Below are 57,308 nucleotides of genomic sequence, written 5' to 3'. Positions count from 1 at the left end.
GGTGCAGGAATGCGCCACCAAGGCCGAGCGCTGGATCGAGATCCCGGCCGAAGGCCAGGACCCGGACTCGCTCGCCATGCCGGCCCCGGGCGTGAAGATCATCAAGGGGGGCAAGCCGGCTCACTGAGCCAGCCCCTGACGGATCGACCGGAGGCTCCCCGGAGAGACCGGGGAGCCTCAACCGATTTCCCTTCGCGCAATCCGGACCGTCCCATGCTTGCCCGCCTGCTCCTGCTTCTCGCTGTGGTCTTCATGCCAGCCGTGGCCCTGGCGCATGCGCAATTGCAGACAGCGAGCCCGCAGGAGGCGAGCATCGTCGCCGAGATGCCGGCCGAGCTGATGCTGGTGTTCAACGAGCCGGTGTCACCGCTGCGCCTTGTCTGGATCAGCCCGGACGGCAGGCAGACCGAGGTTGCCGCGCGGGCGCATGACAACCGCCTTGCCCTCGACGTGCCGCCCGCCATGCGGGACCAGGCCGGAACCCATCTGGTCAGCTGGCGCGTGGTGTCCTCCGACGGACACCCGGTGTCCGGCACCCTCAGTTTCTCTCTCGGCAGCCCGAGCGCGCCGCCGACGGCGGCCGCCCAGGCTGCTCCGGGCGGCTCGACCGCCGTGGTCTTGGCCCGCGCCGCGCTGACCCTGACGCTCGCCTTCGGGGTCGGCGTCCTTTTCGGCGCCGCGCTCTTCAGCCAGTCCCGCAGCCCCAGCGCCATGGTCGCCGCCTGGCTGACGTTTCCCGCCGGCCTCGGCCTCATTGCCGCCCATGGGCTCGACCTCACCGGCAGCCCGCTTGCCGCGCTCGCCGATCCGGCGCTGTGGCGGACTGCCCTGTCAACGCCGCTGGCGCTGACCGCCGGGCTGGCGATGGCCGCGGCGGCACTCGCCCTCGCATCCGGCCCCTCGCGTGCCGGAGCGACGCTGGCGCTTGCCCTGGCCGGCGGCAGCTTCGCCCTCTCCGGCCATGCCGCCGGCGCGGCTCCGGTCGCCCTGATGGCCCCCGCAATGGCCCTGCATGCCACCTGCGCCCTGTTCTGGGCCGGCACGCTGCCGGTCCTGTTCGTCCGCGACGGGGCAAGAACGCTGACAGCCGGGGAGCTCGCGCGCTATTCGCGCCTCGCGTTGCCGCTGGTGTCCGCACTTCTGGTCACCGGCCTGGTGCTGGCCGCCGTGCAGCTTGGCAGCCCGGAGCGGATCTTCGCCTCCGCCTATGGCGCGCTGCTGGGCATCAAGCTCATGCTGGTCAGCGGCCTCCTGGTCCTTGCCCTGTACAACCGCTTCCGGCTGACGCCGCGCCTGGCGGCGGCAACCACGCCGGACGCCGAGACAGGCGCAGGCCGTCTGGCCCGACGGACGATCGGCAGCGAGATCCTGATCATCGCCGTGATCCTCGTGCTGGTCGCCGGGTTCCGGCTGACGCCACCGCCGCGCGCGCTCGCGCCGACGACACCGGTCGAGGTAAGCCTGCACCTGCATGGCCAGGCCGCAATGGCCGACGTCCGGATCACGCGCCAGGACGACGGTCGGGTCGGCCTCTCGGTCGTGCTGATGGACGGCGACGGCGCGCCATTGGCCCCGAAGGACCTGACCGGTTCCCTGTCCAACCCGAGCGCCGGTCTTGCCGGCTTGCGGCTCGCGCTGACACGCCAGTCCGACGGGCTCTATGTGAGCGAACCGATGTCCCTGCCGCTGGCTGCCGGATGGGTGCTGCAGCTCGATGTCCTGATAACCGACTTTCAGCTGCAGAAACTGTCAGAACCGCTGCCCGCGCTGCCCTGACGTGCAGCCCCCAGCAGGCCCGGGCTGTCAGGTCGAGAGGGGGCCATCGGGCTCGGCCAGCGACTTCTTGCGCGCATTCCGGCCGATGGTATAGGACGCGGCGCCGAGCACGAGCACCGCACCGATGACCGTCGTCAGGCTCGGCACCTCGGCGTAGATCCACCAGCCGAGTCCCGCCATGATGATCAGCCGCAGGTAATGCAGCGGCGCGATGGCGGCCGTGTCGCCAAGCCGCAGCGCGGAGGTGAAGAGCCAGTTGCCGGCGGCAAAGATGAGCGCCATGCCGATGAGCAGCACCGCATCCTCCTGCGTCGGCGTGACCCAGACGAGTGACACCACCGGCCCCACCAGCGCGATCACGACCACCGCCTGCCAGAACAGCACCGTGGATGTCCGGTCATAGGCAGAGCCCAGCCGCACGGTGATCATCCCTGCCCCGCCAGCGGCCGCGCCGGCCAGCGCCACCAGAGCATAGGGGTCGAAGCCGCCGCCGAAGGGCCGCGTCATGATCAGCACCCCGACGAAGCCGATCGCGGTCGCGGTCCACCGGCGCCAGCCGACATGTTCCTTGAGCACCAGCGCTGCCAGCGCGGTTGCGATCAGCACCTCGCTCATCTGGATCGCTGTCGCATCGGCAAAGGAGATGTGCAGGATCGACGTGAGGCCGCAGGACATGGCCACGACGGCAAGGATGCCGCGCATCAGGTGCAGGCGAAAGCCGCGCGGCCGGCGGATGAAGGCCCGGTCCCGCCAGAACCACGGCGACATCAGCACCATCGCCACCACCTGCCGGACAAGGATAACCTGGACCACATGGATCGTGTCACCGACCTCCCGCATGAACACGGCCATCATCGAAAAGACGAGGAAGGACAGGACCATCAGCAGAGAGGCCACCAAATTGGGGCTCAGGCTGGCCAGCAGGCGGCGCTCGCCATCCTCTGACGGGTTCGGAACTACGGTCATTGCGGCGCCTCTCGAGGCTCGGGCGGGTGGGGGCGGCGCATCCGCGATGCTGTCACCGCTTCGTCATGGCACTGACGAGTCTCTGTCGCAGGACGGGGATATGAGTCGCGAACCAGAGACATCCGGATGAATATCATGCCCCTTGTGACATTTACCCTGACAGAGCCGACGGATTCCGCAAGCCATTTGCTGTTCGGGGTCCCCGTCGACACGCCGGAACAGACAGTCGAAGGCCTGAGTGTCACCCGAGGCACCTGTCGCGGGCTCCTGAAGGCCCGCAACAGCGGCCAGCAGGCGCTGCTGATCGAGCCGGAGCAAGGTCACGCGGAGGTCACCGTCTCGTTCTCGCCCGCGCCGTCGCGCTTCCCGCCCTGGCTGTTCGCCCCGACGGGCGGCGCCCACGAAACGCCCTCCGGGGACCTGTCGGCCCTCATGCTCGACGTCGTGGCGCAGGCCCCGACACCGGCGGCGCGGGTCGAGGCCGTCGTGCGCCACGTGGACGCCCGCTTTGAATACGGCGTGCGCGAGGTTGGTCTCGCCGACGACACGGCGGCGATGCCGGCTCTCGCCTGTGACACCCATCTGGGCACCTGCGTCGACACGCACAGTTACGCCGTGGCCGCGATGCGCGCGGCGGGCATCGACGCCGCCTACATCAGCGGCCTGTACTTTCCCGACGACACGGATGTGTCGCAGCCCGGCCACTGCTGGTTCGTGGTCGATGCTGCCGGGGCGCCGCACCATTGGGACATCTCGCATCACCTCAAGTATGGCCTCGGTCCGACGACGCCGGCCTACAACCCGAAGCCCGGCACCCGTTTCGCGCTGACGGCCGGCCGCGATCTGGTCTTTGCCGTCGCCGGCCGGCCTGTGTCCGTGAGCATCCTCAAGGGCTTCGTTGATGCAAGCGGCCCGGACGGCCATGCGTTGCCAACAGGTGCCCGGCTCAGTTGAGCGCGGCCGGGAGCCACAGGGCGACCTGCGGGAAGCTGATCACCAGGACAAGGGCGATGACCTGGAGCACCACGAAGGGGATGATGCCCCGGTAGATCATGCCGATGGTCACGCCCTTCGGCGCGATCCCGCGCAGGTAGAACAGCGCGTAGCCGAAGGGCGGCGTCAGGAACGAGGTCTGCAGGTTCACCGCCAGCGCGATTGCGAACCAGATCAGCGTCTGTTCCTTCGGCAGGCCGAAGTCGAGCCCGGCCACCACAGGCGCCACGATCGGCACCACGACCAGCGTGATTTCCACCCAGTCGAGGAAGAAGCCGAGCAGGAACACCAGCGCCATGATCACGAACAGCACCACATAGGGGCTGGTGCCGAGGCTGGAGAACATGTCCAGGATCAGCGTGTCTCCGCCGAGCTTGCGGAACACGACGCTGAACACCGTCGCGCCCATCATCACGAAGAGGATCATGGCCGTGGTCTTCGTCGTGTCGAGAAGCGCGGACCGCAGCACCGCGAGATTGAGCCCGCCCGAGGAGATCGCCAGGATCGTCGCACCAACCGCACCGATGGCCGCCGATTCCGTTGGCGTCGCGATGCCGGCCACGATGGTGCCCAGCACCGCCAGGATCAGCAGCGCCGGGGCAAGCAGATCCTTGGCCAGCGTCCCGAAGGCCCGCCAGAACGGTTGTGCCTCGCCGGTCTCGGCCGCCGGCATGCGGTGCGGCTGGAAGATCGCGACGCCCACGAGATAGAGAACATAGAGCAGGCCGAGCAGCAGGCCGGGACCGACCGCGCCCATGAAGAGTTCCCCCACCGACACGCGCAGCTGGTCACCCAGCACGATCAGCATAATGCTGGGCGGGATCAGGATGCCGAGCGTGCCGCTGGCCGCAATGAGGCCGCAGGAGATCTTCGGGTCGTAGCGGTTGGCCAGCATGGTCGGCAGCGCCATCATGCCCATCAGCACCACAGACGCCCCGATGATGCCGGTGGAAGCCGCCATGACGATGCCGATGATCGCCACGGCAAAGGCATAGCCGCCGGGAACACCCCGGAACACGCCGGCGAGCGATTTCAGCAACCGCTCGGCCACGCCGGAGCGCTCCAGCATCAGACCCATGAAGACGAAGAGCGGGATCGCGATCAGCAGCCAGTTGGTCAGGATGCCGGAGTAGATGCGCGAGACCGAGGTGGAGAGGAACAGCATCGGCACGCCGGCGGCAACCGCGAACAGGATGCCGATTCCGGCCAGCACGAAGGCGACCGGATAGCCGGCAAAGATACCGGCAACGAGCCCGGCCAGCATCAGCAGCGGCCAGATGATTTCGGCGATCATGCCCTGTCTCCCGTCTGGTCCGGCCGGCTGCGCAACGCGCCGAGGGTGGTGAGGATCCGCGCGACGCCGGCGAGCCCGAGCAGCAGGAACGACAGCGGAATGCAGGCCTTGACGATCCAGTAGTCGCGCAGGCCGCCATAGGTGGACGCCTCGCCCGAATTGTAGGAGGCGAGCGCGAACCGGCTGCCGTACCAGACCACGACGGCGCAGAACGGCAGCAGGAACAGGATGTCGCCTGCGAGGTCGATCAGCATCCGGGTGCGGGGCGAAAGGCGGTTGGAGAGAAAGTCGACGTTCACATGCGACCGGTCACGAAAGGCCAGAACGCCGCCGAACAGCGCGATCAGGGCAAAGGCGGACCATTGCAGGTCGAGGAGCGTGTTGGACGTGATGCCCGTGCCAAGCAGCGGGACCGATGTCTGCCAGTCAACCAGCCGGTTGAGACCGACCTGGGCAGCGACGACACCGAGGCAGACGAACAGGATGAGCGGCAGCATCAGCCAGCCGATGACACGACCCGGCCAGCAGGCAAGATCGGTCACGGCCTGGAGAAGGCGAGACATGGCTATGGTCCCCTGAAACGAGAAGGGCAGCGGGAGGGCGAGTGGCAATCACCGCCCCGGGAGGGGCATGACGGGCGGCGGCGTGGCACCGCCCGTCCGGCTCATCCAGCCTCAGCGCGGCAGCGCCTGCAAGTCATTCCATTCGCCGACGCGGGCGACGTAGGCATTCAGCGAGTCGAGCGCTTCCTTGAAGATCGGATCCTTCGCCGCTTCCTCGTTCAGGACTTCCGTCGCCGCCGTCTTCAGGTCGACCAGAACCTGGTCGGGGAACCGCTTCACGGTCACACCGGCCTCACGGATCTTGGCAATGGCGTCGGCCTGGGCATGGATCTGGTTGCCGAGGTTGTAGGCGATGTTCGCCTTGCAGGCCTCGATCATGATCTTCTGCTGCTCCGGCGTGAAGCCGTTCCAGACATCCTTGTTGATGATGATGGAGTCCCAGCTCGACGGCTGGTGCCAGCCCGGGAAGTAGTAGGTCTTGGCGACCTTCTGGAAGCCGAGGCCGAGGTCGAGCTGCGGCGCGGAGAATTCGGTCGCGTCGATGCGGCCGGTTTCCAGCGAGACGTAGATCTCGCCGACGGGCACCAGCTGCGTGTTGGCGCCGAGCTTGGCCAGCGTCTTGCCGCCGAGGCCGGCGATGCGCATGTTGAGGCCCTTGAAGTCCTCGACCGAGGTGATTTCCTTGTTGAACCAGCCGCCGGCCTCGCCCACCACCAGATGGCAGGGGATGATCTGCACGCCATGCGGGTCATAGGCCTTCTGGATGATCTCCAGACCGCCGCCCTCGAACATCCAGCCGAGCGAGACGTCCGGGCTCGGACCAAAGGGCATGGAGCCGACAAGGTTTGCAACCGGGATGGTGCTGGCCCAGTAGCCGATCCAGTCGAAGCCCATCGGGATCGCGCCGGAACTGACCGCGCCGAAGACCTCGAAGGGCGGCACGAAATCGCCGGCACCATGCACCTTGATGTCGATCTCGCCATTGGTCATCAGCTTGACGCGCTCGGCCCAGAGCTGCGGGCTCGGCCCGATCGACGGCACGTTGAGGCCGAACACGCTCTGCAGATCGAAACTCGCCGCCTGGGCCAGGCCGCCGGTCAGGGTCACTCCTGCCATCAGGGCTGCTGCAAATGCTGACTTCATGTTTCTCCTCCCATTGAAGCGCCGCTGCTGCAGCGCCCTTCCTCCGTGTCGGACCGCCCGTATCGGCGATCCATTCGTTAGATATTTTCTAATAGATTTGTCATAGATGAATCATACGTGACTTTCAATGGCCCTTTCGCGGGACCGGCAGCTTGCGTTTGCTGATCAGGTCCAGCGATACAACCAGGCCTGTACTGGCCAGAGCGATGCCACTCCACTGTGTGACCGACGGCCATGCTCCGGTCAGCGGAATGGCGAGCAGGACCGCGAGCGGCGGCACCATCGCGGGAAAGATCGCCGACAGCCCGGGCCCGAGCAGCGCCACCGAGCGCATGTAGGCCAGAAGCGCGAGACAGCCGCCGAGGACACCCTGGAACAGCACCTGCCAAGCCCAGGCCGCCGGCGGGGGAACCTCGTGCGGCAGCAGCAGCCAGAAGGGCGGCAGCACAAGGACAGCAGAGACAAGCGTCACCGCACCGGTGGCCCGCACGGGATCCAGCTGCCAGCGCGCCGACAGGTAGGTGAACACACCCCACAAGGTGCCCGATCCGACGAAGCAGAGGTCCCCCAGCCAGACCGCCACACCGGGCGTCTTGGAGGCTGGCTGCTCCAGCGCCATGGCGATCAAGCCACCCGAGACCAGCAGGAGCCCCGCCATCCGCGCCAGCGGCATCGGCCGCCGGTCGAGAAACACCGACAGCGCGTTGGCGGTGAGCATCGTCATGCCGGGGCTGATCACCACCGCATGCGCAAGCGGGGCAATGCCGTAGCCGGTGTTGATCAGGAGCGTGAAGGGAGGACCAATGCAGACGGTCAGCAGGACCAGTCGCCGGAGCGGCAGACCGCCGGTGATCCAGCTCCAGCGACGCAAGGGCGCACCCGTCGCCTGCGCCCGTCCCGCCGCCGGGGCCTGGCCGGATCTCGGCAGCAGGAGCGGCAGGAACAGGAGCGCGGCGACACAGAAGCGCAGGGTCATCAGGTCGAGGCTGGAGAACCCCCAGGCACGACCGAGGTCGGTACCCGTGTTGTAGACCGCCCAGCAGGCGCAGGCCAGGAGCCCGAAGCCCGCCCCCTGGCGGCGGCCGTCGGGCTCCGGCCCGGTCACGAATTGGCCCCCGACATGTGTCGCGCGGCAATGTAGCCGAAGGTGATGGCCGGTCCGAGCGTGATGCCGCCGCCCGGATAGTTGCCGCCCATGATGCTCGCCGCATCATTGCCGGCCGCATAGAGCCCGGCGATCGGCCGGCGGTCCTCGTCCAGCACCCGCGCGTTCTCGTCCGTCCTCAGTCCGGCGAAGGTGCCGAGGTCGCCGATCACCAGCTTGACCGCATAGAACGGCCCCTTGGCCACCGGCGCGACGCAAGGGTTGGGCCGATGATCCGGGTCGCCCAGCGACCGGTTGTAGGCGGTCGAGCCCTTGCTGAACTCCGGATCGCAACCATGCGCCGCATGCTTGTTGAACTCGCGCACGGTTTCCTCCAGCTGCGCCGGATTGGCGCCGATCTGCGCCGCCAGCTCGCCGAGCGTCCTGCCGCAGAAGAGGTAGCCGGACTTGATGTGCTGCCGGAAGGGCACCGGCGAGGGCTTGGCGTAGCCGAGGCCATACTTGCGGAAGGTGCGGTGGTCCGCGATGAAATAGGCGCAGATCTCGCCGCCCTCCTCCCGGCAGCGGTCATACATCGCCTGGCAGAAATCGTGGTAGCTGTCGGCCTCGTTGACGAAGCGCCGGCCCGAGCGGGTCACGGCGATGATGCCGGGCTTCGAGCGGTCGACGAAATGCGGGAACACGCCCAGCGTGCCATCGGGCTTTGGCGGACGCGACACCGGCACCCAGGCCGCCGGATGCGGCAGGCTGTCGTCGATGCTGGCCCCGACCGCCTCCCCCAGACGCAGGCCATCCCCGGTGTTGCCCGGAGGGGCCGGCGAGACATGCTCGTTGCCGGTCGGCGCATGACGGAAGAGGGCCTTGCGCCGGGTCACGTCCTGCGGGAAGCCGCCACAGGCGAGCACCACGCCGCGGCTTGCCTGCACGGTCACCTCGCCGGTCTCCGTCTCGACAACAGCCCCCGTCACACGGCCGCTGTCGTCATGCGTGAGGCGCTTGACGGCCGCGCGGGTCCAGATCGGCACGCCCTTGTCGAAGCAGGACTTCGCCAGCCGCGCAACCAGCGCATTGCCGTTCATCAGCCGCATGGCGCGGCCATGAAAGAGCTTGTCGCGCAGGAACTTCGCAAACAGCTTGCAGACGAAGAAGGCCGAAACCGGCGACCGGGTCACGTTGAAGAAGTGCAGCAGTTCCTTGCCCGAACCGATCATCATGCCGAGAAAGGTGATCTCGGCCAGCGGCGGGCGCAACCGCTTGATTTCCTTACCGAGCTCACGTCCGTCAAAGGGCCGCGCGACAATCGACCGCCCGCCCGGCATGCCGCCAGGCGCATCGGGATGATAGTCCGCAAAGGTCGGCCCCAGATCGAACTTCAGCTCGGTGTTCTGCTCGAAAAACTCGACCGCCTTGGGCCCGTAGTCCAGGAAGGCATCGATCCGCGCGGCGTCGAAATGCTTGCCGGTCTCATGCTGCAGATAGGTGCGCGCCCGCGCCGCGCTGTCCTCGACCCCTGCACGGCGGGCGGGGCCATTGCCCGGGATCCACATCCATCCGCCGGAGCGGGCCGACGTGCCGCCGAAGACCGGCTCCTTCTCGACCACGAGAACCTTCAGGTTGCGATGGGCGGCAGCAACAGCGGCCGACAGGCCGCCGGCGCCCGAGCCCACCACAAGCACATCACAGACATAGGTGGCATCTTGCATCTTGTCGTCTTCCTGTCCGGGCATTCTTGAAAGTTCAGGCGCAGAGGTAGCCGCCGTCCACGGGCAGGACGGCACCGGTCACGTAGCTGGCGAGATCCGAGGCAAGGAACAGCACCGGACCGGCGAGTTCCTCCGGCTGCCCCACCCGTCCCAGCGGCGTGTGCGCCATGAAGCGGTCGATGGCCGCCGGATTGGCGCGGGTTGCTTCGGTCATGGGCGTCGCGATCACCCCCGGGGCGATGGCGTTGACGCGCACTCCGTGCGGAGCAAGATCATGCGCCAGCGCCTTGGTGAACTGGGCAAGAGCCCCCTTGCTCGCCGCATAGGCGGCAAGGCCAGGTCCGGCCGAAAAGGCCATGATCGAGGCCAGGTTGATGATGGATCCGCGCGTCTGCGTCAGGTCGGGCAAGAACACCCGCACCATGTTGCGCGCGCCCTCGACATTGACCCGGAAGACCTGCTCCCAGCCCGCCTCGAAGCCGTCCTCGAACACGCTCTGGCGACGGATGACGCCAGCGTTGTTGACCAGAACCGAGGCTGGCCCCGACCAGCGGCGCACGTCGGCCGCAAAGCGCGCGCAGGCGGCGGCATCGGCCACATCAACACCCGCTGCGTAGACCTGAGCGCCGAGGGAAGAGAGGTCGGCAGCAACACCAGCCACGGCGACCTCGTTGATGTCGCAAAGCGCCAGAACGGCACCCGCGGCAGCCAGCCCTTCGGCAATTGCCTTGCCGTTGCCCTGGGCGGCTCCGGTCACGACGCAGACGCGCCCTTCAATCCCCCGCATGTTCACTCCAATAGTTTTATAATTGCTAATTGTTTTGCATATAACGAATTTATCCGCAAGCCCGTCAAGGGGTTTGCTGCGCAAGGATGACGCAACGGCGAAAGCCCGGCGCAGCTTCTGGCGCCAGGCAAGGATCAGGACAAAAAGGGAGAAAGAGCCGGTCAGTCCGGCAGGGAGAGCGCCTGCCCGGCAAAGCCGAGGCCACGCGAAACCCGCAGGGCTGTCTCCTGCAGCAGGCGCAGATGCGGACTGTCGGGTGCGGTATCGAGCGAGCGCGCAGCACCGATGAGCGTCAGCGCCATCTGGATCTGTCCGGCATGATCAAGCACGGGGGCTGACAGCGCATTGACGCCGGGCACGGGCGTCGGATCCACGCTGGCATAGCCAGCCCGACGGATCGCAGCCAGATCGGCGGGGGACAGGTCCATGAGACGCCCGACCCGGCCACTCCCCGGCCGTTCGTCGCGCTCGCGCCGGATCGCGGCCTTGACCAGACGTTCCGGTAGATAGGCGGCAAAGATGCGCCCGCTGGCCGTGCCGGTCAGCGAATAGACCGTCCCCGCCCGCGTGTTGATGTGGACCTGATCAGGCCCCTCCAGAACCTGCACGACCGTGGCCCCGAACCCGCCCCAGACGACCAGGGCAACAGCCAGCTGCGTCTCCTCCGACAGGCCGACGGCGGCAGCCTGGCCAAGCCGGATCGGATCGACGCTGCGCATGCGGGTGATGCCGAAATCAAGCGCGGCCGGCCCCAGCCGGTACCGCGCGGACCCGGGCTCCTGCTCGACGAGCCCGAGCGTGCCGAGGCTGATCAGATAGGCGTGGGCCTGGGCCGGCGACAGTCCGGCCAGCCGCGCCAGATCACGCAGCATCAGCGCCGCGTCCTGTGCAGCGAGGATCTCAAGGAGGCCCGCGCCGACCTCGACGGAATTGACCCCGCGTCCCTTGTCCGTCACGACCGCCGCCTCCTCGTCGAAGACTGCATCTCGTCGCGCGTACCTGCGACGGCATCCGACTGCAGCGCCGCTTCGGCCTCAGCGCAGATCTCAAGCAGCCGCCCACGCGCAGCGCGTCCAGCTTCGTCGTCAAGGGCAAGCCGGGCACCCGAGGCGACCAGCGTCAAGACGGCGAACAGCGTTCCAGCCGCATCCCGCACCGGCGCCGCAACGGCGCTGACGCCCGGCACTGGCTCATCGCTGACCGCCGCATAGCCGCACCGATGGACATCATTCGCAGCCTGGCCGTCACCGGCGAACGCGCCGAACACACGGCCCGTCGCCGTTCCCTCAGGGGCATAGACCGTTCCCATGCGGATGTTGACGTTGAGCGTTTCCACGCCGTCGTGCCGGTGGATCACGGTCGCGCCCTGCGGCCCGGCGACCGTGACGGTCACCATCAGCCCGAGTTCCGTGCCAAGCCGCGTCGCCGCACCGATCACCTGCCGATAGGCCGGGATTGTCCGCAGGCGCGCCATCGCCAGCCGTACGGCAAAGGGCCCCATGAGATAGCGGCCCGTCTCGGGATTCTGCTCGACGAACCCCGCACGCTTCAGGCTGGCAAGATAGGCATGCGCCTGCGCCGGCGCGAGATCGGCATCCGCAGCCAGATCCTTCAGCATCATCGGCTGTGCCCGCCGCATCAGCGCGCCCAGAATTCGCCCGCCGATTTCGACCGACTGGATGCCCCGCCTCTTCTCGCTCACCCGGTCTCCCCCCACTGTCCGCAAATACCTAAGCCGCGCTCTCGACAAAGGCAATGCGCCGTCAGGCTCTTGATGCTGTCGGCGCGGCTGCCTGCTGCACCGCACCATCCCCGATCAACGCCAATGACTTGACAAAATCCCGCCATCGTAATTAGTTCGCTCATAGAACGAATAAATAGACGACCAGCAGAGCGGGTTCTTCCCTTGAGCGACACCCCGAGCATTTCCCGGCAGTTTTCCCTGTGCATGGTCATGGAAACGATCGTGCATTGCGGACCGATCTCGCGGGCCAGCATCGCCAAGCAGACCGGGCTGTCGAAACAGACGATCTCCGAGATTGCCCGCCAGCTTGAGGAAGACGGCTGGATCCGCGAGACCGGGCGGACCAGCGGCCATGTCGGGCGCACCGCCATCACCTACGAAATCGTCCCCGACGCCGCCTGCATCGCCACCATCGACCTCGGCGGCCGCAAGCTGCGCGCAGCCATTGCGGATCTTGCCTGCAACGTTCTGGCCGAGGTGACCGAGCCGACCGATCCGCGCGGGGGCCGGCATGTCGTCGACCAGATGGCCCGGCTTGCCCGCAGCGCCGCCGATCACAACGGCATTCCGCAGGACCGCATCCGCCTTGCCATTGTCGGCGTGCCGGGAGCGCCCGACCAGACCACTGGCCGCGTGCTGATGTCGCCCAACATCCCCGGTCTGGACGAATTCGACGTGCGCGGAGCCTTGTCCGGCCTGATCGGCACCGAGGTCATTCTCGAGAACGACGTCAACCTGGCCGTGATCGGCGAGCACTGGGCCGGCAGCGCCACCGGCATCGAGGACCTCGCCTATGTCGCCATCGGCACCGGCATTGGTGCCGGCGTCATGGTGGGCGGCGAGCTTGTGCGCGGCGCGGGCAATGCCGCCGGCGAGCTTGGCTTCCTGCCGCTCGGATCGGATCCGTTCGAGCCGGCTTCGCTCAAGGTCGGCGCGCTGGAACGGGCAGCGGCGACGGCAGGCATCTGCGCGCGCTACGCCAGCCTCACCGGCCGCAGCGCCGATGTGCCCGACATCTTCGCCGCAGCCGCCCGGGGCGAGATCGCCGCTGGCCAGGTCCTGGACGAGACCGCGCGCAATCTGGCCCTGACCATCGCCGTGCTGACGGCCGTCACCAACCCCGGCCGGGTCATTCTCGGTGGCTCCATCGGCAGCCGCAGCGAGCTGGTCGAGCGCATCCGGGCACTTCTGCCGCTGTGTTCGCCGGCCCCGGTCGAGATCGGAGTCTCGTCGCTCGGGTCACGGGTCACGCTGGTCGGTGGCGCAGCCATCGGGCTCAGCCATCTGCACGCCGCCCTGTTCTCGGGCGGGGTGCCGGGCGCGCAGATCAGCCTGCCCCCGGCCCGCGTCGGCCAGGCACCGGCCTCGACTTCAACCGCCACACCCCCCACTGCCGCCGCGCCCTCCGCTCGCCGGGGATGACATCGCAGGAACCTGACCAGATGACGGATGTGACCGCCCTCTCCGACCGGCTGCGCGCCGCTCTTGATAGAGACCAAGCCCTCGCGCTGCTGCGCGGCGCAGTCGCCTGCAATTCGATCACCGGCAACGAGGCCGACATGGTCGCGTACCTGAAGCCCGAAATGCAGCGGTTGGGCCTCGCGCCACAGACGGCAGACTTCCGGCCCGGCCGCCCGAACATCTGGGGCGAGCGGAAGGGCACGGGCACCGGCCCCCGCCTCCTCTTCATGGGGCACACGGACACGGTACATGTGAAGGGCTGGGCCGAGAAATGGGCCGGGACCGAGCGCGAGAACCCCTTTGGCGGTGCGCTGGTCGATGGCGAGATCTGGGGCCGCGGCACCGGCGACCTGAAGGCCGGCATATGCACCAGTCTCGCCGCCCTCGACCTCCTCGACCGTGCCGGGATCAACCTTGCCGGCGATGTTGCCTATGCCTTTGTCGGTGACGAGGAAAGCGGTGAGGAAGGCACCGGCGTCAGCGCGGGCGTCGAGGCCTACACGCGTCTGGTCGAGACGGGCACGGTCGCCCGTCCGGACTTCGCCGTCTATGTCGAGCCGACGCAACTCAACGTCTTCACCGCCCAGATGGGCTTCTTCATCGCCGATCTGACCCTGACCGGACGATCAGCCTATTTCGGCGTGCCGGAACAGGGCATCGACGCCTTGAAGGCCGCGCACCGGCTGCAGACGGCCCTCTTTGCCCATTCGGATGCAATCGCCATCCGGGCGGAACATCCGCTTGTTGGCCGCGCCTTCCTGCTGATCACGCATCTGGAGGCCGGCGGATACATTGCCGTTCCGGGAACCTGCCGTCTCTCCCTGATCCGCAAGCTGCTGCCGGGCGAAAGCCTCGACGCGGCGGTGGCGGAGTTCGAGACGGCGGCCCGCGACAGTCTCGCGAGAACCGGTGTCAGCCTCGACATCCGCTATCCGGCCGGCCGGGACCACGCCTTTGGCGGCTCACCCGCCGAGATCGACCCGGAACATCCGGCCGCCCGGCTGATGTCCGCCGCCGTCAGGGCCGCAGCCCCGGACCGGGGCACCATCGCCGGGGCGCCCTACTGGTCGGAATCGCCGTTCCTGATCAACCGCCTTGCCTGCCCGGCGATCTATTGCGCCCCGGGCGACATCAGCACCTGCCACACCCTCGAGGAACGGGTGAACGTGGCGGACTACCTCAGCGGCATCGTCGCCTTTGCCAGCTTCATTGCCGCCTATTGCGGTGTTCAGGGCACCTGACACCACACCAGTCGTACAGTAACGGGAGGAACTGACATGACCTTGACCAAGCTTCTCGGCGCGCTTTCCGTAGCCGCCCTTCTTGCATCCACACCGGCCCTGGCCCAGACCACCGGCCCGAAAGGCGAGACCGCCGTCGCCTCCAGCACCGTCACCGTCAGCGACGCCCAGGCAGCCAAGCTGAAGACGGGCGGGCACAAGGCCGCCCTGCTGTGGCATGACCAGTCCGACTTCGTGAACGCGGTCACCGCCGGCGCATCGGACGAATTCGCCCGCCTCGGCATCGAGGTCGTCGCCACCACCAGCGCCGGTTTCGACGCGGCCAAGCAGCGCTCCGACATCGAGACGGCGCTCGCCAAGAAGCCGAACATCGTGCTCGCCCTGCCGCTGGATCCGGTCACCTCGGCGGCCGCCTTCAAGGAAGCCAAGGAGGCGGGCGTGAAGCTTGTCTTCCTGTCCAACCTGCCGAAGGACTACGTCCATCCGGCCGACTATGCGGCCATCGTCACCGACGACCTGTTCCAGATGGGCAAGCAGGCCGCCGACGCGCTGGCCAAGTCCATGGGTGGCAAGGGCACGGTCGGCTGGATCTATCACGACGCCGACTATTACGTGACCAACCAGCGCGACAACGCCTTCAAGTCGACCATCGAGAAGGACTATCCGGACATCAGGATCGTGGCGGAAGAGGGCATTTCCGACCCGGCCCGCGCCGAGGAAATCGCCAATGCGATGCTGCTGAAGAACCCGGATCTCGGCGGCATCTATGTCACCTGGGCCGGACCGGCCGAAGGCGTGCTCGCAGCGCTCCGCGCCAACGGCAACAAGACCACCAAGATCGTCACCCTCGACCTGTCCGAGCCGATTGCCCTCGACATGGTGAAGGGCGGCAATGTCGCCGCCATCGTCGCCGACGAGGCCTATGAGCTCGGCCGCGCCATGGCGGCCACCGGAGCCCTCGCCCTGCTGGGCGAACCGACCCCGGCCTTCATCGTCGCCCCGGCGGTCACCGCCAATGCCGACACGGTCGCCGAAGCCTGGCAGCAGTCGCTGCGCAAGGACGCGCCCAAGAGCGTGCTGACCGCGAAGTAAGCTCACGACTGCGCCCGGCCCTCGTCGCGCGGCCGGGCGCCTGTCCCTTCCCTGACAACAGGCCTTCAACGGGCCCGGCAAGGCCGGTCCGGAAACGGAACTCCCATGTCCACCACCACGTCCCTGAAGCCGGTCGCCCGGGTGCCGCTCACGTCGCGGCTGGAGCCGCAGCAATTCGTGCTTTACCTCGGCTTTGCGGCCATCTTCCTGTTCTTCGCCGTCACGCTGGCCGATGACGGCTTCCTGACGACGCGCAACCTCTCCAACATCGTGCTACAGACGGCGCCGGCCACCGTGATGGCCATCGGCCTCGTCTTCGTGCTCTCCGCCGGCGAGATCGACCTGTCCTTCGGCTCCATCGTCGCCGTTTCCGCCCTGTCGGCTGCCGTCGTCATGCAGGAGCACTCGCTTCTTCTGGGCGTGCTGGCCGGACTGGGCGCAGGCGTTGCCATCGGCTGGCTCAACGGCATGCTCGTGGCCTATCTCGGCCTGCCATCCTTCCTGGTCACGCTGGCCACCATGGGCCTCTTCGCCGGCCTTGCCCGCTCGATGACCGACCTGCGCTCGATCCCGGTCGTCAACGAGGCCTTCACCGGCTTCTTCGGCTCCGGCAGCCTGTTCGGCATTCCCTCGCTGATCCTGTGGACCCTGGGGGCCGTCATCGTCGGCCACATCGTCTACCGCGAAACCCGCTTCGGCGCACATGTGGTCGCAACCGGAGACAATGCCCGCGCCGCCCAGGTCTCCGGCATCAAGGTGCCGCGCCTGCGCCTCACCGTCCTGATGCTGAGCGGGCTCTGCGCCGGTCTCGCCGGGCTGCTCTATGCCGGCCGCCTGCAGGCCGCCAAATACACGCTCGGCGAAAGCGACCTGATGACGGTGATTGCCGCCGTCATCGTCGGCGGCACGGCGCTGAATGGCGGCAAGGGCACCATCGTCGGTGCGCTCGTCGGCTCGCTGCTGATGGGCATGCTCAACAACGGCCTCATCCTGATGGGTCTGTCCGTCTCCGACCAGATGATCGTGCGCGGCCTCATCATCCTCGTTGCCGTCGCCATCTCGCTGCGCGACACCACCCGATAGAAGGAACCCGGATCATGTTTCTCGACCTTCTGCGCCGCCGCAACCCGGCCTTCGTCGAAGCGGCCATGGCCCTGCACCGGGCCGGACAGATCCCCGCCAACGCCTATGTGCTCGACCTCGACACGGTGGAAGACAACGCCCGCCTGTTCAAGGCAGAAGCCGACCGCCATGGCCTGAAGGTCTTCGCCATGACCAAGCAAGTCGGGCGCAACAGCGGCTTCTCGCGCGCCGTCCTGCGTGGCGGCATCGACCGGGCGGTTGCCGTCGACATGGCCTGTGCGATTGCCTGCCACAAGGCGGGCCTGAAGACCGGCCACCTCGGCCACCTCGTCCAGGTGCCGCGCTTCGAGGCCGCCATGGCCGCCCGCGACCTTCAGCCGGACTACTGGACCGTTTTCAGCGACGACAAGGCGGCGGAAGCTGCCGCCGCGGCCAAGGCCGCCGGTCGCACGCAGAACCTGATGGCGCGCATCCACACCGCCGGTGACACGTTCTACAAGGGGCATGAAGGCGGCTTCCCGGCCGAGGACATTGCCGCTGTGGCCGACCGGCTCGACGCGCTGGACGGCGCGCGCTTCGCCGGCCTCACCTCCTTCCCGGCGCTGCTCTATGACAACGCCACACGCTCGGTGAAGCCGACGCACAATCTCACGACGCTTGCCCGCGCTGCCGACGCCCTGCGCAAGGCCGGCCGCGCCGAGGTGGAGATCAACGCCCCCGGCACCACCTCCTCCGCCGTGCTGCATCACCTTGCCAATGCCGGCGCGACCCAGTGCGAACCGGGCAACGGCCTGCACGGCACCACGCCGCTGCACGCGCTGGAAGACCTGCCGGAGCGTCCGGCCGTGCTCTACCTCACCGAGGTCTCGCACCTGCACCAGGGCCGCGCCTACTGCTTCGGCGGCGGTCTCTATATCGATCCGGTGTTCCCCGACTACGGCCTCAAGGCCCTTGTGTCGGCGGAGCCCACCGTGGCCGATGCCGCACTGCGCCCGGTCGAGATCCCGCCGCCCTCGGCCATCGACTATTACGGCATGATCGACTGTGCCGGGCATCCGGCCCCCAGGAGCGGCGACACCGTGGTCTTCGGCTTCCGCGGCCAGGCCTTCGTCACGCGTGCCTACATCGTCGGCGTCCGTGGCATCGCCTCCGGCGCGCCTCGGGTCGAGACCATCGAGAACATCTTCGGTCAGGCAGAGCCCTGGCCCAACCTGAGCTGACCGCCATGACGGACAAGACCGAGACGGCCCTCACCCATGGCCGGCCGATGCTGGAACTGACCAACATCCACAAGGCCTTTGGCGGCGTCGTCGCCATCGAGGACTTTTCCCTGACCGTCCGCGCCGGCGAGATCGTCGCTCTTGTCGGCGACAATGGCGCCGGCAAGTCGACGCTGATCAAGATCATCTCCGGCGTCTACACGCCCACCTCCGGCTCCATCGCGCTGGACGGCGCTCCGGTGCAGTTCTCCGATGCGAGTTCTGCAAGAGCGAGCGGCATCGAGGTGGTCTATCAGGATCTGGCGCTGGCCGACCATCAGCCGGTCTACATGAACCTGTTCCTCGGCCGCGAGAAGACCAAGCCCCCGTTCGGCCTTCTCGACCGCAAGGCGATGATGCAGGAAACCCAGGCGCTGGTGGACGAACTGGATGTGCGCATCCCCTCTGCCCGGGCCACCATCAAGGATCTCTCCGGCGGCCAGCGCCAGGGCATCGCCATCGCAAGGGCCACGCACTGGGCGAAGAAGCTGGTGCTGCTCGACGAGCCGACGGCCGCACTTGGCGTTGCCGAAACGGCCAAGGTGGAGAAGATCGTCGAGGCCCTGCGCGCCCGGGACCTTGCGATCCTCATCATCAGCCACAGCCTCGACCAGGTCTTCCGCCTCTCCGACCGCATCTGCGTGCTGCGCCGGGGCAAGCAGATCGGCATCCGCGAGACAGCGAAGACAGACAAGAACGAGATCGTCTCCATGATCACCGGCGTTCACTGAGCGACTGCACGGGAGGGCGCCACGCTGCTGTGGCGCCCTCCCTTCTGCAAGGTCTCGACCTCGCCACCGTCAACCCGGCCCAGCGAAGCGCCGAGCCGGGACGACGATGGAGGGCTTGTCAGCGGTTTGACGGCCCCATCGGTGTGGCGCCCTCTTTCCCTAGCGTGTCAGCCGCAGGTAGAGCTTGGGCAGCCGGTCGGGGAGCGCGGTGACGCGGTCGATCTGGATCACGTTCTGGCGTCCGAAGATCCGTGACAGATAGGTGTCTCCCGTGCGGTCCAGCCCGACGCAGAACACGTCGATCCCGGCACCGGCTGCTTCCTGCACGGCCTTGCGCGCGTCCTCCACCAGATGCTTCGGATCGCTGATATCGATGTCCGACGGTTCGCCGTCGGTGATGATCAGCACCAGCCGGCGATGCGTCGCCATCGGCTGGATGTCGCGCGTGGCCATGCGCAGGGCCCCGCCCATGCGGGTCGACAGGCCCGGCCTCAAGCCCGCCAGCCGCGCCTTGGCCCGCGTGTCGAAGGCTTCGCCGAACCGCTTGATGCGGTGATAGCGCAGGTCCTCCCGACCATCCGAGTGGAAGGCGGCAAGGGCGAAGGGATCGCCGGCCTCGGCCATCGCTGCGGCCAGATGGGCTGCCGCCTCGCGAAGGATGGAGAACACCGAGACCGGCGAACCGTCGATCGTGTCCTTGGTGGATTCGGAGATATCCAGGAGCACGAGAACCGAAAGATCGCGGGAATTGAGGGTGCGGGTCTCGTAGACCCGCGTGTCGGGGGCGTGCCCCCCGGCCAGATCGATGCGCGCCCGAAGCGCAGCCTCCAGATCGAGCCGGTCGCCTTCGGCCTGGCGGCGCAGCCGCACCGGCTGGCCCGCGCGCGCCTGCCGGATCAGCGCACTGGTCCGCCGCACCAGGTCCGGACGCTCTGAGAGGAGCCGGTCGATGATGGCCGCCGGCGCCATTCGCGACGGATGTTCCATCACCTGCACCCAGTCCGGCCGGTGCCGATGGCTGACCGCATCCCATTCCGGCAGCCGGCACAGCGGGAACGCCGCCTCGGGATCGGCTTCGGTCAGCCGCACCGGACTGACCTCGTCCCCCCCGTCTTCGGTGCGGCGGCGGTCAGGCTCCTCGGTCTGCGTTTCCCGCTGCTCGATGCGCACGGAAATGGAGATTTCGTCCGGAGCCCCCTGCTCCTGGTCCGGCAGGTCGAACTGCCACAGACCCTGATTGTCATCGCGGTAGAGCGGCTGCACCGCATAGGTCTTGGAATTGAACTGGAGCCGCATCTGGCCGAGATCATTGCCGAGCCCGCTGCCGATCCGCCGGAGCACATCCGGGTCGTCCCAACTGTCCCGCGCCTCGCGGAAGGCCGCGCGCCCCTTCTGCACGAAGGGATCAGGATCCTCGTGGTCGGGGTCAGCCAGGACCCGCGCCAGCCGCGCCAGCAAGGCTTCTGCCGTCCCCCCTTCGGCCGGCGCGGTGTGGAACGGCAGCCACAGTCGGTTGAGCCCGGGGTACTGTGCAAGCGCCAGATGCTCGGCCCGCGCATCCTCAAGGAGCGAGATCAGCGCGATCTGCAACGGCTTCAGCGCCTTGGCCGGACGCGGCCGACCGGAATGCGCCAGATGCGCGCCCATGTGCAGGGCCGCTGCCTTGATGAGGGTGACGGCCGCCTCCCCCCGCACGCCGCGATAGGCATCGGGCAGGAACAGGATGCGGCCATCGAAGCTGGACCGGCGGGCGGTCTGGGCCCCGCCCGCCGGTGAAGGGCGGATCACGGGCTCGACCGACCAGAGCGCCGTGACCAGACCCTTGAGACGTGGCTCCAGCCGGGCAAGCGGCACATCGGCCGCCTCGCGCAGGAGGAGCGTTTCGGCCCGCGGATCGCGGAAGGAAAACAGGGCCTGTCGCAGGTCATCCCGGCCTGCCGCAAGGTCGATCAGCGCCCCGACAAAGCCGGCAAGACCGCGTGCACCCAGCCGGCCGAGGAGATGATCGGTCTCACCTGCAAACGCGGCGAGGCTCTCCGGCGCGCGCTCGGCCACATCGGCGACCACCGCAAGCCAGGCCGAAAGATCATCCGCATCGCTCAACCAGCGCAGCGCGCGCGGCACGGCAGCCAGGACCAGCGTTGCATCGCCGCCGCGCCCCCGTCGACCGAGGTCGCTGGCCAGATCGAGGAGCCGGGCGAGCGGCTCCGCGCCGGCCCGGTCGAGCAGCGCCGGGGCTGCCGCCGCCAGCGCGCGCCGCTGCAGGCTCGCAGGCTGGAACCGGACGCAGAAGGTGGCGGCCGCCCGCTCCAGCGCCGCCCGATCCTCCACCGGCACGCGCGCCGTCAACCCGGGCAGCAGCCGGTCCGTCGCGGATCCGGCAGACGCAGCGAGGGTCAGCGGGTCCGGCCTGTCCGCCTCTGCCAGTTGGGTCATCCCGGCCACCCTCTCACTGGCACGCCGCAATGGCGTCCGTCAGGCTGGCCCGCAGGTCCGGGTCGTCGGTAATGGGCAGGACCAGCGCCATCTGGCAGGCGGCGGTGAGCGAGATGCCGCGCGCCATCAGGCGCCCGGCCTGGATCAGCATGCGCGTCGAGGCGCCTTCATCAAGGCCATGGCCCTTCAGGTTGCGCGAGCGGTCGGCGACCTTCACGAGAAGCGTGGCCGTGGCCTCGTCGATGCCGGCCTCGCGCGCCACGATCCGGGCCTCGCGTGCGGCATCGGGATAGGTGAAGTCCAGCCCGACGAAGCGCTGCTTGGTGGATTCCTTGAGGTCCTTCAGCACGCTCTGGTAGCCCGGGTTGTAGGAGATCACGAGCTGGAAGTCGGGATGGGCGCGCACCAGCTCGTTCTTCTTGTCGAGCGGCAGGATGCGACGGTCGTCGGTCAGCGGATGGATGACAACGGTCGTGTCCTGGCGCGCCTCGACAATCTCGTCGAGATAGCAGATCGCGCCGTGGCGCACGGCCAACGTCAGCGGGCCGTCGTGCCAGACGGTGCCGTCCGCGTCGAGCAGGAACCGCCCGACCAGATCGGACGCGGTCATGTCCTCGTGGCAGGCGACGGTCACCAGCGGCCGGCCGAGCCGCCAGGCCATGTGCTCGATGAACCGCGTCTTGCCGCAGCCGGTCGGCCCCTTGATCATCACCGGCTGGCGCAGGGCATGGGCGGCGGTGAAGAGCTCGATCTCGTCCGCCTGCGGGGCGTAGAAGGGTTCGTCGGCAAGGAAATACGGGGTCAGGACCATCGTCTGGCTCACTCGGGACTGCAATCTTGAAAAAGGCCGGCGGCGGATGGGACGCCGCCGGCAAGTTGATCAGCGGTGGACAGGAGTCTTTTCGTTCGGGATGCCGTCGATCGGGCATTCGGCGGTGCCGGCAGTGGACCGGGTCATGGCCTCGACCATCTCGCGGGTGCCCTCCGGATCGCTGATCCACTTCTGGTAGAAGTCATAGGGGCAGGCCGCGACGCCCTTGGAGCTTTCACCGGAGTTGATCATGCCGGTGTAGCCACGGTGGACGAGCTTGTAGAGGTGGTTCTGCGACTGCATGTTGCGCCGCGCGTCGCGGATCAGCGAGACGGAGAGCTGCGCATACTGGATGCCGTATTCTTCCTCGCCGCACTCGCCGAGCGTCCGGCCGTCGAAGCCGACGATGGCGGAATGGCCGAAGTAGGAATAGACGCCATCGAAGCCGGCGGCATTGGCCACGGCCACATAGACGTTGTTGGCGAAGGCCATGGCCTTGGAGATGATGATCTGCTGCTCCTTGGCCGGATACATGTAGCCCTGGCAGCGGACGATCAGCTCGGCGCCCTTCATGGCACAGTCGCGCCAGATTTCCGGATAGTTGCCGTCATCGCAGATGATCAGCGAGATCTTCATGCCCTTCGGGCCTTCCGACACGTAGGTGCAGTTGCCCGGATACCAGCCCTCGATCGGCACCCACGGCATGATCTTGCGGTACTTCTGGACGATCTCGCCCTTGTTGTTCATCAGGATGAGGGTGTTGTAGGGCGCCTTGTTCGGGTGCTCCTCGTGCCGCTCGCCGGTCAGCGAGAACACGCCCCAGACATTGGCCTTGCGGCAGGCTTCCGCGAAGATGGCGGTTTCCTCGCCCGGCACCTGCGAGGCGGTCTCGTACATCTCCTTGCTGTCGTACATGATGCCGTGGGTCGAATATTCCGGGAAGATCACGAGATCCATGCCCGGCAGCCCGATCTTCATGCCTTCGACCATCGCCGCGATCTTGCGGGCATTCTCGAGCACTTCGGCCCGGGTGTGCAGGCGGGGCATCTTGTAGTTGACCACCGCCACGCCGACGGTGTCGTTGCTGCTGGAAATATCGCCGTGAAGCATGCTGGTTCCTCCGGTGGGTGGATGCGGGACCCTCGCGTGTCGTTGAAATCGGGCCTGGTCGCCTCAGACCGCCATGTGGCGGTGCACGAGGTCGTCGGTCAGCCCTGCGATGGGTCCGGATGCGACCACGCGTCCCTTTTCCAGGATCGCGAAGTCGGTGCTGGCGCGCCGTGCGAACGGAATGTTCTGTTCGACGAGCACGATGGTGATGCCGAAACGCCGGTTCAGCGACAGGATCGCCTCCTCGATCAGTTCGACGATGTTGGGCTGAATGCCCTCCGCCGGCTCATCCAGCAGGATGATGCGCGGGTCGGTCATCAGCGCCCGGGCGATGGCCAGCTGTTGCTGCTGGCCGCCCGAAAGGTTGCCCCCGGCGCGGTTGCGGAACTCGCGCAGGATCGGGAACATGTCGAAGACGAGCGCCTCCAGCTCCTTGCCGCGGTCGCTGGTGCGGGCAAAGCCGCCGAGCTGGAGGTTCTCGTAGACGGTGAAGCGCGGCAGGATGCCTCGTCCCTGCGGCACGTAGCCGATGCCGGCCCGCGCCCGCTCGTGCGTCGGCAGGCGGTTGATGTCCTTGCCGTCGAGCCGGATTGCCCCGTCCGTGCGGTCAAGCAGACCCAGCATGGCGCGCATCAGCGTGGTCTTGCCGACGCCGTTGCGCCCCAGAACCGACAGGAACGTTCCCGTGGGCACGGTCAGGTCGATGCCCTGCAGGGCGCGCGAGTTGCCGTAGAAGCCGTCGAGTTTGCTGATCTCAAGCACCGTGGATCCCCATCGAACCGAGGTAGACTTCGCGCACGCGCTCGTTGGCGCTGATCTCGTCCGCCGTGCCTTCGGCGAGCAGCGAGCCCTGGTGCATCACCGAGAGCACGTCGCCGATGTCGCGCACGAAGCCCATGTCGTGCTCGACGACGATGATCGTGTGCTTGCCCTTGAGGCGGTTGCAGATGTCGGCGGTCTTGCGCGTTTCCTGCGCCGTCATGCCGGCGGTCGGCTCGTCGAGCAGGATGAGCTCGCTGTCCTGGGCCAGCAGCAGGGCAATCTCCAGCCACTGCGTCTGGCCATGCGACAGGTTGGCCGCCGGCTCGTCGAGCTGGTCGGCAAGGCCGACGAACTCCGCCAGATGCTCGAGCCCCTCGCCCGAGCGCCCGCCGCGGAACAGGTTGGCCATCACCCCGGGCTTGCGGCACAGGGCAACCTCGAGGTTGTCGCGAACGGTCAGCTGGCGGAACACACTCGGCACCTGGAACTTGCGCCCCACGCCGGCCCGGGCGATCTGGTAATCCTCCATGGCCGCCAGGTTGCGACCGTCGAGCCGGATCTCGCCGCTGAGGGCCCGCGTCTTGCCGCAGATCAGGTCGAGCGCCGTGGTCTTGCCGGCGCCGTTGGGGCCGATCAGGCAGCGCAGCTCGCCCTTGTTGACGCTGAGGTTGAGGTTGTTGACCGCGCGGAAGCCGTTGAAGCTGACGCAAAGGTCGACGAGCTGGAGATGAACCTGGCTCATGCCTTGTCTCCCGTCTTCTGGGTCGAGGCCTCGGCAAGGGCCGGCCGCAGGCCGTTGGCGGACGATGCCTTCGGCCGCGGTGACAGCCGGTTGCGGATGAGCGTGACGAGACCGGCAAGACCATTGGGGAGGAACAGCACCACCAGCACGAAGGTGGCGCCCATCACCAGCGTCCAGGTGTCGAGGAAGGCCTCCGTCTCGGACAGGGCACCCTGCATCCCGGCGATCAGGATCGCTCCCAGCATGGCGCCAAGCAGGCTCTGGCGACCGCCGACGGCGCACCAGATGACGATGGAGAGCGACAGCGGCACGCCAAGGAAGGTCGGCGAGGCAAACTCCATCACCACGGTGTAGAGCATGCCCGCCAGTCCGGCGACGGCGGCCGACACGGCCATGGCGAGGATCTTGAACGCGGCGACGTCATAGCCAAAGAAGCGGACCCGGCGCTCGTCGTCGCGGATGGCCTGGAAGATGAGGCCGGCCTTGCTCCGCGTCACCGCCAGGCAGCCGAACAGCGAGACCGTCAGGCAGGTGGCGACGAGATAGTAGGTCGTTGCGGAATAGGCATCGAATTCAAAGCCGAACAGGTCAAGCTGGGCCAGGTCGGTGATGCCGTTGAAGCCGCCGGTGACACTCTGCATGTCGACGATCAGGAGGTTGGCGACAACCAGCGCCGCCAGCGTGATGATGGCGACGAACACGCCGGTGATCCGGCCCCGGAACATGAACCATCCGAGCGCGGCCGCCACCAGCACCGGCACGAGGATCCCCGCCAGGATGGCGAAGGTCATCGACTGGAACGGGACCCAGAAGAGCGGCAGCCGCTCGACATTGTTCCAGACCATGAAGTCCGGCAGGCCTTCCGAGCCGGTGTGCACCGGCACGGTGCGCAGCTTCAGCGCCATGGCCATGCAGTAGGAGCCGAGACCGAAGCTGAGCGCCTGGCCAAGGTTGAGGATGCCGGCATAGCCCCAGGACAGGGCCAGCGCCATGGCCACCATGCCGAGCACCAGGTACCGGGCAATGCGGTTCAGCAGGAAGTCGTCGTCAATGGCGAGCGGCACGAGGAAGATCAGCAGGCAGACCGCGGCATAGACGGCAATCTGCAGGCGTCCGTCGCGGACCGAGTCCGGAAGCCGGGCGGACGGGGAAGACACATGGGCCATGGGTTCAGCTCCGGACCTTGGTGACGAAGAGGCCCTGCGGGCGGAAACGGATGAGGACGATGATGGCGAGCAGCACCAGCGCCTTGGCGATCGTGTCGTTCGACACGTAGGCCAGCACGCCGGACATCTGGCCAAGCAGGGCGGCGCTCGCGACGGTGCCGAAGAGGCTCTGCACGCCCCCGAGGACAACCACGAAGAAGGCGTCGACCACATAGGCCCCGCCCATTTCCGGGCTGACGCTCTTCAGCGGTGCCACCAGCGCGCCGGCCAGACCGGCCAGACCCGCGCCATAGGCAAAGGTCAGGCTGTAGACCTTGTCGGCATTGACGCCGAAGCACATGGCGGTGTTGCGATCCTGGACCACGGCGCGCAGGCGGGTGCCGAAGGAGGTGCGGAACATCAGCGCCCAGGTTGCGGCGAAGAGCGCGGCGACGAAGACGAAGATGAAGACGCGGTAGGACGGAACGCTGACGCCGAGGATCGAGACGGTGTCGGAGAAGATCTCCGGCATGCCGACGTAACGCAGCTCCCCGCCGGCGGACAGGCGGATCACCTGCTGCAGCACCACGCCGATGCCCCAGGTCGCCAGCAGCGTGTCGAGGGGTCTTGCGTAGAGGAAGCGGATCACGCCCCGTTCGGTCGCCCAGCCGAAAGCGCCCACGCCGAGAAAGATGAAGACCAGACTGGAGAGCAGGTCCAGCCCGAACACGCTGTTGAGCGCCCAGGCACCATAGGCTCCGAGCATGACGAACTCGCCATGGGCCATGTTGATGACGCCCATCGAGCCATAGATGATCGCCAGGCCCAGCGCGACGAGCAGCAGGATGGATCCGATGCTGAGGCCGGTGATGACTTGTTGAAGAATGAAATCCACGGGCGCGCTCCCTCGCCTGCCACGGTGTCGGCTCACAAGCCTGCCTTGTGCCCCGGCGCGCGAGCGCCGGGGACACGGAGACAGGATCTGTCGGTGGGTGTGGGCCGGCTCAGCCTTCCTTGAGGCCGTCGGCCGTGCACGTCTGGCCCGGATAGGCCGCATAGGGGTTCGGTGCGATCCACTCGGGGAAGCTCTCGAGCACCTCGAACTGACCGTCCGACTTTGCCATGGCGATCTTCGGCCACAGCCAGGTATGCAGGTTTTCCGGATCGACGCGGATGCGCCCCTGCGGCGCGATCAGCTCCTGGCCCTTGACCGCTTCGCGGATGGTGGGCGGATCGATCTCGCTGCCGGCCAGCTTCTCCACGGCCTGCTTGAACAGGTAGACCTGGAAGTAGGACGGCTCGGACACGAAGTGCGTGACCTTGTCGTCGCCCCAGCGGCGCTTGTAGGCGGCCACGAACTTCTCGTTTTCCGGCGACTGGTGCACCATGAAGTAGGGCGCGGAGGTGAAGTGCCCGGCAGCCGCATCGCCACCCATGGCCGCAACCTCGTTTTCCGAGGTGGTCAGGCTGGCCATCGGCATCTTCTCCGGATCAAGGCCGGCCGCGCGGTACTGGCGGTGCAGCGCCACCACGGAATCGCCGACGACGGTCGAGAAGATGACGTTCGGCTGCGTGCTCTTGATCTTGTTGATCACCGAGGAGAACTCGGAGTGGCCGAGCGGAACGTATTCCTCGTTGACCACCTCACCGCCGAGCGTCTCGAGCAGCTTCTTGCAGTAGTTGTTCTCTTCCTTCGGATAGATGTAGTTCGAGCCGATGAGATAGAACTTCTTGCCGAACTTCTGCACCAGCCAGGGAATGAACTCGTCCTGCTGCTGGTTGGGAACCGCACCGGTGTAGATCACGTTCTTCGAGCATTCGCGGCCCTCGTAGAGGGTCGGATACCAGTAGAGATTGTCGCGCTTCTCGAAGACCGGGAGCACCGCCTTGCGGCTGGCCGAGGTGTAGGAGCCGAACACCGAGACGCACTTGTCGCCGACGACAAGCTTGCGCGCCTTTTCGGCAAAGGTCGCCGGGTCGGACGCCGGATCCTCGACGATCGGCACGATCTTCATGCCGTTGATGCCACCGGCCGCGTTGATCTCCTCGATCGCCATCAACGTCGCCTTGTTGAGCGACTCCTCGATGATGCCGGTCGTGCCGGTCAGCGAGAACAGGACCCCCACCTTGATCTCGCCGTTGGCCGCCCGCGCAAGCGACATGTTCTTGTTCCAGATGTGCGGAAACCCGGTCGCGGCAAAGGCGCCGGTTGCGGCGATGCCTTTCAGGAAACTGCGTCTTTTCATGGTCATGCAACCCTCCGGTCGGAAATGCGAAAAAGCCCCGCGCAGCCCCCCTTTCGGGCGGACGGCGTCGAGGCTCCCTTGCCAACGCTTTTTTGTGGGCGGACGTTGCCGCGGACATGCCGGATCGTCTTCTGGCGAAACAGGTTCGCCAAAATAAAAAACCCCGCAAACCGACCGACTGGTCAATTGCGGGGCATTGATGCCTGCATTTCGGGACGGCCTCGTTGCCATCCGCCGAGCGTTTCTTACGCTCGTTTAAATGTTAGCCAAGCAATTCCTGCGAGTCAACAATTGCGTTGGCGATCGCGCCGATCGAAACACGTTTGGACATCGCCTGACGGCGCAGGAACTGGTAGGCGTCCTCTTCGTTCATGCCCTTGCGGTGCATGATGATGGACTTGGCCCGCTCGACGCTGCGCATGTTGCGCAGGTTCTCGTCCAGCTTGTCGATGCGACCGCGCAGACGCTGCTCGTAGCGGAAATGATCCCGCGCCAGGGCGAGCGTACACTGCAGGGTGAGGGCATCGGAGGGCAACACGAGCACCCCGTGGGCGGCCGTGTCACGCAGCAGCTCCGGCCGGAACGGTCCGTTCTTGGGCAGCAGCGCGATCAGCGCCGATTCCGGCTCGCCCGGCAGCCAGGGCACGCGGGTGGGAAGGTCGTCGACCAGATCGCACAGCAGGACATCATAGCCCGTCGGCAGCGTCGCCGGCACGGGCCAGACATGCTGCGGCCGGGCCCGCAGCTTCTGCAGTTCGCGGATCAGGGCGTCGCCCTCGGCGGTCCGCTCGGTGATGACCCCGATGCTGATGTCGGCAAAGGGGAAGGTCGTCTGCCCGGGCCGCGCCACCGGCCGTCCGGCCGGGGCCGGAGCGGGTCCGCGCGCGGACAGCGTCAACATGGTCCGCCGTCCGCTGCGCTCGTTTGCCGAAAGACTGGAGCCACGCTCAAATCCGCCCGTCGGTCTCATGCTCATCAGGTCGCTCTTCCGGTTCAGACAAAGGCGAGGTTTCGGGCATAGCCGATCAGGTAGGGATCGGCATTCACCCGGGTTGGCGATTCGTAGACAAGGTCGAACTGGCCCTGCCGGTTCGCCTTGCCGATCCGGGTCCACAGGTCGGTATGCCCGCAGACCGGGTTGACAGAAATGTTGCCCTGCGGCGCGTCATACTCGGAGCCCATGACCGTGTTGCGCAGGACCTCCGTGTCCAGCGAATTGGTTTCCGCCAGCGTCTTGGCGAAGACATGCACCTGGAAATAGGCGGCCTCCAGGCACATGTTCGTGGACTGGTCCTCGCCATAGCGCTTCTTGTAGAGCTGGATGAAGGACGAGTTGCGTTCGCCGCCGATGCCCTGGAAATAGGGGGCTGCCGTGATGTGGCCTTCGCCGACGTCATAGCCCATGGCCTGGATCTCGGCCTCGGTCGTCGTCAGGCTGGCGATCGGCATCACCTTCGGGTCGAACCCCATGTCATGGTAGGTCTGGTAAAGGAAGATCGTGCTGTCGCCGACCACGGTCGAGAAGATGACGTCAGGCTTGGCAGCCTTGACCTCGCGCAGCAGCGGCTGGAACTCGGACCGGTCGGCCGCCAGGCGCACATAGCGTTCGCCAACGACCTCGCCGCCGCTGTTGGCCACCAGCTCGCGCATGATGCGGTTGCTCTCGCGCGGATAGACATAGTCCGACCCGATGAAGAAGAAGCGCCGGCCGTACATCTCCATCAGCAGGCGACAAAGTTCCACGCTGTTCTGGTTGGGCGCGGCCCCGGTGTAGATCACGTTTGGCGAGAACTCGAAGCCCTCGTAAAGGGTCGGGTACCACAGCAGGCCGTTGAGGCGCTCGACCACCGGCAGCACCGCCCGGCGGCTGGAGGACGTGTAACACCCGAACATGGTGGTGACGCCGTCCTCGATCATCAGCTTCTTCGCATAGCGGCCGAAAGCCCTGGCCTCTGAGCCCGGATCGTAGATCACCGGCTCGATGGGCCGGCCGTTGATGCCGCCGGCTGCATTGATTTCGTCGATGGCCGTCAACGTACCGCGCAACTGCGTTTCCTCGATGACGGCCATGAAGCCGCTCTGGGAAAACAGCACCCCGACGCGCCATGGGGCGGACGTCCGTTCAGATCCTCTCACCTCGATCCCCTCGTCTGCTGGTCCTGCCACACATCGCCAGATCATGCGCCCGACTTGTCCTTGGCCTGCGCGCCCGCCCTGCGGAAGCCGTCTGCGGACCGGGTGGATCGCCTGCCTCTTGCAGCCCCCGGCTTGCCCACAGCCCCGACCAGCCTCCGCCAACCTGCCCTGCCTCCAGGCCTGTCTTCTGGCCCGGATGCCATCAGCTCCGTCTCTCCCCGCCCCAGCCCGGAGAGAAGATGACGGACCTGCAACACGCTGTCCGCCTGTCCCGGAACAGCCGGGCCGGCAGGTTGCGGATGCAGGGACGGTCAACGGGTCAGCGCCCGCGGATCCCGGGCAGGCTGAGCATTGCGCGCATTCGTTCCCCTCAACGCCCGTTTCGGGCTCCCGTTTTCCGGGTTCTTCTTGCCTTGCCTGCCGGCAGCTCCTCGGCATCCGATGCGTCGCATCCGCCGGCAGGACTGTTGCCGAAGGGGCAGGAGAACCAGCTCCACCTGCCCGTTCATTAACATGCTCAGGAATTGAGCAGCTCTTTCAGCTTTTCGTCAAGGAACTTTACATCGACCGGGCTGGTTCCCGGCCCGCCGGCGAAATGCCCCCAGACGGATTCAAACACGATCAGCTTGGCATTGGGCATGTGCGCCACCTCGAACTCGCTGTCCTCCGGCGGGAAGTAGAGATCGGTACGGCCAGGCATGACATAGGCCTTGGCCTTGATGGCCCCAAGCGCCTTGCGGAAATCGCCGTTGTAGAGCTCGTTGTCGCTGATGTCGCCGTTCTGCCAGGTCCACAGCATGGTGAGCAGGTTGTTGGCGTCCTTCGGCAGGAAGAAGCCCTCCCAGAAGGCGACGAGGAAATCTTCCAGCGAGGAATAGCCGAGCGCCTTCAGATCAAGCTCCTGGCGGTAGAAGGCCTGCGAGAAGCCCCAGCCGGCATAGACGCGCGCCATGGCCCGCAGGCCCTTCTCCGGCTTCTTGTCGCCGTACCAGCCGTTGTTGAAGGCCGCGTCCGCCGTGAGCGCCGCCTTGACGCCTTCGAGAAACACGAAATTGTGCCGGGAGCATTTGGCCGAGCCGCAGAACGGCGCGATCCGCTCCACCATGTCGGGATACATCGCCCCCCAGTGGAAGGTCTGCAGCGCCCCCATCGACCAGCCGGTCACCAGCGGCAACTTGGTAATACCGAAGTGCTCGGTCACCAGCTGGTGCTGGGCGCGCACGTTGTCATAGGCGGTGATCTGCGGAAACCGGGATGCGTTGTAGGGCTCGGGGGTGTTGCTCGGCGAGGAGGACAGGCCGTTGCCCAGCATGTTGGGAATGACGATGAAATACTTGTCCGGATCGAGCGCCATGCCCTTGCCGATCAGCCATTCGTTGTCGGGATGCTGGCCCGAATACCAGGTCGGATAGACGATGGCATTGTCCTTGGCCGGCGACAGCGTGCCGAAGGTCTTGTAGGCGAGCTTGGCGCCCCGCAGGGTCGCGCCCCGCTGCAGGCGAAAATCTCCCAGATCGTACAGCTTGTAATCGACGCTCATGAAACTCAGTCCCCTTTGGTCTTTCTTGATGTGGCGGCCGGGAGCGCCCTGGCGGCGCCCCCGGCGGCAGCTGTGTCAGGCCGAAGCCTTCTGCGACGCGCGCGACTGGCCGATCACCGCATAGGCGATGCCGCCCGCGAGGCCGGCGCAGATGGCCGTCGAGAGATACGGCGCGTAGAACTCGACGACGAAGGCGACCAGCGAGCCGATGATCCAGGCAAGGAACGCCTGGCCGCGCCAGTCCTGATCGATCACCGCCGGGCGGCGCAGGACATACTGGTCGACGATGATGATGGCGCCGATCGGCGGCACGAGGATGCCGAGCAGCGACAGCCACTCGATGAAGAAGGCCCAGACGTTGCCGGCGGCGACCACGATGCCGATGATGCCGAGCACCACGGCCATGATGCGCATGTGGCTCGACAGGATGCGCGACCAGCCGGTCGCCGCATTGTAGAGGCAGTGGGCGCAGACCGAACCGAGGTTGCAGTAGAGGAACAGGAAGGCCAGCACGCTCAGGAAGCCGATCTGCTTGGCGTTCATGTAGCCGAACATGTTGTCGGCCCCGAACGGATTGGCATCCGGCACGGCAAGCGCGGCCGTCGTCACGCCGCCCACCAGCATCGCCACGAGGTTGGCGAAGGGGAAGGCGCTGAAGGTGGCCACCAGCGAGCTGCGGCTGTCGGCCGCCCAGCGGTTGAAGTCGGCCGTCACCGTGCCCGCATCGATGAAGAGCGCGATCACGACCGTCAGGCCGACGCCCATCGACATGGTCGCCACGCCGTTGTTGCCGGCATAGGCATAGATTGCGCCCCAGCTGGTCGTCGCGGCCGCATCGAACATCACGTAGAGGCCAAGGATGATGAAGGCGGGCACCGACACGAGGCCGATCGCATGCAGCCCGCGCACGCCGACGAAGGTGATGCCGATATAGAGAACGCCGGCCAGCACCGTCATCATCACGTAGTTGAGTTCATAGGCGGTGCTGATCAGCGCCCCGGTAATCCCGGTCTGCACGGCGTACCAGCCGAGCAGCAGCGTCGACAGCAGGCCCGACGCCAGCACGTACCCCTTGCGACCGAACACCACGCTGGCCATCAGCGCGAAGTTGAAGCCCGTCCGGGTCCCGAGCAGGCCCAGCAGGCCGACGTAGACGAGCATGATCAGGTTGCCGACGATCATCGCGGTCAGCGCATTGGCAAAGCCCATGCCCAGCACCAGCAGCGAGCCGGTCATGGCCCCGGTGATGATCATCGGAAAGCCGATCCACACCGTGGTTACCGAAAACATGCTGCGCCGTGCTGCCATGGGCACGGCGGTGTGTTCGTATTCCGCTCCGAGCACGTGGTCGACTTCGGTCTCCACGGCTTCCACATTCTGCGTCAGTTTTGACATGCGACTCCCCTCTTTCCGTTCGTCACAAGCCAAATTGCGGCGAGGTCAGCCGGGCTCGTTCGGGCACGACTTCCTCGCCCCCGGCACCGGTTCTTCAGACCCAGAAACGCAAAAAGGCCTCCGCATGGCTCCAGTGAAGGAGACATGGGGAGGCCTTTTTGCCTGCGCTTTCGTCCGGCGCCGGTGCCGGTATCCGGATTAACCCGGACAAGACATGACGATAGAGCGCGTCCGGACGTGTGTCAATTGCATGAAAATAGGCCATCCGTCGAAGAACATCCGCCGGATGGCCCGCAGGCTTCCCTTACTGCCGCTCGCCAGGCCTGGGGTCCCGAACCCTGCCACCGGACCGGCGCATCGGCCAGCGGGGAACTGAGGATCAGCGCGCGAGATCGCGCTGGTAGATCCAGTCATGGTCGGGATGGTTCTTGAAGCGCCACTTGCGCATGGGGCCGGCCATGACGTTGAGATAGTACATCTCGTAGCCATAGGGCGCGCCGCAGGGGTGGTGCCCCTTGGGCACCAGCACCACGTCATGGTTGCTCACAGCCATGGTCTCGTCGAGCGAGCCGTCTTCCGTGAACACCCGCTGGATGCCGAAGCCCTGCGCCGGGTTGAGGCGGTGATAATAGGTTTCTTCCAGATAGGTCATGTCGGGGAAGTTGTCCTCGTCATGCCGGTGCGGCGGGTAGGACGACCAGTGGCCGGACGGCGTGAACACTTCCGTCACCAGCAGGCTGCCGGCCACATCCCGCCCTTCCATGGCGATGTTGTGGATGTAGCGGGTGTTGGTCCCCTGCCCGCGGCTTTCCAGCGTCAGCCCCTCGGGACCGAGCACCTGCACCGGATGGGTGGACTGCCCCGGCGCGGTGCAGACCGCCAGCGTCAGGGCCGTCGTTGCCCGCACCTGCCATTCCGACTTGTCCGGCACGTAGACGCAGGCCGGCGGCAGTTTCTCGAACACGTCGAGCCGCAGGCCAAGCTCGCCGAAGGACTGGCCTCCGGCGCTCACCTCGGCCTTGCCTTCCACCAGAACGAGGATCGCCTCGCGGCCGCCGGTTGCCTCGCGCAGCTCCTCGCCCGCCTCCAGGCGATAGAGGTCGAAGCCGACATAGCCCCAGTTTGCGGCCTCGGGCGTGATGGCGTGAACCTTGCCACGGGTGCCGGTCGGCCGGCGCAACAGGTTGGTCATGACTTGTCTCCAGCGTCATCCGGCTTGGGACGGTAACTCACCAGCAGCATCCAGGCTGCATAGGCAGCGATTGCGACGAAGAACAGCGCCCAGCCGGTCGCCCCGGTCCAGGCCTCGACACCGGCCCAGGCCAGTGTCACCCCGACAATGGCAAGGCGGCGCCACAGGGGCCGGTAGAAGGGATGATCCGGGTCGATGATCTTCATCTGGGTCTCTTTGTTGGAAGGGAACACGTCGTCAGAGTGTTCCGGCTATAGCAACACGCGAGGCCGCACGCTTCACATTTCCCCTTGCAACGACCCAGAGCCCGTGAGCCGTTTGACGCACCGCGACCTTAAGGAACGTACCAGCCTGACTGTCGTGCCGGGCCTGTCAGCGCCCCTGCCCCGCGTGGGGAGAAGGGCCGGGGCGCTTTTGGCTCATCCACGCTGAGGGCTCACGTGCGGCGGTCCAGCCCCACGTCCTTGGCCAGCGCCTTCAGCGCCGTCAGCCCCATGCTCTGGTACTCGAAGGGGATGCGGACACTCGGGTCCTGCTCGGCCTCGATCACCAGCCAGCCCTCATAGCCATGCGCCGCCGCCGTGGCCAGAACCGGGCGGAAGTCGACGCCGCCCTCCGGGTCACCCGGCACAGTGAAGACGCCGCGGCGCACGCCTTCGAGGAAGGACAGCCCCTCCTCGCGCACCTGGCGCATGATCGCCGGACGCACGTTCTTGGCATGAAGGTGACGCACGCGGGCCATGTGGCGCTCGGCCACCGCCGCCGGGTTGCCGCCGCCGAAGTAGCAGTGGCCGGTGTCGAACAGGAGCTTCGTGGCCGGGCCAGTGTGCTTCATGAACAGGTCGATTTCCGCCTCGCTCTCCACCACCGTGCCCATGTGGTGATGATAGACCAGCGTGATGCCCTGCTCGGCCGCAAAGGCTGCCAGCGCCTCGACGCCGTGGCCGAAATCGGCCCATTCGGAGGCCGCCAGCACCGGCTTGTTGTTCACCGGCACGGCGTCATTGCCATGGATGGCGTTGGAGGTCTCGCAGGTGATGATCACCTTCGAGCCGACAGCCTTCAGCAGGTCGAGGAAGGGCTGCATCGCCGCCTTCTCGTCCGCGATGGAGTTGGTCAGAAGATTGAGCGAGTGCCAGCCGGAGATGTACTTGAGGCCGCGTCCGCCCAGTTCTTTCGCGATACCCTCGGGCGTCACGGGCAGCTTGTGCCCTTTCTCGATGCCGTCGAAGCCGATCTTCGCGGTTTCATCCAGGCACTGCTCGAGCGAGATATGCGCGCCGAGCGTCTGGTCGTCGTCGTTGGACCAGGCGATGGGATTGGTGCCGTAAAGGATCATGGCTCAGTGTCTTTCCTGCAGCTTGCGTTCGTAATTCTCGCGGGCCGCCCGCACTTCGGCGCGCGGGGAAACTTCCGGAACCGCCACATCCCACCAGTGGCCGCCATGCGGAGTGGACGGATAGGGGTCGGTGTCGATCACCACAACGAAGGGACCGGCCGCCGTCTTGGCCTCGGCAAGCGCGGCCTCCAGCTCGGCGATCGAACCGGCCTTCACGGCCTTCGCCCCCATGGCGCCGGCATGGGCGACGAAATCGATATGGCTCGGATTGGTGTGGATCGTGTGGTCGAGCAGGTTGTTGAACTCGGCCCCGCCGGTGCCCATCTGCAGCCGGTTGATGCAGCCGTAGCCCCGGTTGTCGGTGATCACGACGGTGATCTTCTGGCCGAGCATGACGGCGCTGGCCAGCTCCGAGTTCATCATCATGTAGCTGCCGTCACCGACCATGCAGATCACGTCCCGGTCAGGCTCGGCCATCTTGATGCCGAGCGCGCCGGCGATCTCGTAGCCCATGCAGGAGAAGCCGTATTCCATGTGATAGGACATGGGACGCGACGCCTTCCACAGCTTGTGCAGCTCGCCCGGCATGGTGCCGGCCGCGCACATGACGACCGTGTCGGGCCCGGCCGCCCGCTGCACGGCGCCGATCACCTGCTGATCGGTCGGCAGGCCGTTGGCCTCTCCGACCGGCGCCGCCGTCAGCGGATCGACCTTGGCAAACCACGCCTGCTTGAGCCCGGCCGACACCTCCGGCCCCTGATGCTGGCCAAGGCCGGCGCTGAGCTCGTCGAGACAGACGCGGGCATCGCCCTGGAGCGGCACCGCGCCATGCTTCATCGCGTCATAGGCCGCGACGTTGATCGACACCAGCTTGCGCGCCGGGTTGCGGAACAGGCCCCACGAACCGGTGGTGAAATCCTGGAACCGCGTGCCGACGCCGATCACCAGATCAGCCTCGGCCGCGACGGTGTTGGCGCTCTCCGCCCCGGTGACACCCACGGGACCGAGGTTCATCGGATGATCCCACGGCAGGGCCGACTTGCCGGCCTGGCTTTCGACCACGGGAATGCGATGGCGGGCGGCAAACCAGGCGAGAGCCTCGGTGGCGCCGGAGTAATGCACGCCGCCGCCGGCGACGATGACGGGCCGCTTGGCCGCGCAGATGAGGCCGATGACCTCGACCAGTTCGCTTTCGTCCGGCCGGATCCGGCGCTGGCGCCAGATGCGCGGCGCGAAAAACTCCTCCGGCCAGTCATAGGCTTCCGCCTGGACGTCCTGGCAGAAGGCGAGCGTCACCGGGCCACAGTCGGCCGGGTCGGTCATCACCGCCATGGCACGCGGCAGCGCGGTCAGAAGCTGTTCCGGCCGGGTGATGCGATCAAAATAGCGCGACACCGGACGGAAGCAGTCATTGGCGCTGACGGTGCCATCACCGAAATCCTCGATCTGCTGCAGCACCGGGTCCGGGCCCCGGTTGGCAAAGACGTCGCCGGGCACGAACAGCACCGGCAGGCGGTTCACATGGGCAAGCGCGGCCGCCGTCACCATGTTGGTGGCGCCCGGTCCGATCGACGAGGTGACGGCCATGGCACGCCGGCGGCCAAGCTGCTTGGCATAGGCAATGGCGGCATGGGCCATGCCCTGCTCGTTGTGACCGCGATAGGTCGGCAGCTCGCTGCGGATGCCGTGCAGCGCCTCGCCGATCCCGGCCACGTTGCCGTGCCCGAAGATGGCCCAGACGCCGGCGATGAAGGGCACGCCGTCCTCGGTCATCTGCCGGGTCAGCCAGCGGACCATCGCCTGCGCGGCAGTCAGTCGGATCTTGCTCATGCTGCCACTCCCTGCGCTGCCCGCGCCTTGTCCCAGGCGGCCGACAGTTTCGCAAAATTCGCCGCCATCAGCGCGATGGCACCCTTGTCGTCGATGGTCCCGGCGAGCCACGCCCGGGCGGCCTCGCTGTAGATGGTGCGCCCGACCGCAAAGCCCTTCACGAGGTCATGCCGCGCAGCCTCCTCGAAGCAGGCCATCAGCTCGGCCTCCGGCGCGTCCAGCCCCAGCACCACGATGCCGCGCACATGCGGATCATGGCCCTTGATCATGGCGCAGGTCCTGGCCCAGGCTTCGGCCGAGCGCATCGGCTCGAGCTTCCACCAGTCCGGATAGATCCCCAGCCGGTAGAACCGGTCGATGATCTCCGCGGTCGTGTCATCGTCCACCGGGGCGACCTTGGAGGGAATGACCTCCAGCAGGAATTCCAGCCGGTTGCGGCGGGCGGCCGCATAAAGCCGGTGGATCACGGCCTCCTGCTCGGCCCACATCGCGGCGTCGTCCTGCGGATGGCAGAAGCAGAGCACCTTGACCACATGATCGAGCGGCCATTCGTTGAGCCCGCCATAGTCGGGCCCGATGTCGGGCTCCAGCGTCAGCGGACGTGACCCCGGCCATTCCACCGGACGGCCGATCCAGAGCCCCTTGCCGGCCGCCTTGTGCAGCGCCGTGCGGCCGAGCCGGCCATCGCACAGAAGGCCGAAGCCCTTGCGTCCGTTGGCCACCCGCTCGACGGCATCCAGGCACAGCTCCTTGAAGGCACCGATCTTCTCGGCCGTCGCCCCCGGCAGTTCCTCCATCTGCTTGCGATGATCGAAGGCGAAGACATGCATCTCGCTCCAGTCGCCGCTGCGGGTCGTCGACCAGTGGATCTGCTCCAGCTCCGCGTCCTTGCGCAGCGCCGGCGTGACGACGCCGCGCTTCAGGAAGAACTGCAGCTCCTCCCAGGAGGGATAGGCGGGCGTGCAGCCGTGCCGCGACACCGCAAAGGCGCCACAGGCATTGGCATAGGTCAGCGCCCGCACCCAGGTCTCGCCGTCAAGCCAGCCCTTCAGGAGACCCGACATGAAGCCGTCGCCGGCGCCGAGAACATTGAACACCTCGATCGGGAACCCGGGACCGGTCTCGCCGTCATCCAGCCGGTCGGGGATCGCGCCGGTGAAGGCGACAGCCCCCATCGGCCCGCGCTTGCAGACGAGCGTCGCCCGGCTCAGCTCGCGGACCCGGCGCAGCGCCGCCACGGTGTCCGTCGTGCCGCCGGCGATGTGAAATTCCTCTTCGGTGCCGACGATCAGGTCGAACAGCGGCAGATGCTGCTGCAGCCGGGCGGTCACCTGATCAGACGCGATGAAGCGGTTCTCGCCGTCGCCGTGCCCGGACAGGCCCCAGAGGTTGGGACGATAGTCGATGTCGAGCGCGGTCTGGCCGCCGGTTTCCCTTGCGATGCGCAGGGCCTTCAGCACCGCCGCCTCGGTGCGCGGATGCGACAGGTGCGTACCGGTCGCCACCACGGCGCGGGCGCGGGCGATGAAGGCCGGATCGATGTCCGCCTCGCACAAGGCCATGTCGGCGCAGTTCTCGCGGTAGAAGATGAGCGGGAACTGCTTGTCGTCACGGATGCCGAGGATCACGAGGGCGGTGAGACGCTCCGGGTCGGTCTTGACCCCGGTCACGTCAACGCCCTCGCGGATCAGCTGCTCGCGGATGAAGCGGCCCATGTGCTCATCGCCGACGCGGGTGATCAGCGCCGACTTGAGACCCAGGCGGGCGCTGCCGGCCGCCATGTTGGTGGGAGAGCCGCCGATGTACTTCTGGAAGCTCCCCATGTCCTCAAGCCGGCCGCCGATCTGCGAGCCATAGAGATCGACCGACGAACGGCCGATGGTGATGAGATCGAGGGTCTTGCTCATCCGCCTCAAGTCCTCAGCCCGTGACTTCGCTCAAGCTGACAGCCCGGCCTTCGGCGACGGACTTCAGCGCGGCTTCGGCGAGGGCGAGCGCCTTCAGCCCGTCGTCGCCCGTGGTCGGCGGAACCGACTTCTCGCCCACGGCCTTGATGAAGGCGGCAATCTCCGCCGCATAGGCCGCCGTGTAGCGGGTCATGAAGAAGTCCATCAGCGGCGGCTTGTGATAGCCGCTGGCGTTGGCGATCTCGATGTTCGCCTCGCGCAGGTTCTCCGCCGCCACCAGACCGTCCGACCCCAGCACCTCGATGCGCTGGTCATAGCCATAGACCGCACGGCGGGTGTTGGTGATGATTGCCTGACGGCCCGAGGCCGTGCGCAGGATGATGTTGACGCTGTCATAGTCGCCGCGCTTGCCGATCTCGGCATCGACGAGGACGGAGGCCGAGGCCATCACCGTCTCGACTTCCTCGCCCAGGAGCCACCGGGCCACGTCGAAGTCATGGATCGTCATGTCGCGGAAGATGCCGCCCGAGCGGGAGATGTACTCGTACGGCGGGGGCGAGGGATCGCGCGAGGTGATCGTCACCATCTCGACCTTGCCGATCTTGCCGGCATCGATCGCGCCCTTGAGCGCTGCGAAATGCGGATCGAAGCGGCGGTTGAAGCCGACCATCAGCGTCGCGCCGGTCTCCTGCACCACCTTGAGGCAGTTCTTCACCCGGGTGACATCCAGATCCACCGGCTTCTCGCAGAAGATGGCCTTGCCGGCGCGGGCAAAGCGCTCGATCAGGTCGGCGTGGGTGTCGGTCGGGGTGCAGATGACGACGGCATCGACGTCGCCGGCCGCCTCGATCTCGTCGATCGTGCGGATGGCACAGGCGTGCGCGGCCGCAAGGCTCTCGGCGGCCGCGGCAATCGGGTCGGCGACGGCGACAAGCACCGCCCCGTCGGTGGATGCAATCGCCTTGGCGTGGACCCGGCCGATGCGGCCGGCGCCGAGGACTGCAAATCGCATGGTCATGTCAGTTGTTTCCCAAGATTGAGATCAGGTCCGGCGCAACTCAGATCGTTCCGCCGAGCGAGCCTTCCAGCTCCGCCAGTTCCTTGCCGCCTGCCATCAGGTCCTGCAATTCTTCCGGCTTGATTTCCCCGCGCTTTGCCGTGCCGAGCGTCTTGCCACGGTTGAGCACCGTGAACCGGTCGCCCACCGCCATGGCGTGGCGCACATTGTGGGTGATGAAGACGACACCGATGCCACGCTTGCGCACCTTGTCGATGGTGGCGAGCACGTTGGAGGTCTGGCGCACGCCGAGGGCCGAGGTCGGCTCGTCGAGGATCAGCACCTTGGCACCGAAGTAGACCGCGCGCGCGATCGCCACCGTCTGCCGTTCGCCGCCCGAGAGCGTGCCGACCGCCTGGCCGGGCTCGCGCAGGTGGATGCCCATCGAGGCCATCTCGTCCATCGTGACCTTGTTGGCCTTCTCGAAGTCGATGAACCTGAACGGGCCGAACCGCTTCTCCGGCTCGCGGCCCATCCAGAAATTGCGTGTGACAGACATCAGCGGGATCATCGCCAGATCCTGGTACACGGTGGCGATGCCGGCCGCCATGGCGTCGCGCGGGCTCTCGAAGGTGACCGGCCTTCCGTCGATCAGGATCTCGCCGGAGGACGGCTTGTGCACGCCCGACATGGTCTTGATGAAGGTGGACTTGCCGGCACCGTTGTCGCCGAGCAGGCAGTGGCATTCGCCGGCCTTGACGTCGAAGCTGACACCGGCCAGCGCGATCACGGGCCCGAAGTGCTTCTGGATGGACTTCAGTTCGATGAGCGGGGCGGACATCAGCGTTCTCCCGTGATCATGCGGCGGATGTAGGTGTTGAGGATCACGGCCAGGATCAGGATGGTGCCGAGGAACACGCGGAACAGGGAGCTTTCGGCACCGGAGAAGAACAGGCCCTGCTGCACCACGCCGAAGATGATGGCACCAAGTGCCGCCCCGATCACCGAGCCATAGCCGCCGGTCAGCAGCGCACCACCGATCACCACGCAGATGATCGCCTCGAATTCCTTGAGCAGGCCGCGGTCTGCAGCGGCCGAGCCGAACTCCATGACCTGGCAAGTGGCAAAGACGCAGGCACAGAAGGCGCTGAACATGAACATGGACACCTTCACCCGGGCCACCGGCACGCCGACATAGCGGGCAGCCTGGGCGTCACCACCGGAGGCGAAGATCCAGTTGCCGAACTTGGTCCGCGTCAGCAGCACATGCCCGACGGCCACCAGCAGCACGGCCCAGACGACCAGCATCGGCACGCCCTCGACCACGGGCTGACCGGCGCGGGTACCGGCGACAAACTTCTCGATCAGGCCGATGTCGGCGAGCCAGACGAACAGGTCCTTGAACACCACGCCGCCGAACAGGAAGGCGAGCCAGTCATTCTGTGCCACATCCTTGACACCGCCGATGATGGTCTGGCGGGTCGTCAGCACCGACAGCCAGATGGTCAGGCCGCGCAGGATGTAGAGGAAGGCAAGGGTCACGATGAAGGATGGCAGGCCCGTCTTGATCACCAGCATGCCGTTCACCCAGCCGAGAAGGAGGCAGATGGCGAAGGCCGCGAGGATCGACACCCAGACGGGCAGTCCCCACTGGACGCTGAGAATGGCAATCACAATGCCGGCGAAGCCGATCATCGAGCCGACCGACAGGTCGAATTCCCCGGCAATCATCAGCAGGCAGGCGCCGACGGCGATGATTGCGAACTGCGCGGACACGACGGTCCAGTTTTTGATGCCTTCCGGTGCGAACATGCCGGAGTCGCCGGCGATCAGCAGGAAGAACAGGAAGACCAGGAGAGTGCCGGCTGTTGCACCCAGCTCGGGCCGGATCATGGCACGGCGCAGGGCCGAGACCTGCTTGATGCGCTCGTCCGTCATGAATGCCTCGATTGTCAGGAAGTCGCTCGAAAAAGGGGCCGGGGCGAACGGGCCGCCCCGGCCGGCGGTCTGGGAGGAGACTTAGCGGTACTGGCCGGCCAGCTTCTCGACCATCTCGATGTTGTCCTTGGTCACGAAGCCGGGACCGGAGTTGACCGAGTTGCTGGGCATGACGCCATAGCGGGCGAGATTGGTCAGGAACACGACCGGCAGGTAGCCCTGCAGGAAGGGCTGCTGGTCGATGGCGAAATCGATCTTGCCAGCCTTGATGCCGGCGGCGATTTCAGGCGAGAGGTCGAAGGTGCCGAACAGGATGTTGCCGGCCTTGCCGGACTGCTCGAGCGCAGCCAGCGTCGGATGGGCCGAGGTGGGGCCGAGCGCGAGGATCGCGTTGGTGTCCGGGTTGCTCTGCAGGTAGGCCGCGACCTTGTTCTGGATTTCGGCCGGGTCCTGACCCGCGTCGATCATCTGGTTGCCCAGCTCGACGCCGAGCGCAGCGGCAAAGCCCTGGCAGCGTTCGACCGAGGCCGGGTTGGTAATGTAGTGATTGACGCAAAGGAACTTCTTGGCGCCCGCGGCACCCAGACGCTCGCCGGCACCGAAGCCGGCATCAAATTCAGGCTGGCCGACATGCATCAGCGCGCCCAGCTTCTTCGACTGCTCCAGCGTGCCGGAGTTGATGGTCACGACCGGAATGCCGCGCGCCACGGCTTCGGTGATCGGGCCCGACAGGACGTCATAGTCGGCGATGGTGACGATGATGCCGTCCGGCTTGGAGGCAGCCGCCTGCTCGACAATGCGGGCCATGTCGGCCAGGTCACCGGTCGGCGGGTTGCGGTACTCGACCGACACCTTCATCTGCTCGCCCGCAACGGCAATCGCGTTCTTGATCGTGTTCCACCAGCTGTCGCTGTCCGGCGCATGGCTGACGAGAACGAACTTCTCGCCCTCTGCAGAAGCCGGAGCAACGAAACCGGCGACGGCAAACACCGCCGCTGCGATGGCGGTCAGGGTCTTTCTCATGAATTCCTCCCAAATCGGTTAGACCCGGAGGCTCCCTCCGTCCGGGCCGCCCGGCATCCGGCCGCTCTGCCGTCGCCGTTCACACTGGAATATTCATTCCATTTTTTGATTCAATGCAACAACTTTTTTATGGCTCGATTCTACGACCTGCCCCAACGGCAACAGCAAGGGCAATGGCAAGCGACAGGGTGGCCGAGAGGGCCCGGAACGATCCGAAGTCGACCTCCGCAACGGAAAGGACTGTCGCATCAAGCTTTTGCAGCGGGCTCATGACCGTGTCCGTGATGGCAATAACCGGCAGATCAAGCCCCCGCGCAACCTCCGCCAGCTCGACCGTTTCGGCGCTGTAGGGGGCAAATGTGATGGCGATCAGCGCGTCCCCTGGCCGCAGGGCGTGCCGGCGGTCGAGCTTTCCAACCGCATCATGCAACAGGGCCGGCACGCTCATCTTCTCGAAGGCATAGGCGAGATAGGCCGCCACGGGAAAGGTCCGGCGCAGGCCGATGATATGCACCATCTCCGCCTCGGCCAGCAGCTTGACGGCCTTGTCGAGACTGCGGCTATCGACCGTATTTGCCAGATTTTCCAAGGACATGCGCCCAGCGTCGATGAATTCGGCCAGAAGCGCGGAAGGGCTCCCGGCCCCGCTCTCGCGCAGGTTCTTGAGACGCGTCGCATAGTCCGGCCAGCCTTGCGAATAGGCATCGCGGAACAGGCGCTGCATCTCCGTATAGCCGGAGAAGCCGAGGATCTTGCAGAAGCGCATCAGCGCCGACGGCTGGACACCCGCAGCCTGCGCCATGTCCGCCACGGTGGAGACCGCGATGCGGTCGGTGTTGGCGGACAGGTACTCCGCACACTGGCGCAGCCGCTTGGGCAAGGTTTCCGATGCTTCCAGCAGACGCGCATGGAAGGCTTCGACGGTGCGGGGAGCCGGGCGTTGGGACATCGTCATTCCTTACAGGGTTCTGTTCTTGCTTGACAAAACACGATAACGCCGCGATGACAGAATTGGAACAAAAATTCCATTTTGTATCGGGAGGATTGTGAATGACCCTGGGGATTGGCCTCATCGGCACGGGCTTCATGGGCAAGGCCCATGCCCTGGCCTGGCGCAACGCCCGCGCGGTGCTTGGAACCGTGCCCGAGGTGCGGCTGGAACTGCTGTGCGACACGCCGGCCGACAAGGCGACAGGCTTTGCCAGCCAGTTCGGCTTCGCCCGGTCGACGGATGACTGGCGGGCCCTGGTCACGGATCCGCAGGTGGACATCGTCTCCATCACGACCCCGAACCGCTTCCACAAGGAAATGGCCCTGGCCGCGCTGGCTGCCGGCAAGCACGTCTGGTGCGAGAAGCCGATGGGCCTGACGCTGGCGGATGGGGAGGCGATGGCGGCAGCCGCAGCAGCCAGCGGCAAGACCACGATGGTCGGCTACAACTACATCCGCAATCCGGCCTTCCGTCACGCACAGAAGCTGGTTGAAGCCGGGCGGATCGGCCGCCTCGTGCATGTGCGCGGCATTGTCGACGAGGACTATCAGGCCGATCCCGATCTGGCCTGGACCTGGCGCGCGCGCCTGGAGGAAGCCGGCCTCGGCACGCTTGGCGACCTCGGCTGTCATCTCGTCTCGATGCTGACGGGCCTCTGCGGTCCGATCGAAAGCCTTGTTGCCGACATGCAGACGGTCCACACGACCCGTCCCCTGCCCGATGGCTCCGGGCGCGGCGCGGTGGAGAACGAGGACACGGCCACTGCCCTCCTGCGCTTTGCCAGCGGGGTTCACGGCTCCCTGTCCACGTCCCGGTCCGCCTGGGGCCGCAAGAACCGTCTCGGCTTCGAGCTGCACGGCACGAAGGGCATGCTGGTCTTCGATCAGGAGCGCATGAACGAGCTGCAGCTTTATGTGAACGAAGGGCCGAAGGCCGAGCAGGGCTTCCGCACTATCCTGTCCGGCCCCGAGCACGGGGTTTATGGTGCCTTCTGTCCGGCCCCCGGCCATCAGGTCGGCTTCAACGACCTGAAAGTCATCGAGGCGGCGGAACTCCTCACCGCCATCACGACCGGCACGCGGCCGCATCCCGATTTCGCCGCCGCGCTGGAGTTCGAGAAGGTGATCCACGGCATCGCCGAAAGCGCCCGCACCGGACAGCGCGTCGTTCTGGGCTGATCCGCCGGCGGCCGCCGCATCCGCGGCGGCCTGCCTCACCTGCGCCGATCAAGCGGCCCCGGTCAGCCCGCCAGTCAGGGTCCTGGGCGCAGGGCCCTGTGGCGCGCGGCACGTCCACCCTTGCGCCCTGTGGCCATGGCGCCGGTCGGCCCGGCAAGTGCGGCCAGATCAGTGACCTGCACGGTTGCAGGCACCAGCACCGGCCCGAATCGTACCTCGACCTCCGGCTCTGCGCCGCGCGAGGCCGCAAGCCCGGCCACCGGCGGATAGGCGCTCTGCGCGAGGCGGACAAGGTCGTCCACGCGCTCACGCCCCTCCACGCCTCCGAACACATAGGCCAGCCCGTTGCGGACCGTGAAGGCCATCATGCAGGTCATGTCTCCGGTCTGAGACTGCGGACAGCCGCTGCGCACACGCCCGGAGAGCGCCGTTTCCGCCAGGTCAAGGGCGTCGGCCATGTCGCCGGCCAGCGCCAGCCGCCGCGCCAGCAGCCGTGCCATGATGCAGGGGCGCCCGGTGTTGCGGCAGAACGTGGAGAAACCGTCACCGCCGTGTGGATGGGGCGCGCCGGCAGTTCTCTCGCCGGCGATGTCTGGATCAAGATCAAGGGAAATGCAGTCCACCGTGTCGCCCTCCGCGAACGGACGCGGGGTGGGCAAGGCCGCAAAGCTGGATGCGGCCGGATCTTGGTCCGGATACTGCGCGTGCCATCTTGCCTCCTGCCGGGGCACCCCGCCCGGTTTGGTTCAAGGGATGATGGCAGGTCTCCTGACTTGCGGGTCTTCGCGCCCCTGTCCCTTCCCGGCCGCGAGGGCCAGTGGTTCCGACAGGTATGCTCGCCGCCTACAGTTGCGGGGGCAGTCCCGGATTTGGACAGACACAGCGTCTGTCCGCACCGGATTCCCTTTTCATCCTTCCGCCGCCAGTCGGCACCGGAAGGAACCATCGCCACAAGGCTAGTCGAGCCGGCCCCGGGCTGCAAGAGCGCCCTTTGGCCGTGTAGCCGACGGCGCGGATCCGGGGTTCAGAGGCTCATGGTTGCGGCAACCGCCGTCTTCCAGGCCTCATACTTGCGGGCACGGGTCGCCTCGTCGATTCGCGGCTCGAAGCGGCGCTCGATTGCCCAGCCCTCGGCAAAGCCGGCCATGTCCGGATAGACGCCGGCCTGCATGCCGGCCAGCCAGCCGGCACCGAGCGCCGTCGTCTCCAGCACCGTCGGGCGGTCCACCGGAGCGCCGAGAATGTCGGACAGGAACTGCATCGCCCAGTTGTTGGCGCTCATGCCGCCGTCGACACGCAGCACGGACTGGCCGGCCGCGTTGGCCCAGTCCACCCGCATGGCCTCCAGCAAGTCGCGGGTCTGGTAGCCGACGCTCTCCAGCGCCGCCTTGGCGAATTCCCCCGGCCCGGAGTTGCGGGTCAGACCATAGATCGCGCCGCGGCAGTCCGGGCGCCAGTAAGGCGCGCCGAGACCGGTGAAGGCCGGCACCAGGATGACGGACTGGCCGGGATCCGCAGTTTCGGCCAGCGCCTGCGTTTCCCTCGCCTCGCGGATGATCTTGAGACCATCGCGCAGCCACTGCACGACGGCACCGGCAATGAAGATGGAGCCTTCCAGCGCATAGGTCGGCTTGCCGCCAATCTGGTAGGCGATGGTCGTCAGCAGGCGGCTTCTGGAGGTCACCGGCGTGTCACCGGTGTTGAGCAGCGCAAAGCAGCCGGTGCCGTAGGTGGACTTCATCATGCCCGGCTGGAAGCAGGCCTGGCCGACAGTCGCCGCCTGCTGGTCACCGGCAACGCCGAGGATGGGGATCTCGCGCCCGAACAGGTCTGCACGGGTGTGGCCGAAGACGGCAGCGCAGTCCTTCACCTCCGGCAGCATGTCCATCGGGATGTCGAGGAGCTTGCAGATCTCCGCGCTCCAGGCGCCCTTGTGGATGTCGTAAAGCAGCGTGCGGGCGGCGTTGGTGGCGTCGGTCACATGCACCGCGCCGCCGGTCAGCTTCCAGATCAGGAAGCTGTCGACCGTTCCGAACAGCAGGTCGCCGCGCTCCGCGCGCGCCCTTGCGCCCTCCACGGTGTCGAGCACCCACTTCAGCTTGGTGCCGGAGAAATAGGGATCGAGCAGCAGGCCGGTCGTGGCTGCCACCATGGGCTCGTGCCCCTCGTCCTTGAGGCGGCGGCAGAGATCGGCCGTGCGGCGGTCCTGCCAGACGATGGCATTGTAGACAGGCTGGCCGGTGTGACGGTCCCAGACGACGGTGGTCTCGCGCTGGTTGGTGATGCCGATGGCGGCAATGTCGTGCCCGCTCTTGCCGGCGCGCTCGATCGCCGCGCGGCAGGACCCCGCCGTCGTCGACCAAAGGTCGGCCGGATCGTGTTCCACCCAGCCGGGATGCGGGTAGATCTGCGGAAACTCCTCCTGCGCGCTGGCGACGATCTTCAGCGACGTGTCGAACAGGATCGCGCGGCTGGACGTGGTTCCCTGGTCGATGGCGAGAATATGCGTCACGTCGGCCTCCCCCGATAGCGCCTGGTGCGGCAGGTCTTGATTGGTCATATCCGATAGCAGGCCGGTGAGGCCGGCTCAATTGTCGATCGGTCCGAAGCGTTTCCGGAGCCGGTCAGCCCGAGGGCGGGACCTTGCGGCCCCGCCCCCGGTTGTCCATGGGTCTGTGGGTTACTTCCAGGAGGCGATCAGCTCGTCATAGGAGACGGTGATCGGCTTTTCCTTTTCGTTCGGGATCGGACCCTTCGGCGCGCCCGGCTGGTCGAACCAGTACTGGGCGGTCTGCTCGTCGTTGAGCTTCGGGCCGAACTCGCCCTGGACGCCAGCGCGTTCCAGACGCTCCAGGACCTTTTCCTGCTCGGCGCAGAGCGCGTCCATGGCTTCCTGCGGGGTCTTGGCACCGGACGACGCGTCGCCGATGTTCTGCCACCACAGCTGGGCCAGCTTCGGGTAGTCCGGAACGTTGGTGCCGGTCGGCGACCACTGCAGACGGGCCGGCGAGCGGTAGAACTCGATCAGGCCGCCAAGCTTCGGTGCGCGCTCGGTGAAGCTGTCATGCTGCAGCGTGGACTCGCGGATGAAGGTGAGGCCGACATGGCTCTTCTTCACGTCCACGGTCTTGGAGGTGACGAACTGGGCGTAGAGCCAGGCCGCCTTGGCGCGGTCCACCGGGGTGGACTTCATCAGCGTCCAGGAACCGGCGTCCTGGTAACCGACCTTCATGCCTTCTTCCCAGTACACGCCATGCGGCGAGGGCGCCATGCGCCACTTCGGCGTGCCGTCCTCGTTCACGACCGGCAGACCCGGCTTCACCATGTCGGCGGTGAAGGCGGTGTACCAGAACATCTGCTGGGCGATCTCGCCCTGGGCAGGCACCGGGCCGGCTTCGCCGAACACCATGCCGGCAGCGGCCGGGGGCGCGTACTTGTTCAGCCACTCGATGTACTTGGTGATCGAGTAGACGGCAGCCGGGCCGTTGGTGTCGCCGCCGCGGGTCACGCAGGAGCCGACCGGCTGGAAGTTCTCGTTGACGCGGATGCCCCACTCGTCGACCGGCAGGCCGTTCGGCTCGCCCTTGTCGCCGGCACCGGCCATCGACAGCCACGCATCGGTGAAGCGCCAGCCGAGCGACGGGTCCTTCTTGCCGTAGTCCATGTGGCCATAGACCTTCTTGCCGTCGATCTCGCGGCCGGTGAAGAACTCGGCGATGTCCTCGTAGGCAGACCAGTTGACCGGCACGCCCAGCTCGTAGCCGTACTTCGCCTTGAAGTCGGCCTTGTTCTTCTCGTCGTTGAACCAGTCGTACCGGAACCAGTAGAGGTTCGCGAACTGCTGGTCGGGCAGCTGATACAGCTTGCCGTCCGGACCGGTGGTGAACTTCAGGCCGATGAAGTCGGCAAGGTCGAGACCCGGGTTGGTCACGTCCTTGCCCTCGCCGGCCATCCAGTCGGTCAGGTTGCGGGCCTGCTGGTAGCGCCAGTGGGTGCCGATGAGGTCGCTGTCGTTGATGTAGGCGTCGTAGATGTTCTCGCCCGACTGCATCTGCGTCTGCAGCTTCTCGACGACATCGCCCTCGCCGATCAGGTCGTGGGTGACCTTGATGCCGGTGATGGCGGTGAAGGCCGGCGCCAGGACCTTGGCTTCGTATTCATGGGTGGTGATCGTCTCGGAAACGACCTTGATCTCCATGCCCTTGAACGGAGCGGCAGCGTCGATGAACCACTGCATCTCCTTTTCCTGGTCCGCGCGGCTCAGGGTCGACTGCGTACCGATTTCGGCGTCCAGGAACTTCTTCGCCGCTTCCATGTCGGCAAAGGCGCTTCCGGTCGAAACCAGCATGGCAAGGGCCATGGCCGTCGAAGTGTAATACAACTTCATTCAGTTTCCTCCCGAGTGATGTGATCCGAAGATCAGGTTGCCGTTCGTCCTCACACCCAGCGGAACACCGCCAGGGCATAGACGAGACAGGCGATCAGAGCCCCCCAGAGAGGGGCACCGAAGGCGGCGAGCCAGCCAAGCGTGATGAAGGCCGAGCCCAGAAGGGTAATGAAGAGACGGTCCCCGCGCGTCGTCTCGATGCGCAGCACGCCGACACGGGGCGTCTCGGGGTATCGGATCGCCAGCACCGTGAAGACGACGATGGTCAGGGCGATGGTCGAAAAGAAGATCGCGGTCGGAACGGTCCAGGCCATCCAGTCCATATCTGTTCTCCCTCAGATCAGACGCGGCCCAGGGCAAAGCCCTTGGCGATGTAGTTGCGGACGAAGTAGATCACCAGCGCGCCGGGGATGATGGTCAGCACACCGGCTGCCGCCAGCACGCCCCAGTCCATGCCCGAGGCCGAGACCGTGCGGGTCATTGTCGCGGCAATCGGCTTGGCGTTCACCGACGTGAGCGTGCGCGACAGGAGCAGCTCGACCCAGGAGAACATGAAGCAGAAGAACGCGGCCACACCGATGCCGCTCGCAATCAGCGGCATGAAGATCTTCACGAAGAAGCGGCCGAACGAGTAGCCGTCGATATAGGCGGTCTCGTCGATTTCCTTCGGCACGCCGCGCATGAAGCCTTCCAGGATCCACACCGCCAGCGGCACGTTGAACAGGCAGTGCGCCAGCGCAACGGCGATGTGCGTGTCGAACAGCCCGACCGACGAGTAGAGCTGGAAGAAGGGCAGAGCGAACACCGCCGGCGGCGCCATGCGGTTGGTCAGCAGCCAGAAGAACAGGTGCTTGTCGCCAAGGAACGTGTAGCGCGAGAAGGCATAGGCTGCCGGCAGCGCCACCGTGATCGAGATCACGGTGTTCATCACCACGTAGATCAACGAGTTGACGTAGCCCATGTACCAGCTCGGATCCGTGAGGATCGTCACGTAGTTGGCCAGCGTCGGCTCCTGCGGCCACAGCGAGAAGGTGGACAGGATTTCCGTGTTGGTCTTCAGGCTCATGTTGAGGAGCCAGTAGATCGGCAACAGCAGGAAGATCAGGTACAGGGCCATCACCACGGCGCGCGAGTTGAGGCCGGTGCGGCTGGCGCTGCGGCTGCGGGCCGGGGTGGAGGCGGTCATGGTCGCGGCGCCCATCAGAAGCCATCCCTTTTGTCGAGGTTGGTCATCACGGTGTAGAACACCCAGGAAATCAGCAGGATCACGAGGAAGTACATGATCGAGAAGGCGGCGGCCGGACCGAGGTCGAACTGGCCGAGTGCCATCTTGACCAGGTCGATCGACAGGAAGGTCGTCGAGTTGCCCGGCCCGCCACCGGTCACCACGAAGGGCTCGGTGTAGATCATGAAGCTGTCCATGAAGCGCAGCAGGATGGCGATCATCAGCACGCCCTGCATCTTCGGCAGCTCGATGTAGCGGAACACGCTCCAGCGGCTCGCCTGGTCGATCTTGGCCGCCTGATAGTAGGCATCCGGGATCGACTGCAGGCCGGCGTAGGCGAGAAGGGCCACCAGCGACGTCCAGTGCCAGACGTCCATGACGATGATCGTGGCCCAGGCGGCAACCGCATCCTGCGTGTAGTTGTAGTCGATGCCGAGCGCATGCAGCGTGGCGCCGAGGAGCCCGATGTCGACGCGGGCGAAGATCTGCCAGATGGTGCCAACCACGTTCCACGGAATGAGCAGCGGCAGCGCCATCAGGATGAGGCAGAACGAGGCCCAGAAGCCGCGCTTGGGCATGTTGAGCGCGATGAAGATGCCGAGCGGGATCTGGATCGCCAGGATCGTGGCCGAGAAGATCAGCTGCCGGCCAAGGGCCGCCCACAGGCGTTCGGCCGCCAGCATTTCCTCGAACCATTCGGTGCCGGCCCAGAAGAACTGGTTGTTGCCGAACGTGTCCTGGACCGAGTAGTTGACCACCGTCATCAGCGGGATCACCGCCGAGAAGGCGACGATCACGAGCACGGGAAGGACCAGGAACCAGGCCTTGTGGTTGACGGTCTTTTCCATCAGGCGGCCTCCCCCGGAACGCGCCAGCTGTTGGCATAGACATTGACGCGCGCCGGATCGAACACCACGCGGGTCATGTCGGACGTGATGCGGTCGCTCTCGCCCGCGATGATGTTGATGTCGGACCCGAAGAACTCGGCCCGGACGATCTTGTGCCGGCCCACGTCCTCGACGCGGCGCACCTTGACGGGCAGGCCCTCGCTGTCGGACAGGCGGGCGAACTCCGGCCGCACGCCGATCTGCACCTTGCCGTCAAGCTTGGCGTAGCCCTGGCCGAGCGGGATGGTCGCCCCGTTCACATAGGCCGTCGTCCCCTCGACCTTCGCATCCATGAGGTTCATGCCGGGCGAGCCGATGAAATAGCCAACGAAGGTGTGCGCCGGACGCTCGAACAGCTCCTGCGGCGTGCCGATCTGCACCACACGGCCGTCGTACATCACCACCACCTTGTCGGCGAAGGTCAGCGCCTCGGTCTGGTCATGCGTCACGTAGATCATGGTGTGGCCGAACTCGTGATGCAGCGACTTCAGCTGCGTCCGGAGCTCCCACTTCATGTGCGGGTCGATGACGGTGAGCGGCTCGTCGAACAGCAGCGCGTTCACGTCCTCGCGCACCATGCCGCGGCCGAGCGAGATCTTCTGCTTGGCATCGGCCGTCAGGCCGCGCGCCTTGCGGTCGAGAACGTCCTCCATCCCGATCATGCGCGCGATCTTCTGCACGCGGTCGGCGATGTAGGCCGGGGTGGCGCCCCGGTTCTTGAGCGGGAACGCAAGGTTTCCGCGCACGGTCATGGTGTCGTAGACGACAGGGAACTGGAACACCTGCGCGATGTTGCGCTCCGCCGTCGCCTTTTCGGTGACGTCGACGTCGTTGAACAGGATGCGGCCCTGGCTCGGCACCAGCAGGCCCGAGATGATGTTGAGCAGCGTGGACTTGCCGCAGCCGGACGACCCCAGCAGCGCATAGGCCTCGCCATCGTTCCAGACGTGATTGAGTTCCTTCAGCGCGAAGTCGTCTTCCGACTGCGGGCGCGGATTGTAGGAATGCGCGAGATTGTCGAGCGTGATCTTGGCCATGGGTCCCTCCTCACGCTGCCAGCGCATAGGCGGCCGGAGCCACCAGCGTGCCGTCCTGGCCGAAGACATAGACATGCGACGGGTCGAGATAGACCTTGAGCGCCGTGCCGAGGGTCAGATCATGCACGCCGTGCACGAGCCCGACCCAGCGTTCGCCGTGGTGCTCTAGGTGCACGAAGGTCTCCGAGCCGGTGATTTCGGTCACTGCCAGATTGGCGGTGAACTCCATCGCATCCGCCCCGTGCCGGTGCAGCTCGAGATGGTTGGGCCGGAAGCCGGCGATGTAGCGACCGTCGTTCAGCTCGGCGAGCTTGCCCGCGGCCGGGATCGACTGACCGTCCCCGAACATCAGCTTGGAACCCGCCTTGGCGATCTGCAGGAAATTCATCGGCGGATCGGAGAACACGCGCGCCGTCGTGGCATCGACGGGCCGGCGATAGACCTCGGGCGTCGGCCCGAACTGGGTCACGCGGCCCTGCCACAGTGTGGCGGTGTTGCCGCCGAGCAGCAGCGCCTCTTCCGGTTCCGTCGTCGCGTAGACGAAGATCGAACCCGAGGCCTCGAAGATCTTCGGGATCTCGACGCGCAGCTCCTCGCGCAGCTTGTAATCGAGGTTGGCGAGCGGCTCGTCCAGCAGCACCAGGCCCGCATCCTTGACCAGCGCGCGAGCCAGCGCACAGCGCTGCTGCTGGCCACCGGACAGCTCGAGCGGCTTGCGCTTCAGCATCGGCGTCAGCTTCATCAGCTCCGCCGTCTTGCGCACCGCCTTGTCGATCTCGGCCGACGACTTGCCCATCAGCCTGAGCGGGCTTGCGATGTTGTCGTAGACGCTCATCGCCGGATAGTTGATGAACTGCTGGTAGACCATCGCGATGGCGCGATCCTGCACGCGCACGCCGGTCACGTCCTTGCCGTTCCAGATGATCTTGCCCGTCGTCGGCTTGTCGAGGCCGGCCATCAGGCGCATCAGCGACGTCTTGCCGGACAGCGTCGGTCCGAGCAGGACATTCATGCTGCCCTCGCGCAAGGTCAGGTCAGTCGAGTGGATGTGCGTCTGCCCACCCACGACCTTGGAGACACCCTCCAGGACCAGGGTCATATCTTCCGTCCTCCCATTCCTGCTATTGCGCTGCGGCGGCTGCGTGCCGGAGCGAGCAGGCGTTCCTTATCCATTCGTCAAGCGCGGCCACCTCGGCGGCGCTCAGGCGAAGACCGAGCTTCGAGCGACGCCAGACGACGTCCTCGGCGCTGCGGGCATATTCCTTGTCGATCAGCCAGCTGACTTCGCGCTCGGTGAGGTTGGCACCGAAATGGCGACCCAGCTCCTCCACCTTTTCGGCTCCGGCCAGGACGTCGGCCGCTTCCGTGCCATAGGCCTTGACCAGGCGGCGGGCCCAGCGGTCGTCAAGGAAGACGTGGCGGGCGCGCAGCGACCGGACCAGATCCTCGACCCCGTCGACCGGGAAGTTGCCGCCCGGCAACGGCACCCGGGCCGTCCAGGCGCCACCGGCCATCGGGAAGAAGGGCACGATCTTTTCCAGCGCATGCTCGGCGAGCTTGCGATAGGTCGTGATCTTGCCGCCGAAGACATTGAGCAGCGGCGCGCCGCCGGTCTCGTCGACCTTCAGCACGTAGTCGCGGGTGGCCGCTGTCGCGGACTTGGCCCCGTCGTTGTAGAGCGGGCGCACGCCCGAATAGCTCCAGACGATGTCGTCCACCGTGACCGGCTTCTTGAAGTAGCCGGAGGCGAACCTGAGCAGGTAGTCGCGCTCCTGATCCGTGCAGACCGGCTGGATGCCGGGCTCCGGATGGTCGGCATCCGTGGTGCCGATCAGGGTGAAGTCGGTCTCGTAGGGAATGGCGAAGATGATGCGGCCGTCCTCGCCCTGGAAGAAGTAGCACTTGTCGTGGTCGTAGAGCTTCTTCGTGACGATGTGGCTGCCGCGGACCAGGCGCACGCTCTCCTGCGAGTTGGAACGCACCGTGTTGCGGATCACGTCGCCGACCCAGGGACCACCGGCATTGACCAGCATCCGGGCACGGCGGCGGAACTGTTCCCCCGTCTCGCGGTTTTCCAGCAGCATTTCCCAGAGGCCATCGACACGCTCGGCCGACAGCACCTTGGTGCGCACCATGATTTCCGCGCCCCGGTCGACGGCATCGCGGGCGTTGAGGATGACGAGGCGCGAATCCTCGATCCAGCAGTCCGAGTACTCGTAGGCCTTGGCAAACCGGTCCTGCAGCGGCTTGCCTTCCGGACCGGCCTTCAGGTCCACCGTCGCGGTGCCGGGCAGGATCTTGCGACCGCCGAGATTGTCATAGAGGAACAGCCCGAAGCGGATCAGCCAGGCCGGGCGACGGCCTTTCATCCAGGGCATGACCATATTCAGCAGCTTGGAGGTCGGCGTCTCGCCCTCGAAGCGCATGTCCTTGTGATAGGGCAGCACGAAGCGCATCGGCCAGGAAATGTGCGGCATGGCGACAAGCAGCGTCTCGCGCTCGATCAGCGCCTCGCGCACCAGCCGCACCTCGAAATACTCGAGATAGCGCAGACCGCCATGGAACAGCTTGGTCGACGCCGATGACGTGGCGGAGGCGAGGTCGTTCATCTCCGCCAGCGACACGCTCAGGCCGCGCCCTGCCGCATCACGGGCGATGCCGCAGCCATTGATGCCGCCGCCGATGATGAAGAGATCGACCACCTGGTCTTGCTGCGATGCCACGGACACGAACCTCCCGGAACCGGTCTTTTGTGAACACAAACGAACCACAAAAGGACTCCTTTCGTCAATGAGCGATTTTCGTTTCTGTTCGTTTTTGATTCTTCGCGTCCGACCAAGCACTTAGCTTCGCCAAGCCGTTGCAAACATTGGGTTCGCGCCCATGCTGCGGAGATTTCAGCGTTTTTTGTGCATCGCACACAACGTGCGGCACCGCAAAAAACCCGGGCCGGCAGCGCGACCGATGTTCGCAGGCACGGCAAAAACTTGAAAAAGAGAGCCAAAGCGAACATATTGCCCGTGACCCAAGGGAACATGATCGTGTCGCAGACCTTCCGCCAGCCAGAGATCCTCGAGCTTGCCCGCCAGCAGGGAAAGGTCACCGTCGAGGGTCTGGCCGAACACTTCGGTGTCACCGTCCAGACCATCCGCCGTGACCTCGCCGAACTCGCCGACAGCGGGCGGCTGGAACGGGTGCACGGAGGGGCGATCCTGCCCTCCGGCGTGACCAACATCGGCTACGAGGACCGCCGCAACCTGAACCGCGAGGCCAAGACAGCCATTGCGGTGCAATGCGCGCGGGCTATTCCGAGCGACGTGTCGGTGTTCCTCAACATCGGCACCAGCACCGAAGCGGTCGCCCGCGAGCTGCTGCACCATCGCAACCTGATGGTGGTGACCAACAACATGAACGTGGCCAACATCCTGGTTGCCAATCCGGAATGCCAGGTGATTGTCGCCGGCGGCGCGCTGCGGCGCACCGACGGAGGTCTCGTCGGCAACCTGACGACACGGACCATCGAACAGTTCAAGTTCGACTTTGCCGTGATCGGATGCTCGGCGCTGGACGAGGATGGCGACCTGCTCGACTTCGACATCCAGGAGGTGGGCGTCAGCCAGACCATCATCCGCCAGGCGCGCAAGACCTTCCTCGTCTCGGATCACTCCAAGTTCCAGCGCACCGCCCCGGCCCGCATCACCTCGCTGGCCCGCATCGACACCTTCTTCACCGACCATCCGCTGCCCAGCCCCCTCGCGATCCGCTGCGAGGGCTGGGGCACCAAGGTCGTCGTCTGCGGCGAGGGCTGAGGCAACGGGCCTGTGGCACACCGCCCCTCCGCCAAAAAAACGGCTGACAAGCGGCGTCCGGGGGACTAGAGCCTGCCGCAGTCATTCCCGTGCCGGAGGCCCCGATGTCCGCGAAGCCGCACACCCTGATCGCTCCCTCCATGCTTGCCAGCGACTTCTCGCGTCTCCGCGACGAGATCCGGGCAATCGACGCCGCCGGGGCCGACTGGATCCATCTTGACGTGATGGATGGCCATTTCGTGCCGAACATCACCTTTGGGCCCGATGTGATCGCCGCCATGCGGCCGCACACCACCAAGGTGTT

General features: G+C 66.3%; 52 protein-coding genes and 1 riboswitch (2 of these 53 cut by a window edge). Of the genes, 12 read left to right on the top strand and 40 right to left on the bottom strand.

The annotated features are described in order from the left end of the window. Both GWI72_RS16545 and GWI72_RS16540 read left to right on the top strand, forming a co-directional pair. On the top strand, positions 1-127 hold the 3' end of the coding sequence (locus tag GWI72_RS16545; RefSeq protein WP_161677126.1) for a YcnI family copper-binding membrane protein. 401 nt of this gene lie to the left of the window's left edge; the window shows 127 of its 528 coding nt (coding positions 402-528); its start codon lies off the left edge, out of view; it ends in the stop codon at positions 125-127. Positions 128-213: 86 nt separating this feature from the next. After that, positions 214-1,776, top strand: coding sequence for a CopD family protein (locus tag GWI72_RS16540; RefSeq protein ID WP_161709378.1), 1,563 nt, complete (start codon positions 214-216; stop codon positions 1,774-1,776). A gap of 27 nt (positions 1,777-1,803) precedes the next feature. Here the strand turns inward: GWI72_RS16540 and GWI72_RS16535 are convergent, their stop codons facing one another. Then, a complete protein-coding gene (locus GWI72_RS16535; protein WP_161709377.1) occupies positions 1,804-2,742 on the bottom strand; it encodes a DMT family transporter in 939 nt (312 codons plus the stop codon). A 135-nt stretch (positions 2,743-2,877) separates the two neighbouring features. Here GWI72_RS16535 and GWI72_RS16530 point away from each other — a divergent pair, with 135 nt between their 5' ends. Next, entirely contained in the window at positions 2,878-3,696 is an 819-nt protein-coding gene (locus GWI72_RS16530) for a transglutaminase-like domain-containing protein (protein ID WP_161709376.1), read from the top strand. Here the strand turns inward: GWI72_RS16530 and GWI72_RS16525 are convergent. The 8 genes from GWI72_RS16525 to GWI72_RS16490 all read right to left on the bottom strand — a co-directional run bounded on the left by GWI72_RS16525 (position 3,689) and on the right by GWI72_RS16490 (position 12,032). Next, positions 3,689-5,029 (bottom strand): TRAP transporter large permease, encoded by a 1,341-nt coding sequence (locus GWI72_RS16525; RefSeq protein ID WP_161709375.1) that lies wholly within the window; start codon positions 5,027-5,029, stop codon positions 3,689-3,691. The two genes, GWI72_RS16530 and GWI72_RS16525, sit on opposite strands and share 8 nt — an antisense overlap. Continuing rightward, positions 5,026-5,592: a TRAP transporter small permease subunit gene (locus GWI72_RS16520; protein WP_161677131.1), complete on the bottom strand. Its 567-nt coding sequence runs from the start codon at positions 5,590-5,592 to the stop codon at positions 5,026-5,028. Before GWI72_RS16520 ends, GWI72_RS16525 begins: the two co-directional genes overlap by 4 nt. Positions 5,593-5,703: 111 nt before the next feature. Continuing rightward, positions 5,704-6,735 (bottom strand): TRAP transporter substrate-binding protein, encoded by a 1,032-nt coding sequence (locus GWI72_RS16515; protein WP_161677132.1) that lies wholly within the window; start codon positions 6,733-6,735, stop codon positions 5,704-5,706. Positions 6,736-6,859: 124 nt separating this feature from the next. After that, the gene (locus GWI72_RS20395) at positions 6,860-7,840 is read right to left on the bottom strand and encodes an EamA family transporter (protein WP_161709374.1); all 981 of its coding nucleotides are present in this window, start codon (positions 7,838-7,840) and stop codon (positions 6,860-6,862) included. Then, positions 7,837-9,567 (bottom strand): FAD-dependent oxidoreductase, encoded by a 1,731-nt coding sequence (locus GWI72_RS16505; protein ID WP_209000160.1) that lies wholly within the window; start codon positions 9,565-9,567, stop codon positions 7,837-7,839. Before GWI72_RS16505 ends, GWI72_RS20395 begins: the two co-directional genes overlap by 4 nt. Positions 9,568-9,577: 10 nt before the next feature. Beyond that, the gene (locus tag GWI72_RS16500) at positions 9,578-10,330 is read right to left on the bottom strand and encodes an SDR family NAD(P)-dependent oxidoreductase (protein WP_161709372.1); all 753 of its coding nucleotides are present in this window, start codon (positions 10,328-10,330) and stop codon (positions 9,578-9,580) included. A gap of 161 nt (positions 10,331-10,491) precedes the next feature. Continuing rightward, entirely contained in the window at positions 10,492-11,286 is a 795-nt protein-coding gene (locus GWI72_RS16495) for an IclR family transcriptional regulator domain-containing protein (protein ID WP_161677136.1), read from the bottom strand. Continuing rightward, positions 11,283-12,032 carry a helix-turn-helix domain-containing protein gene (locus GWI72_RS16490; protein ID WP_161709371.1) on the bottom strand — a complete coding sequence of 250 codons (750 nt, stop codon included), beginning with the start codon at positions 12,030-12,032 and terminating at the stop codon, positions 11,283-11,285. The genes GWI72_RS16495 and GWI72_RS16490 overlap by 4 nt, the downstream gene beginning before the upstream one ends. A 204-nt stretch (positions 12,033-12,236) precedes the next feature. On the opposite strand from GWI72_RS16490, the gene GWI72_RS16485 reads away from it, so the two are divergent. From GWI72_RS16485 to GWI72_RS16460, 6 genes are all read left to right on the top strand, one after another. Next, entirely contained in the window at positions 12,237-13,496 is a 1,260-nt protein-coding gene (locus GWI72_RS16485; protein WP_161709370.1) for an ROK family transcriptional regulator, read from the top strand. Between the two features lie 20 nt (positions 13,497-13,516). After that, entirely contained in the window at positions 13,517-14,776 is a 1,260-nt protein-coding gene (locus GWI72_RS16480) for a M20 family metallopeptidase (RefSeq protein WP_161709369.1), read from the top strand. 36 nt (positions 14,777-14,812) lie between these two features. After that, entirely contained in the window at positions 14,813-15,868 is a 1,056-nt protein-coding gene (locus tag GWI72_RS16475) for a substrate-binding domain-containing protein (protein WP_161677140.1), read from the top strand. 105 nt (positions 15,869-15,973) lie between these two features. Continuing rightward, on the top strand, positions 15,974-16,951 hold the full coding sequence (locus tag GWI72_RS16470) for an ABC transporter permease (RefSeq protein ID WP_161709368.1): 978 nt from the start codon (positions 15,974-15,976) through the stop codon (positions 16,949-16,951). A gap of 14 nt (positions 16,952-16,965) precedes the next feature. Continuing rightward, positions 16,966-18,171, top strand: a complete 1,206-nt coding sequence (locus GWI72_RS16465; RefSeq protein ID WP_161709367.1) for an alanine racemase — start codon at positions 16,966-16,968, stop codon at positions 18,169-18,171. Positions 18,172-18,176: 5 nt separating this feature from the next. Further along, a complete protein-coding gene (locus GWI72_RS16460; RefSeq protein ID WP_161677143.1) occupies positions 18,177-18,941 on the top strand; it encodes an ATP-binding cassette domain-containing protein in 765 nt (254 codons plus the stop codon). Between the two features lie 159 nt (positions 18,942-19,100). Here GWI72_RS16460 and GWI72_RS16455 read toward each other — a convergent pair whose 3' ends face one another. From GWI72_RS16455 to GWI72_RS16350, 22 genes are all read right to left on the bottom strand, one after another. Then, positions 19,101-21,377 carry a VWA domain-containing protein gene (locus GWI72_RS16455; RefSeq protein WP_161709366.1) on the bottom strand — a complete coding sequence of 759 codons (2,277 nt, stop codon included), beginning with the start codon at positions 21,375-21,377 and terminating at the stop codon, positions 19,101-19,103. Positions 21,378-21,390: 13 nt separating this feature from the next. Beyond that, positions 21,391-22,188: a CbbQ/NirQ/NorQ/GpvN family protein gene (locus GWI72_RS16450; protein ID WP_161709365.1), complete on the bottom strand. Its 798-nt coding sequence runs from the start codon at positions 22,186-22,188 to the stop codon at positions 21,391-21,393. A 69-nt stretch (positions 22,189-22,257) separates the two neighbouring features. Then, positions 22,258-23,298 (bottom strand): aliphatic amidase, encoded by a 1,041-nt coding sequence (locus GWI72_RS16445; RefSeq protein ID WP_161677145.1) that lies wholly within the window; start codon positions 23,296-23,298, stop codon positions 22,258-22,260. A gap of 63 nt (positions 23,299-23,361) precedes the next feature. Next, positions 23,362-24,060 carry an urea ABC transporter ATP-binding subunit UrtE gene (gene urtE, locus GWI72_RS16440; protein WP_161677146.1) on the bottom strand — a complete coding sequence of 233 codons (699 nt, stop codon included), beginning with the start codon at positions 24,058-24,060 and terminating at the stop codon, positions 23,362-23,364. Next, complete coding sequence (gene urtD / locus GWI72_RS16435; RefSeq protein WP_161677147.1) at positions 24,053-24,802, bottom strand: urea ABC transporter ATP-binding protein UrtD; 750 nt, start codon at positions 24,800-24,802, stop codon at positions 24,053-24,055. Before urtD ends, urtE begins: the two co-directional genes overlap by 8 nt. Continuing rightward, positions 24,799-25,968: an urea ABC transporter permease subunit UrtC gene (urtC, locus tag GWI72_RS16430; protein WP_161677148.1), complete on the bottom strand. Its 1,170-nt coding sequence runs from the start codon at positions 25,966-25,968 to the stop codon at positions 24,799-24,801. Before urtC ends, urtD begins: the two co-directional genes overlap by 4 nt. A gap of 4 nt (positions 25,969-25,972) precedes the next feature. Continuing rightward, positions 25,973-26,842, bottom strand: a complete 870-nt coding sequence (gene urtB, locus GWI72_RS16425; protein ID WP_179959532.1) for an urea ABC transporter permease subunit UrtB — start codon at positions 26,840-26,842, stop codon at positions 25,973-25,975. 109 nt (positions 26,843-26,951) lie between these two features. Then, positions 26,952-28,199: a transporter substrate-binding domain-containing protein gene (locus GWI72_RS16420; protein WP_161709363.1), complete on the bottom strand. Its 1,248-nt coding sequence runs from the start codon at positions 28,197-28,199 to the stop codon at positions 26,952-26,954. Between the two features lie 256 nt (positions 28,200-28,455). Further along, a complete protein-coding gene (locus GWI72_RS16415) occupies positions 28,456-29,094 on the bottom strand; it encodes an ANTAR domain-containing response regulator (protein ID WP_161677151.1) in 639 nt (212 codons plus the stop codon). Positions 29,095-29,186: 92 nt separating this feature from the next. After that, on the bottom strand, positions 29,187-30,374 hold the full coding sequence (locus GWI72_RS16410) for a transporter substrate-binding domain-containing protein (protein WP_161677152.1): 1,188 nt from the start codon (positions 30,372-30,374) through the stop codon (positions 29,187-29,189). Between the two features lie 472 nt (positions 30,375-30,846). Beyond that, entirely contained in the window at positions 30,847-31,869 is a 1,023-nt protein-coding gene (locus GWI72_RS16405; protein WP_161709362.1) for an alpha/beta fold hydrolase, read from the bottom strand. 75 nt (positions 31,870-31,944) lie between these two features. After that, a complete protein-coding gene (locus GWI72_RS16400; protein WP_161677154.1) occupies positions 31,945-33,264 on the bottom strand; it encodes a purine-cytosine permease family protein in 1,320 nt (439 codons plus the stop codon). A gap of 379 nt (positions 33,265-33,643) precedes the next feature. After that, on the bottom strand, positions 33,644-34,456 hold the full coding sequence (gene iolB, locus GWI72_RS16395; protein ID WP_161709361.1) for a 5-deoxy-glucuronate isomerase: 813 nt from the start codon (positions 34,454-34,456) through the stop codon (positions 33,644-33,646). Continuing rightward, positions 34,453-34,662 (bottom strand): hypothetical protein, encoded by a 210-nt coding sequence (locus GWI72_RS16390; RefSeq protein WP_161677156.1) that lies wholly within the window; start codon positions 34,660-34,662, stop codon positions 34,453-34,455. The genes iolB and GWI72_RS16390 overlap by 4 nt, the downstream gene beginning before the upstream one ends. Positions 34,663-34,892: 230 nt before the next feature. Then, positions 34,893-35,795, bottom strand: coding sequence for a myo-inosose-2 dehydratase (gene iolE, locus GWI72_RS16385; RefSeq protein WP_161677157.1), 903 nt, complete (start codon positions 35,793-35,795; stop codon positions 34,893-34,895). A gap of 3 nt (positions 35,796-35,798) precedes the next feature. Beyond that, positions 35,799-37,625, bottom strand: a complete 1,827-nt coding sequence (gene iolD, locus GWI72_RS16380) for a 3D-(3,5/4)-trihydroxycyclohexane-1,2-dione acylhydrolase (decyclizing) (protein WP_161709360.1) — start codon at positions 37,623-37,625, stop codon at positions 35,799-35,801. Then, positions 37,622-39,532, bottom strand: coding sequence for a bifunctional 5-dehydro-2-deoxygluconokinase/5-dehydro-2-deoxyphosphogluconate aldolase (locus GWI72_RS16375; RefSeq protein WP_161709359.1), 1,911 nt, complete (start codon positions 39,530-39,532; stop codon positions 37,622-37,624). The genes iolD and GWI72_RS16375 overlap by 4 nt, the downstream gene beginning before the upstream one ends. Before the next feature lie 13 nt (positions 39,533-39,545). Next, positions 39,546-40,550 (bottom strand): inositol 2-dehydrogenase, encoded by a 1,005-nt coding sequence (iolG, locus tag GWI72_RS16370; RefSeq protein ID WP_161709358.1) that lies wholly within the window; start codon positions 40,548-40,550, stop codon positions 39,546-39,548. A gap of 40 nt (positions 40,551-40,590) precedes the next feature. Next, positions 40,591-41,370: an ATP-binding cassette domain-containing protein gene (locus GWI72_RS16365; protein ID WP_161677161.1), complete on the bottom strand. Its 780-nt coding sequence runs from the start codon at positions 41,368-41,370 to the stop codon at positions 40,591-40,593. Continuing rightward, the gene (locus tag GWI72_RS16360; RefSeq protein WP_161677162.1) at positions 41,370-42,467 is read right to left on the bottom strand and encodes an ABC transporter permease; all 1,098 of its coding nucleotides are present in this window, start codon (positions 42,465-42,467) and stop codon (positions 41,370-41,372) included. Before GWI72_RS16360 ends, GWI72_RS16365 begins: the two co-directional genes overlap by 1 nt. A gap of 81 nt (positions 42,468-42,548) precedes the next feature. Beyond that, positions 42,549-43,490, bottom strand: a complete 942-nt coding sequence (locus tag GWI72_RS16355; RefSeq protein WP_161709357.1) for a sugar ABC transporter substrate-binding protein — start codon at positions 43,488-43,490, stop codon at positions 42,549-42,551. Positions 43,491-43,617: 127 nt separating this feature from the next. Beyond that, a complete protein-coding gene (locus GWI72_RS16350) occupies positions 43,618-44,439 on the bottom strand; it encodes a MurR/RpiR family transcriptional regulator (RefSeq protein WP_161677164.1) in 822 nt (273 codons plus the stop codon). A gap of 101 nt (positions 44,440-44,540) precedes the next feature. On the opposite strand from GWI72_RS16350, the gene GWI72_RS16345 reads away from it, so the two are divergent. Next, positions 44,541-45,659: a Gfo/Idh/MocA family protein gene (locus GWI72_RS16345; protein ID WP_161709356.1), complete on the top strand. Its 1,119-nt coding sequence runs from the start codon at positions 44,541-44,543 to the stop codon at positions 45,657-45,659. Positions 45,660-45,733: 74 nt separating this feature from the next. Here GWI72_RS16345 and GWI72_RS16340 read toward each other — a convergent pair whose 3' ends face one another. The 9 genes from GWI72_RS16340 to glpD form a co-directional block, all read right to left on the bottom strand. After that, positions 45,734-46,282, bottom strand: coding sequence for a hypothetical protein (locus tag GWI72_RS16340; protein WP_161709355.1), 549 nt, complete (start codon positions 46,280-46,282; stop codon positions 45,734-45,736). A 118-nt stretch (positions 46,283-46,400) separates the two neighbouring features. After that, a riboswitch (cobalamin riboswitch) is annotated at positions 46,401-46,621 on the bottom strand. A gap of 62 nt (positions 46,622-46,683) precedes the next feature. Then, positions 46,684-48,219, bottom strand: coding sequence for a glycerol kinase GlpK (gene glpK / locus GWI72_RS16335; RefSeq protein WP_179956200.1), 1,536 nt, complete (start codon positions 48,217-48,219; stop codon positions 46,684-46,686). A gap of 120 nt (positions 48,220-48,339) precedes the next feature. After that, on the bottom strand, positions 48,340-50,046 hold the full coding sequence (locus tag GWI72_RS16330; RefSeq protein WP_161709354.1) for an ABC transporter substrate-binding protein: 1,707 nt from the start codon (positions 50,044-50,046) through the stop codon (positions 48,340-48,342). 50 nt (positions 50,047-50,096) lie between these two features. Further along, positions 50,097-50,369 carry a DUF2160 domain-containing protein gene (locus GWI72_RS16325; protein ID WP_161677169.1) on the bottom strand — a complete coding sequence of 91 codons (273 nt, stop codon included), beginning with the start codon at positions 50,367-50,369 and terminating at the stop codon, positions 50,097-50,099. A gap of 17 nt (positions 50,370-50,386) precedes the next feature. Continuing rightward, positions 50,387-51,163, bottom strand: a complete 777-nt coding sequence (locus GWI72_RS16320) for a carbohydrate ABC transporter permease (RefSeq protein WP_244314393.1) — start codon at positions 51,161-51,163, stop codon at positions 50,387-50,389. Between the two features lie 83 nt (positions 51,164-51,246). Next, positions 51,247-52,119 (bottom strand): carbohydrate ABC transporter permease, encoded by an 873-nt coding sequence (locus GWI72_RS16315; RefSeq protein ID WP_161677170.1) that lies wholly within the window; start codon positions 52,117-52,119, stop codon positions 51,247-51,249. Further along, the gene (locus GWI72_RS16310; protein WP_161677171.1) at positions 52,119-53,195 is read right to left on the bottom strand and encodes an ABC transporter ATP-binding protein; all 1,077 of its coding nucleotides are present in this window, start codon (positions 53,193-53,195) and stop codon (positions 52,119-52,121) included. Before GWI72_RS16310 ends, GWI72_RS16315 begins: the two co-directional genes overlap by 1 nt. A 10-nt stretch (positions 53,196-53,205) precedes the next feature. Further along, positions 53,206-54,294, bottom strand: a complete 1,089-nt coding sequence (locus GWI72_RS16305) for an ABC transporter ATP-binding protein (protein ID WP_161677172.1) — start codon at positions 54,292-54,294, stop codon at positions 53,206-53,208. A 22-nt stretch (positions 54,295-54,316) separates the two neighbouring features. Then, positions 54,317-55,918 (bottom strand): glycerol-3-phosphate dehydrogenase, encoded by a 1,602-nt coding sequence (gene glpD / locus GWI72_RS16300; protein WP_161677173.1) that lies wholly within the window; start codon positions 55,916-55,918, stop codon positions 54,317-54,319. A 312-nt stretch (positions 55,919-56,230) separates the two neighbouring features. On the opposite strand from glpD, the gene GWI72_RS16295 reads away from it, so the two are divergent. Together GWI72_RS16295 and rpe are read left to right on the top strand one after the other, a co-directional pair. Next, positions 56,231-57,004, top strand: coding sequence for a DeoR/GlpR family DNA-binding transcription regulator (locus GWI72_RS16295; RefSeq protein ID WP_179956219.1), 774 nt, complete (start codon positions 56,231-56,233; stop codon positions 57,002-57,004). 104 nt (positions 57,005-57,108) lie between these two features. After that, a protein-coding gene (gene rpe, locus GWI72_RS16290) for a ribulose-phosphate 3-epimerase (RefSeq protein WP_161709353.1) crosses the window boundary here: on the top strand, positions 57,109-57,308 show its 5' portion. It continues 496 nt past the right edge of the window; only the first 200 of its 696 coding nucleotides appear in the window; it begins with the start codon at positions 57,109-57,111; its stop codon lies beyond the right edge, outside the window.

The sequence above is a fragment of the Pannonibacter sp. XCT-53 genome, assembly GCF_009915765.1.
Lineage (GTDB): Bacteria > Pseudomonadota > Alphaproteobacteria > Rhizobiales > Stappiaceae > Pannonibacter > Pannonibacter tanglangensis.
Note: the sequence above shows the minus strand (reverse complement) of the source record. Positions and strands in the feature narration are given on the sequence as shown.

Bases quoted from the DNA above. Each gene is read 5' to 3' on its own strand.
- GWI72_RS16540 (WP_161709378.1), top strand. From the start codon at position 214: ATGCTTGCCCGCCTGCTCCTGCTTCTCGCTGTGGTCTTCATGCCAGCC.
- GWI72_RS16535 (WP_161709377.1), bottom strand. From the start codon at position 2,742: ATGACCGTAGTTCCGAACCCGTCAGAGGATGGCGAGCGCCGCCTGCTG.
- GWI72_RS16530 (WP_161709376.1), top strand. From the start codon at position 2,878: ATGCCCCTTGTGACATTTACCCTGACAGAGCCGACGGATTCCGCAAGC.
- GWI72_RS16525 (WP_161709375.1), bottom strand. From the start codon at position 5,029: ATGATCGCCGAAATCATCTGGCCGCTGCTGATGCTGGCCGGGCTCGTT.
- GWI72_RS16520 (WP_161677131.1), bottom strand. From the start codon at position 5,592: ATGTCTCGCCTTCTCCAGGCCGTGACCGATCTTGCCTGCTGGCCGGGT.
- GWI72_RS16515 (WP_161677132.1), bottom strand. From the start codon at position 6,735: ATGAAGTCAGCATTTGCAGCAGCCCTGATGGCAGGAGTGACCCTGACC.
- GWI72_RS16505 (WP_209000160.1), bottom strand. From the start codon at position 9,567: ATGCCCGGACAGGAAGACGACAAGATGCAAGATGCCACCTATGTCTGT.
- GWI72_RS16500 (WP_161709372.1), bottom strand. From the start codon at position 10,330: ATGCGGGGGATTGAAGGGCGCGTCTGCGTCGTGACCGGAGCCGCCCAG.
- GWI72_RS16480 (WP_161709369.1), top strand. From the start codon at position 13,517: ATGACGGATGTGACCGCCCTCTCCGACCGGCTGCGCGCCGCTCTTGAT.
- GWI72_RS16475 (WP_161677140.1), top strand. From the start codon at position 14,813: ATGACCTTGACCAAGCTTCTCGGCGCGCTTTCCGTAGCCGCCCTTCTT.
- GWI72_RS16470 (WP_161709368.1), top strand. From the start codon at position 15,974: ATGTCCACCACCACGTCCCTGAAGCCGGTCGCCCGGGTGCCGCTCACG.
- GWI72_RS16465 (WP_161709367.1), top strand. From the start codon at position 16,966: ATGTTTCTCGACCTTCTGCGCCGCCGCAACCCGGCCTTCGTCGAAGCG.
- GWI72_RS16460 (WP_161677143.1), top strand. From the start codon at position 18,177: ATGACGGACAAGACCGAGACGGCCCTCACCCATGGCCGGCCGATGCTG.
- GWI72_RS16455 (WP_161709366.1), bottom strand. From the start codon at position 21,377: ATGACCCAACTGGCAGAGGCGGACAGGCCGGACCCGCTGACCCTCGCT.
- GWI72_RS16450 (WP_161709365.1), bottom strand. From the start codon at position 22,188: ATGGTCCTGACCCCGTATTTCCTTGCCGACGAACCCTTCTACGCCCCG.
- GWI72_RS16445 (WP_161677145.1), bottom strand. From the start codon at position 23,298: ATGCTTCACGGCGATATTTCCAGCAGCAACGACACCGTCGGCGTGGCG.
- urtD (WP_161677147.1), bottom strand. From the start codon at position 24,802: ATGAGCCAGGTTCATCTCCAGCTCGTCGACCTTTGCGTCAGCTTCAAC.
- urtC (WP_161677148.1), bottom strand. From the start codon at position 25,968: ATGGCCCATGTGTCTTCCCCGTCCGCCCGGCTTCCGGACTCGGTCCGC.
- GWI72_RS16420 (WP_161709363.1), bottom strand. From the start codon at position 28,199: ATGACCATGAAAAGACGCAGTTTCCTGAAAGGCATCGCCGCAACCGGC.
- GWI72_RS16415 (WP_161677151.1), bottom strand. From the start codon at position 29,094: ATGTTGACGCTGTCCGCGCGCGGACCCGCTCCGGCCCCGGCCGGACGG.
- GWI72_RS16410 (WP_161677152.1), bottom strand. From the start codon at position 30,374: ATGATCTGGCGATGTGTGGCAGGACCAGCAGACGAGGGGATCGAGGTG.
- GWI72_RS16405 (WP_161709362.1), bottom strand. From the start codon at position 31,869: ATGAGCGTCGATTACAAGCTGTACGATCTGGGAGATTTTCGCCTGCAG.
- GWI72_RS16400 (WP_161677154.1), bottom strand. From the start codon at position 33,264: ATGTCAAAACTGACGCAGAATGTGGAAGCCGTGGAGACCGAAGTCGAC.
- iolB (WP_161709361.1), bottom strand. From the start codon at position 34,456: ATGACCAACCTGTTGCGCCGGCCGACCGGCACCCGTGGCAAGGTTCAC.
- GWI72_RS16390 (WP_161677156.1), bottom strand. From the start codon at position 34,662: ATGAAGATCATCGACCCGGATCATCCCTTCTACCGGCCCCTGTGGCGC.
- iolE (WP_161677157.1), bottom strand. From the start codon at position 35,795: ATGATCCTTTACGGCACCAATCCCATCGCCTGGTCCAACGACGACGAC.
- iolD (WP_161709360.1), bottom strand. From the start codon at position 37,625: ATGAGCAAGATCCGACTGACTGCCGCGCAGGCGATGGTCCGCTGGCTG.
- GWI72_RS16375 (WP_161709359.1), bottom strand. From the start codon at position 39,532: ATGAGCAAGACCCTCGATCTCATCACCATCGGCCGTTCGTCGGTCGAT.
- iolG (WP_161709358.1), bottom strand. From the start codon at position 40,550: ATGACCATGCGATTTGCAGTCCTCGGCGCCGGCCGCATCGGCCGGGTC.
- GWI72_RS16365 (WP_161677161.1), bottom strand. From the start codon at position 41,370: ATGTCCGCCCCGCTCATCGAACTGAAGTCCATCCAGAAGCACTTCGGG.
- GWI72_RS16360 (WP_161677162.1), bottom strand. From the start codon at position 42,467: ATGACGGACGAGCGCATCAAGCAGGTCTCGGCCCTGCGCCGTGCCATG.
- GWI72_RS16355 (WP_161709357.1), bottom strand. From the start codon at position 43,490: ATGAGAAAGACCCTGACCGCCATCGCAGCGGCGGTGTTTGCCGTCGCC.
- GWI72_RS16350 (WP_161677164.1), bottom strand. From the start codon at position 44,439: ATGTCCCAACGCCCGGCTCCCCGCACCGTCGAAGCCTTCCATGCGCGT.
- GWI72_RS16345 (WP_161709356.1), top strand. From the start codon at position 44,541: ATGACCCTGGGGATTGGCCTCATCGGCACGGGCTTCATGGGCAAGGCC.
- glpK (WP_179956200.1), bottom strand. From the start codon at position 48,219: ATGACCAATCAAGACCTGCCGCACCAGGCGCTATCGGGGGAGGCCGAC.
- GWI72_RS16330 (WP_161709354.1), bottom strand. From the start codon at position 50,046: ATGAAGTTGTATTACACTTCGACGGCCATGGCCCTTGCCATGCTGGTT.
- GWI72_RS16325 (WP_161677169.1), bottom strand. From the start codon at position 50,369: ATGGACTGGATGGCCTGGACCGTTCCGACCGCGATCTTCTTTTCGACC.
- GWI72_RS16320 (WP_244314393.1), bottom strand. From the start codon at position 51,163: ATGGCCCTGTACCTGATCTTCCTGCTGTTGCCGATCTACTGGCTCCTC.
- GWI72_RS16315 (WP_161677170.1), bottom strand. From the start codon at position 52,119: ATGGAAAAGACCGTCAACCACAAGGCCTGGTTCCTGGTCCTTCCCGTG.
- GWI72_RS16310 (WP_161677171.1), bottom strand. From the start codon at position 53,195: ATGGCCAAGATCACGCTCGACAATCTCGCGCATTCCTACAATCCGCGC.
- GWI72_RS16305 (WP_161677172.1), bottom strand. From the start codon at position 54,294: ATGACCCTGGTCCTGGAGGGTGTCTCCAAGGTCGTGGGTGGGCAGACG.
- GWI72_RS16295 (WP_179956219.1), top strand. From the start codon at position 56,231: ATGATCGTGTCGCAGACCTTCCGCCAGCCAGAGATCCTCGAGCTTGCC.